This is a genomic window from Levilactobacillus tongjiangensis (assembly GCF_003946345.1).
GTDB lineage: Bacteria > Bacillota > Bacilli > Lactobacillales > Lactobacillaceae > Levilactobacillus > Levilactobacillus tongjiangensis.
Window position 1 is genome coordinate 115,344 of the sequence record NZ_RHNY01000003.1, and the last position, 57,671, is coordinate 173,014.

A 57,671-nucleotide genomic window follows, 5' to 3' on the forward strand; every position below is an offset into this window, starting at 1 on the left:
AATACGGCATCGGTCAGGGTGACTTAGACGTCTTTGAAAACCTGGCGGAACACGTTTATCTGCCGTACAGTGATGATTTGCAGATCAACGAGCAGGATGACAGCTTTTTGAGCAAGCCCCGCTGGCCGGTGGACCGGTCAACGCCGGAGAACTTCCCGTTATTGCTGCACTACCACCCATTGACGATTTATCGCTACCAGATTGCGAAGCAGGCCGATACGTTATTGGCGGACTACCTCTTCCCAGAGGACTTGTCGCCGGAACAGTTGAAGCGCGAATACCGGTACTATGAAGGCGTCACGACCCACGATTCGTCGCTGTCCCGGTCGATCTTCAGTATCTTAGCAGCCCGGATGGGTGATCCAGAAAAGGCCTACGGGTACTTCATGGATACGGCACAAATGGACTTGGTCAACCTGCAAAAGAATACGGCGGACGGCCTTCATTTGGCCAACTTGGGTGGGAGTTGGCTAGCACTGGTTGCTGGCTTCTCTGGCTTCTACGTGCAAGACGAGGTCGTGCATTTTAATAATCACCTACCAAAGGAAATCACTAAGCTGACGTACCGGATGAAGATTGCGGCTAGTGTCTTAGAGATTGAACTCACGGCTAACGACACCAACGTCACAGTCATCAGCGGCCCAATTCCGACCTACGGCGTGAGCGTGGATGGTGAACTGATTTCTTTGGTGAAGGTGGGCTGAGTTAAATCACAATCGATGACGAGGCTGACAGGTAGTTGCAGAGACGGCTGTCGCGGCGGAATTATCGAATAGTCTATCAGCCATAAAAATGGCCCCTAACCGTGGTAAAAACCTTGGTTAGGGGCCATTTTAGTGGCTGAATCTAAAAGCTAAAGACGTTGAAACATCCGCTATGCCTAATACAGTGGAAAATTACTACCTTGCCGTTCGCCAAATTTGGACTGGAACGCGGTAGGAAGGACGGGACAAGCCAAAAGGCGGTCTTGTCCCTCGCTTGAAGCCGCGGAGCACGTCTTCAAGTCGCCATTTTCAAGAAAATCACTTGAAAATCCCACGGCTTAGTCCAAATTTGACTCACTCTCGGCTACCTAGTGGAGCATCAATAATACTGAGTAAGTTTTGTCATTCAGGCATCTAAGCTAACTTAGTTTCCAAGCACCCGTTTAACCGGAGGTGGTCAGAGATGGAGCCAGCTGTGTCGACGGTGTTAGCCGATTTTCGGCTTACAGCGTGGGACGTGTTTGGAGACTGGTGGCTTTCCAGGCTTCAAACTGAGCCGAAGGACCGCTTCTCAGGCCGCAGGCGTTCCCCACAGCAGGCGGAATCTCTGACCGCCGCAGGTGGCTGGACAAGACTAATTTTAAGTCTATAACGCCAGACTATTCTTGGTTTGATAACGTTTTTTGAACTTTCAACCTTTAAACAAACAGTTTAGTAAGCAGCGTAATCGTTAGTAAAATCATGGTCGCCACCTGAATGACCTGGGTGGTTAGGTAGTTGGCAACGTGTTGCCGCCAAAGCTTACGACCGAACCAAAAATAGGTGATCAACATCAGCCAAAGATAGTAACCGAAGGCCAATTGTAAAAAGGTGGTGGTTGTTAGACTCGTGACCATCAGTAAGATGGCAACGAGACAGTAGAAGTCATAGATAATGAAGATGGTTTTTGCGTTCTTGATAAGTGTCCCTCCTTAAATGTTCCCCTGAGACCCATCCAATTATAGCAGATACGCATTTGGCTGGGATCTAAATTGATAGCGGTAGTGTTTGGCCGCTAAACGACTAGATATCAGGTATACTGAGGGCATGAATATTTGACGGAGGTTGATTAAGATGACAGTCACAATTACGAACGCACAAGCTACCGACCTGATGCAAATCATGGCAATTGAGAATGCCGGATTCTCAGCTGCTGAGGCGGCTAGTAAGGCCAGCATGGCCGAACGGATTCAGCAGATTCCGGATACCTTTTTGGTTGCCAAACAAGGCGTTGACGTACTGGGCTACGTGGTGGGGCCAGCGTTTGACCGCCGTTACCTGACCGATGACCTCTTTGCCAAGTCGACACCCAATGCGACTGGGGCACCGTACCAAACGGTGTTGAGTCTGGCAGTTAGCCTGCAACATCAGGGTGAAGGCGTTGGGGGGCAACTTCTGACGGCACTGGCCAAGGTTGCCCGGCAGGAAAATCGCCAAGCCGTCACACTGACCTGTTTGAAGCGCTTAGTACCCTTCTATGAGGCCAATGGATTCGTGAACGAAGGGGTCTCTGCCTCGGGCCATGCGGGTGAGACCTGGTACAACCTGGTTTTACCGTTGACGGACTAGCTGATTAGCTTCAGTCCCATCGTAGCGCCCAGAATTACCGTCACCCAAAGTAACTTCCGCCAATCCTGGGATTCGTGGAAGAAGAGCATCCCGGTGATAACCCCACCGGCGGCACCGATGCCCGTCCAAACGGCGTAGGCGGTCCCCATTGGTAGGGTATTCAAGGCGAAATCCAGGCCGCCAAAGCTAAAGGTGAAGGCCAGAATCATCAGTTCCCACAGCCACCATTTGCGAGCGTGAAGGGCCCAATTCATGAACGTGACGCCTAACATTTCGCAAAGTCCGGCGACAATTAAGAATAGCCAAGCCATGATTATTTTCCTCCTTGAGTTGTGGTGAACTGGAGGCCACCGATACCGATGACCAGCAATCCGACCAATGCTAATTTACTGAAACTGACGGGTTCACCGAAGGCCAACACACCCACGGCGGTCGTTCCCAGCGTTCCAAGGCCAACGTAGACCGCGTAGGCGGTTACGGCGGGGATGACCTGACTGGCACGAATCAACAAGTAGAAGCTGAGAAGTACTGCGAGGCCAGTTGGTCCCCATTCCCAAGGGGTGGTCGCGTGTTTGAAGACCACGACCCAGCTGACCTCAAAGATGGCGCCTAAGCCGACGAGTAACCACTGTTTAATATAAATTAGGCAGAATTCCCTTGCTTTCAATCAAGGGATGAATGCCAATATGCCTTTCGTTGATCAGCGAAAGGCATATATTATCTTCATGAATATTATTGTAAGACGCTTTGCTATGGATACGGTATACTCATATGGTACGCTTGTTACCAAGCAAAGAATTATCAAAGACAACGGTTATTAGTGGCCAAATTACAACTTAAAGTTGCCAATCAACGTAAGAACTTTTTACACCACGTCTCTACGACCTTGATCAAAAACCACGATTTAGTCGTAGCTGAAGAACTGCGGAGTAAAAAATATGTTGCGGAACCACGCTTTGGCAATGAGCATCTTAGACGTTGGTTAGCGAACACTATTGAACATGCTGTCCTACAAAGCTGTTTTGTATGGCCGGAAGTTTTTGACGGTCAATCCCCAAAAGACAACGCAAACTTGTAGCCATTGTGAGCACATCAAGGCCGGTAATGACAAGCTGGCGTTGGCTGACCGTGAGTGGACGTGTCCTAGTTGTGGGACGCTCCATGTCCGTGATAATAATGCAGCTAAGAATATTCTAGCTAAGGGTTTAGCAACTTTGTAAGGAGCGAGTCCGTCTGGCAACCTGCGGACCTAAAAGGCCTTGGTAATTAGCGGATAAGTCCTATTTATAGGCTAGCGCTGTATCTAAGCAAATTGTGGTCACCATGCCAAAGGGTGTGGTTCTCACGAGCGTCCGTTTTTAAACGGGCGTGGTTGACACATAAATACCGTTCCTCCTTAATCCTCACGACCAAATAAAAAGCCTGAGAAATATTGCCGAATAAAACGACAATATCTCCCAGGCTTTTTCCTTTCCGTGGCCGTAGCCGCGGCTACGGGTTCTCTCTCGGACCAGACCCATGGTAGTGGCGGAACCCTAGAGAACTTTTTTCAGTTGTGAGTCAGTAGCGCTAGCTTAGCACATTTAAAAATAGGGGGCAAGCTGGACGTGAAAATGCGTGTAAGAAACCGGAACAGCAACGTTTTTACCCATATAAGTGACAAATTTCACGAAAAATACAATCGATTGTATTTCCGTCCTGATAGGATTTTTGCGGATTTTCTGAAAATTTTTGTGCGAATCTACCCCTTAAAAACGCCAACTGCGATGCTATACTGAAAACGATTTAAAAATGACTGTACCGGTCATTCATAGCTTTGAAAAAAGGTGCCGCGGGTCACGGCCCCCGGCGTAAATATGGAGGTAGCAATTATGCAACTCGGAAGTATTGAAGCTGGGGGAACTAAATTTGTTTGTGCAGTTGGTAACGAAGATTACCGTGTACAGGACAAGGTGCGGATCCCAACGACCACCCCAGAAGAAACGTTAAGCAAAACCATCGACTACTTTAAGCAATTCCCAGAAATCAAGGCGATTGCCATTTCATCATTTGGTCCCATTGAACTGCGGCACAACTCGCCCAAGTACGGTTATATCACGGACACGCCTAAAAAGGGCTGGTCCAACACCGACTTTATTGGGCGGCTCAAGCAGGACTTGGACGTCCCAATGTACTGGACGTCCGACGTCAACGGCTCAGCCTATGGTGAATACGTTATGTCGACGTTGTTTAACGAAAACATCAACTCACTGGTCTACTTTACGATTGGGACTGGCGTTGGTGCTGGGGCGATTATCAACGGTAACTTTGTGGGGAGCTTAGGCCATCCCGAAATGGGTCACGTTCGCTTGAAGCGGCATCCTGATGATTTAGACTTTCCCGGGATCTGTCCGTTTCATGGGGACTGTCTAGAGGGTTTGGTCAGTGGGCCAACGTTCAACGCGCGGCTGGGGAAACCCGGTAAGGACGTGCCGCTTACCGATCACGTATGGGATATTTTAGCCTACTACGTGGCGCAAGCAGCCCTGCAAGAAACGTTGATGTTGCGGCCTGACAAGATCATCTTTGGTGGCGGTGTCGTCAGTGAAGACTTCTTGGTCAAGGTCCGGGCCGAATTCGACAAGCTATTGAACGGCTACGTCAGCGTTGGCAAATTGGAAGACTACATCGTCATGCCAACGGTTAAAGACAACGGTTCAGCCACGCTAGGTGACTTTGCCTTAGCACTCAATGAGTATAACAAGTGAGAGAGGGAGAACTAGATTATGAAAGCCTTAGTATTAACTGGAACCAAGCAAATGGAGATTCAAGACCTCGCCAAGCCAGAAGTTAAAGCGAATGAAGTGTTAGTTAACACCGCCTATGCTGGAATTTGTGGAACCGACCGCGCATTGTACGCGGGCCTTCCTGGTTCAGCCGATGCTGTGCCACCAATCGTTTTGGGTCATGAAAACTCTGGTATCGTGGCTGCCATTGGTAGCAACGTGACCAACGTGAAGGTTGGCGACCGGGTAACGGTTGACCCTAACATCTACTGTGGTCAATGTGAATACTGCCGGACCGACCGTCCAGAACTGTGTGACAACTTATCTGCCGTTGGGGTTACCCGTGATGGTGGTTTGGAAGAATCCTTTACGGCGCCTTCCTCCGTTGTTTACCCAATTCCTGACAGTGTTTCCTTAAAGGCTGCCGCAACGACTGAACCCATTTCTTGCGCGGTTCACGGGGTTAAATTACTTGACTTGACGCCTTATCAAAAGGCCTTGGTCATCGGTGATGGTTTCATGGGGCAATTATTTGTGCAATTATTACAGGCTTACGGTGTTCACCAAGTGGACTTTGCCGGCATCAACGACAAGAAGTTAGCCTTCAACAAGGAAAAATTTGGGGTTACGAACACCTTCAACACCAAGCATGATAGCTTACCAGCCGACTACGACGTTGTGATCGAAGCCGTTGGGTTGCCACAAACGCAGGAACAAGCCGTTGAAGCAACTAAGAAGGGTGCCCAAGTCCTGATGTTTGGTGTAGGGAAGCCTAACCAGACGTTCTCCATGAACACCTACGAAGTTTACCAAAAGCAATTGAAGATCCAAGGGGCTTTCATCAACCCATACGCTTTCGAAGATGCCATTGCTTTGCTGGCTAGCGGTCAATTGGACGTGGAATCCTTGATCAGCCACGAAGTTAGTTTGGAACAGGTTGAAGACGTATTGAATGGTAAGGTTGCCGGCGTCAGCAAGGCTGTCGTCAAGGTTGCCGACTAGTCACGTAAAGGTAAGGGATAATCATGAAAGCTGAAGCAGTGAGTGATTTGAATGAGAGGGCGTCAGGCGTGGAATTAACTGGTCAACGAACCATTTCAATGTCCAAGGCAATTGCATACTTTGCCCTGTCGCTGGTCATCAACTCAGCCGGAAACGTGCTGACGTTGGTCACAAGCGCTAAGATTCATCCGTCCTTCTTGGGGGCGGCGTATTGGTCAGCCGCGGAGGCCAACCTGGGGACGGCCTTCCACTGGAATTTGTTCTGGGCGTTCCTGATCATGGGGTTCTTGACCGCAGTCTTAAACGCGGTCCTGATTCACCATTGGGATTGGAAACGAATCGCTGGGAATATGATCTTTATGGTACCGTTCTCCGCGTTGATCCAAGTCTTTGAAGACTTCTTTGATGGTAAGTATCCGGCATTGTTTGCGGGACTACCAGATGCACACAGTACTGGGATGGTCATCTTCTACATCGCCCTGAATTTCTTGGGGGTGGCCTTCATTGCGGTCGCCATTTCCATCTATCAACGGGTCAACTTGGTCTTACATCCAGCTGACGACCTGATGCAGATTCTCCGGTTCCGGTACTTTAAGGGACAGGCTGCTAAGGCGATGTGGGCTTCGTACATTCCACCAACCATTATGGCCATCATTGCGATCATCATTACCCGTCAATTCACCAACTTCGGTCTGGGGACCGTCTTTGCCTTCCTGGCACAGGGTGGAATCACTGGGGTTGCTGACCGGGTCATCTTCCCTAAGCTGAAACACCAGGCTGTGGATGTTGGTAAATAACGACTGAAAAAAGAAAGAGGCGTCTCTTAACATGGCAATTAATGACTTTATTACTGGGATTCAACACGTTGGCATTCCTTCCGCCGATTTGGACAAGACCATTGCATTTTACAAGTCCTTAGGCTTTGAACAGGCCGGGTTATTTCCTAACGGGGATAATCGTTGTGCCTTCATGCGGTTCGGCAATTTGACGATTGAAACGTGGGAAGGCGATCCAACCAATCCAACGGCTGGTGCCATCAACCACATTTCATTGAACACAACTGACGTCGATCGGGCCTTCGCTGCTGCTAAGGAGCAGGGCTTGGATCTAGTCAATGATGAGATTCAATCGATTCCATCCTTCTGGGACAAGGGCATTCGGTTCTTTAACATTTTAGGACCCAATCACGAAACGATTGAATTCTGTCAGATTCTCAAATAAGTCGCTTAGTGGTAACACAATTCTGGGGGGAATCACGTTACCATTAACCCTTCAAGTGAAACGTTCAGCGGGAAAATTTCACAGGGACTGGCCCAGCGCTGTCAGCAAAGGGCTAGCTTGATTCCTATGTGAATAACCAGCAAAAAAGTTGTGGCTACGGCCGCAACTTTTTTTTCGTCAATTTTACTATGCTTAAACGTGCAATCTCAACGTTACTTATCCTCGATAGACAACCAATCTAAAGGTTGAAAGTACTGAAACACCCACTATGCTTGATACAACAAGGATTGGGTGTTGGGGCTTAGTCAGATATAGCGGGAAATTATCGCCATACCATTCGCCAAATTTGGACTGAAACGCGGTGGAAAGGACGGGACAAGCCAAAGAACGGTCTTGCCCCTCGATTGAAGCCGCAAAGCACGTCTCCAAGTCGCCATTTTCAAGAAAATCACTTGAAAGTCTCACGGTTTAATCACTGTTTTTCGCACGCTGTTCTTACTGTAATTTTTGTGTTAAGACTTGCTGCAAGTTGGCGTCCATTCCAGCGAAATTGAACCGGAAGCAGTGCTTGGTAGCACCGTAAATGGGACCAGGTTTAACTAGGATTTGGTGGTCCAGCAGGTTATTGAAGATGTTGGGATCATCCTGAGTGACCCACAGGTAGAAGCCGCCCCGGGGTGTGATAAATTCCCAGTTGGGCCGCTCTTGGCGAAAGATAGCCGTTACGGCTTCACGACGGGTGGCCAGTTCGGTGGTGAGCTTGGCAATTTCCGCGTTAAAGGTGTCGCTACTGAGTGCCAGGTGGGCCATGACCTGGGCCAACATGCTAGGCACGATGTCGAGCTTTTTTTGAACCTGAAGCAGTCGTTGGCCAATGGCTTGCGGTGCGACGATCCAGCCCAAGCGGGTCGTGGAACCCAGCAGTTTAGAGAGGGAGCTAATGTAAATGACGTTCTCAGGCGCCAAGGACTTGAACGTTGGGACGACATCCTCCTTGGGTACGAGCCAACCAAACACGTCATCCTCAATGATGGCGACTTGGTAGGACTGACACAGGTGCAGGATCCGTTGACGTTCGGCTAGCGGCATGACACGACCGGTAGGATTTTGAAAGGTGGGATTAAGTATTAATAACTTAATCCGATGTTTAAGAATTACGTCTTCCAACACGTCGAGATCTAAGCCGGTAGATGTGGTGGGCACAGCGTAAGTCTTCACGCCGATAGTCTTGAAAATAGCACTGGAGTTGAAGTAAGAGGGCGAGGCAAACGCCACAGCATCACCCATCTGTAGGAGGCTTCTAAGGATTAATAATAAAGATTGTTGGGCACCGCCAGTGATAATTAATGACTGATTGGTCGTCTTAAACTGGTTGCGTTGCATGTGGAGCCGACTAATTGTATGGATCAGCGGCTGATAGCCCGCGTCTTGTTCTTGTTTTTGAGCCATTAAGAAACTACGCCAATCCATCTGAAGGGACCCGAGTTGCGGAATTAAAGCCATTGGGAGTTCGTTGGCGGCACCGTCAATCAGATGGCCTTTATCCAAAGTCCGTGCCTGGAGGAGCTTACTCTGATAGGTGTCATCACGGGAAGAGCTGGCGTTTTCCAGGAAGACGTTCCAGTTTACTTTGGTTGTGAGCGAATTAACTTGTGGGAGCTCGGAAATAAAGGTACCGCTTCCAGTTTTCTTGACCAAAAGGCCACTCGCAGTAAGTTCCATGAAGGCTCGGGTCACGGTCGATCGGTCAACGTGGAGCAGCTTAGCCAGGTCTCGTTCTGCGGGGAGTCGTTGCCCGGGAAGTAGCTTGTCCTCTTGGATGAGGCGCTTAACCAGTTGGGTGATGGCGAGGTATTTTGGCTTGATGGGTGGGAGATCTTCGTGCCAATTAATCATAAGCAATTTTCCTTTCTTTTGACCCCAGTATAGTAATTGGCTGGATTAAAAACAAGCCAATTGGCCGTTGTGATTTTTTCACAAAAAACCAATACTAGAACGTGTAGGAGGAGATCACATGGAAAACGTCTTAACGATTGCTGGATCAGACAGTCTAGCCGGCGGTGGTATTCAAGCCGATTTAAAAACGTTTGAAGAGCTCAACGTCTTTGGTGTGAGTGCCCTGACTAGTGTGGCAAGCATCACGCCAACCAACTTAACCCTTCATCAGTTACCCACAACGGTCATCGTTGACCAGTTGACGTCGATTCTGACGCAATTGCCGATTCATTTCGCTAAAACGGGTCTGCTGGGTGATCTGGCAACCTTGGAGGCCGTGTGTGCACAGCTCGAGTCAACCACGACACAGGTGGTGGTTGATCCGGTCCTGGTCTTTAAGGAAGGACAGTCACAATTGCAAGCAACTTACATAACCGCCGTCAAGCAACGGTTACTCCCCTTGGGTTACGTGACAACGCCAAACTTGGCGGAAGCGGCACAACTAAGTGGGATGAGCATCACCAACAAGACGGAGATGGTCGAAGCGGCCAAACGAATTCAGGCAACGGGTTGCCCCAACGTCGTTATCAAGGGGGGTAACCGGTTGGCTGGGGACGTGGCCAGCGATTATCTGCGAATGGGCGATGTTGATTATTGGTTTGAAAGTCCTAAAATCGCTCGACAGACGACCGATGGTGCTGGGTGTACCTTCTCCGCGGCAATTACCGCACAACTGGCGAAGGGCCAAGCATTACCGGAAGCAGTTGAGGTGGCCAAGCGGTTCGTTTACATGGGAATTACTCACGGCGTAAGCATTAGCGAGCGGCTAGGCAGTGTTTGGCAGGGAGCAAGTCGACAATGGGAGGAAGAGACAAAATGAAACGTGGATCATTAAAAGAAAACACTTTAGCAGCTGTGCTGATTGCCATGACCGTGGCGTTGTCAATTTTAGTCGTTATCCCCATTCCCGCAACCAAAGGGATGGTGACACTGTGTGAGGTGGGTATCTACACCAGTGCCATTCTTTACGGCGGCCGGATGGGATTTCTAGTCGGTGGTGCCAGTGGGTTTCTGATCGATATTTTAACGGGGTATCCAGTTTGGTGCCTGTTCTCGTTAGTCATTCACGGGACGCAAGGCTTGGCAGTTGGGTATTTTACCCCACAAAACAACAAGTCAATCAAAACAATGATTGTGCCACTGCTGATTGGTAGCGTTATCATGGTCGTTGGGTACTTCTTTGCCACGGCCTTATTGTTCGGCTGGCCCGCGGGGTTAGCCTCAATTTTCAGTAATATTATTCAAGTTGGATTCGGCATGGTGGTCACGTTATCAATCGTGGGTAGCCTTGCCAAGTTGAAACCAAATTTAGTTTAGTCTAGGGAGTGTGTGTTGGTATGTTGGATATTAATTTGGATGAGTTGAAACAGCAGTTAGCTCAAATTGTACAAGACGTCTTGGACGCCGCAAAGTTACACCGGGGGGACCTCTTCGTCTTAGGGTGCTCAACCAGTGAAATCGTCGGCGGTCACATCGGTAAGAATTCCGACTTGGATGTTGGGATGGCCGTTATCGAGACTTTACGGAGCAAATTAGAACCACTGGGCATTCATTTAGCGGTCCAGGGGTGTGAACACATCAACCGTAGCGTGGTTGTTGAACGTGAAGTAGCAGAGAAGAAGGGCTTTGAAATTGTCACGGTTGTACCAGCCATGCACGCTGGTGGGGCTGGTTCCATTGCCGCCTTCAAACAATTCAAGGATCCCGTTGAAGTTGAACACATCGTGGCCCAAGCCGGATTGGACATTGGTGACACGTCAATCGGGATGCACGTTAAGTTCGTCCAGGTTCCTGTTCGCCCATCACAGCTGGAATTAGGTGGTGCCCACGTTACGGCACTGCGGTCACGGCCAAAGTACGTCGGCGGTCCTCGTGCCAACTACGAGCCAATCCAGTAAGCTTTACCGTCCTCAGCTGTCAGAAACGCCACTTCGTGAGGCAGACCTGGAGCCTGAGAAGCGGTCTCCAGAGCGACTTGTAGCCACTAAGTACGTGTCTACAAGCTTGTCGGGAAGACTATGATTGGTGGACTGATTGGCAGTCTGTGAGTGTTTTTTGAAACGATATTATTTTACCTAAATTGAAATTATACAAATAGAAAGAGGATTGCAGCAACTGGGGTTACCTAGCTGTCGCAATCCTTTTTTCGTTAATGTGGATATTTTGATAGTTTTAGAAAATGAGATATTATAGTCATTTTTATCAATGCGGTATAAGTTTTTTTGCAGTTAACACGATCATAGTTAGAGGACCGGTTCATAAAGCCGGAAGCGGTCCCCACAGCAGGCTGCCACCCTGACAACCGGAAGCGGCAATAGGGATTGCAGTGCCGGATGATTTAACGTATGGTAAGCTTTACGGCATGAAGTTGATTGATGAAAGAGAAAGGAAGTTTACTGAGTGAATGCACCTAGACTAGCCATGGCGGCCTTGTCTCCCGTTGAATTTACCAGCATTAAACAGGCGGAGGACCACTTACTACAGTTTGGAGACTTACAAGGTCAGACCATAGAGAAAATGACGCAGGAACATCCGATGGTTGATCAATGTTATTTTAAAGGTATGACATTTTTAGGTGATACCTTTGAACGATTTGAATTAACAGATGTTGTCTTTGAAAATTGTACGTTGGCGAATTGCCAACTGACCGGTGCCAGCTGGTACCGGGTACAGTTTAAGAATTGTAAGTTGGTGGGCACCACACTAGACCACGCTGTTTTGAAGGACGTGGCTTTTCAGGATTGCGATTTATCCTTAGCCAATCTCAACCAGGCCAAGCTCACGAACGTCACGTTTACTGATTCCCGGTTGCAGGAATTGAATTGTTTAGAGACGCAGTTGCGGCAAGTGAAATTAGGTGGCTGTGATTTAGATGCTGCCGACTTTACAGAGACGTCGTTGAAGAAGATAGACTTAACGACCTGTACGTTTACCACCCTACAAGTAACGGCAGTGGACGTGCGCGGCTGTCGGATGACCACGGAACAGGCAGCTTACTGTGCCCAACTCTTTCTTGGCGTTGACTGGTTAGCGTGAAATGGTCGTGGCAGCTAAGCGAATCTCGGCGGGCAGCATGTCAGCACCGTTGATTCGGTCTAACAGCCGGTCGATGGCGGTCTTACCCAACTGATTGATGGGTTGGCGGGCAGTGACGATGGGTTGGGGGAGAAAGTCAAACCAGTCCTGATCGTCAAAGCCCCCCAGTTGTAGGGTGGGGATGGCTAGCTCGGGTAATTTTCGCAGAACGCCTTCCATGATGGTATTGTCCGCGACAAACAGGCCATCACACTTCTGGTTGACCAGTAGTTGGCGGGTCATCTGTGGCACGTTACTGTTGTCCGTACGGGCTGTGGCCTCAATTGCAGGATCAGGTTCCAGGCCAGCAGCAATGAGGGCATGCTGGTACCCTTGTAGGCGTTCAGCGGCGGTAAAGGACACGGCGCTGTTAATGATGCCGACGCGTTGGGCGCCCTGAGCAATCAACTGTGCGACAATATCTTGCGTCCCCTGGACGTTATCGACCAAAACCCGGTCAAACGGCGTTTCAACGCCGGCGGGGGGCATGCGGTCTACGAAAACGGCTGGTGTGTCACCCAGGATGGCGGCGTAATCCGTGGGGCCGCCGGCACTGGTAATAATGACGCCGTCCACCTGTTTTTCCAGCATCAGGTTGAGCGCAGTGGCTTCCTTAGCCAGACTTTCGTCAGTATTCACGATTAAAACGTCATAACCAGCCTTGCCAGCGGCATCCTCAATCGCCCGAATCAGGCGGGTGAAGAAGTCATTTAAAATGTCGGGGATGATGACACCGAGGGTGTGGGTCTGTTGTAGCCGGATACTGCGAGCAAGACCATTGGGATGGTACCCGAGATTATTGGCAATGTTTTGAATCTTTTGGCGCGTATCGCGTTTGACGCGGGGACTTTGACTGAGAGCCCGCGAAACGGTAGCTTCTGAGACGCCGGCCGCCTTTGCCACGTCTTTAATGGTTACTTTTCCAGTCAATCAAATTCGCCTCTTACTAATAAAATTTTGATTATTAAGACTAAAAATGAGCGTACTGTTCAATGAATTATCACCTATGGTAGCGTTTTAAATGGACTAGCGTCAACTTATCTTGAAAAATGATGAAAAAAACCAAAAAAAGACTTGCTTAATATTGGGCATAAATGCTAAAATTATTACCTGTTGAGTCAGTAATGACGTCAATTCTTGGGCTATAGCCAAGTGGTAAGGCAACGGGTTTTGATCCCGTGATGCGCTGGTTCGAACCCAGCTAGCCCAATTCGTTACGCCTTAAACGCTACCGATTAGCAAGCAATTGCTATGACGGTAGTTTTTTTTCGGCCAAATTAAGTTGAACTTGCAAGTAAAGCTGCCGGTATAAAAAAAGATTTTCAGAAAAATAAGTCTTATTTTTGGTAGCGCTTAATTACTTGTTGCACAAGCAAAGACGGTGAGTTAAACTGAATCAATAATTAGTAAAAAAAGTTATAGACAAAAGTATATTCGTTATGAATTGATTAAATATATTTTGATTTAATCGTATAAATTATACGATGTAGCGTTTATTAATTTTACTTATCGGTTGACAGGGAGAAATCTAGGCGATATAATGCAGTTAAATTAAATACGTATTAAGCCGTGATTAGAAGATTATTAGCGGGTTGATGGGTTTTAGCGAGCGATGTTTGGTGGGAGATCGTATTTCTAAATCCGTGAAGACACTTCTTAGGCTGGCAGCGCATCTGGCTGTCCGTTCGGAAATTTTGGGAACGTTATCAATAAAGTGAAACTATTTAAGGTGGTACAGCGTCATGCGCCCTTGCAATTGCAAGGGCGCTTTTTTGTACAATTTTTTAATTAGATATTTAATGGCATGTTGGAAAAAGAAGACTGATGAGGAGGTAACGATTATGTCCGAACATAAAACGAGCCACGGTTCTGGATGATTTACGATAGCTTGGTGAATTTTCTGTAAGTGTGTTAGTTCTTGCGGGGCTTTAACACGTAAATAGAGATAAGTATCGTGACCTCCCGGAGTCTAATCAGCTCCGAAAACTAAAATAACTCATTTCATTTTAGTTTTTTTTGGAGATTAAATTATTACCGTTGGCAAGGGCCTAGTCAGGCGATTGGGCCCTTTTTGTGGTGCCCTAAATTTCATTGTTGCTGCTTTCACATATTGCAATGAAATAAAGTAAGTGTTATAACAAAGAAGGATGAAAACGATTACAGAGCCCCGCAAGCTTAAATTGTTGAATCCACAACTACTGGCCAGTAGAAAAAAATATACTTAACGTGTTTCTTCTTATAACTTGAACCGATTATTTGAGTTTTGGAGAAGGGCGTTAGAAATGAGGGCTATTCTTATGACTGTCAAAGATGTTGTGGCAAATGCCGATTTAGCTACTTTTAATAAGATTGACGAATCAGGTTTAGACAAATTCACCAAACTATCAAATTTCGAAGTTTCTGCAATTTTCCTGGAATACGCTGCAAAGAACATCAGAAATAACCGGGTTATCAACGCCGGCCGTGGGAATCCTAACTGGATCAACACGACTGCTCGTTTAGCTAACCAAAAATTAGTTAACTTCGGTGTTGAAGAATCAAAGCGTACCTTTGAACGTGACGATGGCGCTATGGCTGGCTTTATTGAAGGCGAAGGCGTTGCTGACCGTTTCTTAGCTACCTTATCAGATACGGATTCAACTGATCAATTCCTACGTTCTGCATTCGACTACTGTGTCGACAAGTTAGGTTTTGACAAGGATGCATTCGTTAAAGAATTATTAGACGGCGTAATTGGTAACAACTACCCTGTTCCTTCTCGTGCACTCAAATACACGGAACAGATTTTGAACGCTTACTTACAAAAGAACTTATACAAGGGTGTCGACCTGGCTGGTGAGACGGATGTCTTCCCAACTGAAGGTGGGACTGCCGCAATGGTTTACTTATTCCAAGAATTAAAGCAATCACATATCTTAAACCCTGGTGACACTATTGCTATTAACTCACCAATCTTCACGCCTTACTTACAAATTCCTGAATTAGCAGAATACAACTTGAAGATCGTTAAGTTGGCTGCTGACGAAGATGACAACTGGCAGATGACTGACGAGCAAATGGATACTTTGAAGGACCCATCTATCAAGGGCTTCTTCGATGTTAACCCTACTAACCCTTCAGCTCGTGCTTACAGTCCTCACACGCTTGATAAGTTCAAAGAAGTCGTTGAAGCTAACCCTAACTTAGTGGTTATTTCAGATGATGTTTACGGAACCTTCGCAGATGACTATCAATCAATCTACGCTGCTATTCCTCACAACACCCTGTTAGTTTACTCATTCTCTAAGCTTTACGGTGCAACTGGCCAACGCTTAGGTTTGATTGCTGCTAACAAGAACAACGTTTGCGACCGGATTATCAAGGAAGTTACGAACAACGATAAGTCCATCAAGGATGCTATGGAAGAACGTTACTCCATGGTTGTTCCAGAACCAAACGAAATGAAGTTCATCGACCGGACCGTTGCTGACAGTCGTGCTATCGGACTGTACCATACTTCTGGTCTGTCAACTCCTCAACAAATCATGATGGATCTGTTCGCTTTGAACAGCTTGATCACTGATGACGTTGATGATTACCTGTTGACTTCTAAGAAAGTCGTTAACTACCGTTACCACGCCCTTTGGGATGAAATCGGTGTTAACGTTGACAACTCACACGCCAACACGAAGTACTACACTTTGGTTGACATTTATGACTTGGTTGAAAAGGTTCATGGTGAAGAATTTGGGAAGTACTTCCGTTCTCAATACTCTTACCTGAGCTTCCCATACAGATTAGCTAAGGAATTTGGTGCCGTTGTTATGGACGCCTCTGGATTTGGTGCTCGTAAGGGTTACGTCCGGATCTCATTAGCTAACTTAACTTCCGATGATTACCGCGATCTTGCTAAGTGCATTAAGTCATTGATCGACGAGTACTACATGGAATTTCAACAAGATCAAAAAGCATAAAAAATAATCATGTTTAGGAAGTAATTACTATGGGCGCAATAGCTAGTTTTATGGTGGCAACACCAGTATTCTCAATCTTCATTTGTCTAGCTTTGGGATATTTATTAGGTAAAGTAAAAATTGGTTCGTTTAATCTTGGGGCAACCGTTGGTGTTTTGATTGTTTCCTTAATTATCGGACAAATCGGGGCATTTACCCGTGATAAAGTTTTAGGTGCCATCTTCTTCGACTTCTTCATGTTTGCCGTTGGGTACCGAGTTGGACCTTCATTCATTTCAAGTATGAAGAAATTCGGGACTAAGATCCTGATTTCCAGTTGTGTCTTCTTACTCTCAGCCTTCTTGGTTGCGTGGGCCTGCTTCGCAGCATTCCACGTTGGACCAGGGATTGCTGCCGGGACCATTGCCGGTGCCTTAACGCAATCCGCTGTTATTGGGAGTTCTCTGGAAACCATTTCTAAGTTACCCGTTAGTGCGGCGGTCAGGGCAACCTACTCCGCACAAGTTCCAATTGTTTACGCTTTGACGTACGTATTTGGGACTATCGGTGTTCTGATCTTCTTGCGTGATATCGCACCAAAACTGTTGCATATCGACATCAAGAAGCAGTCAACTGACGTTGCATTGAAGATGAACTTCCATACTGCAGCTCCAAGCCCTACTCGGGTACGGACCTTTGCAATTCAAAGCGAATCTCGCTTCATTGGCTGGACAATGCCAATGTTGAAGAAGTCTATTGGCTTCGGTGTGAACGTTTTGGAAGCCTTTGACAGCGAGGGTAACAGTGTTGCCGACAACGACTACCTCTTACAAGCTGGTGACCGCATTACGTTGGCCGGTTATGCCGACAACGTTTCGCAAGCCATCAACGGTGAAGATGTTGCCGAAGTCTTGGGTCAAAAGACTCGTTTCAAAGAAAAAATGTTTGTTCTTGCTAAGAACTTTAACAAGAGCCAACTTGCTGAATTGAAGGCAGACAATGTCTTCATCAACATGTTCGATCCTAAAGACGGTCAAAAGCAAAAAGCTGATGAACTGAAGCCAGGTTCCATTATTGGACTGACCGGTGATACCAGCAACAGTGGTAAGTTATTGCATACCATGGGCTTGTGGCGGTCTGACCGGGACGCTATCAACTTTGCACTCTTCTGTTTCGGGATTGCAATCAGTGCCCTCTTAGGGATTGCCGGCTTCAAGGTTAACGGTATTCCATTGCAATTAGGTGATGGGACTGCCAGTCTGTTGATGGGGTTAGCATTGAGTATCTGGGTTAACCGTTATCAATACCTTGAATCCATTCCTGACAGTGTCAGTGGATTCTTCCAAAGCTTAGGCTTGAACTTATTCATCGTTACTGTTGGATTGAACGCTGCGCGGACGTTTACGAGCGCCTTCCAGTCATTGGGGATCAGTATCTTCTTGATTGGTGCTATTATCTCCATCGTGCCACATATCATTACCTTGTACATTGGTAAATATGTCCTGCACATGGAACCAATTGCACTGATTGGGTCACTGACTGGGGCAGATACGTTGTCCGCTGGACTGAACGCCATTTCAGAACGTGCTGGAGATGTCGGTGGTCCATACTACGCGGCTACCGTGGCTCCTGCATATGTAATTGGTAACATTGTCTTAACGCTGCTTGGACCTATCTTCTTAGTTCTCTTGAGCTAATAAAGTTTGGTTTGCAGAATAGGCCTTTCTACGGGACGCGGCGCCTAACCACCCAGTCCTAAAGAAGGTAAGAGTATCACAGTTAAATATGTCACAGTTCCTTTAAAAAAGATAAGGCTCGAATTTGGGTTTTATCTTTTTTTTGGAAAAAATTATTAAATAGTCTTAATGGTTTATGACCGACACTCACAGACTGGAGATGTTCATATAATGAAGCGAACATGTTATGCCGGATTAGTTGATACTGATTTATTGGATCAAGAGGTTGTTTTGAAGGGCTGGGTTCAGAAACGTCGGGACCTGGGGAATCTGATTTTCGTTGACTTGCGGGACCGTGAAGGAATTGTACAATTGGTCTTTAGTCAAGAATTTAGTGCGGATGCACTAGCAGTTGCGGATGGTTTACGTAGTGAGTACGTGATCGAAATCAAGGGGACCGTTAAAAACCGGGCCAGAGATGGCGTTAACCCCAATATCAAAACTGGTCAGGTGGAAGTGGAAGTTCACGAGGCCAAGCTCTTAGCTGCTGCAGAAACACCACCATTCTATATTGAGGATGACAATAACGTGTCCGATGAGTTGCGGTTGAAGTATCGGTATCTTGATTTACGTCGGCCAGAAATGCAGCATAACATCAAAACCCGGAGCTTGATTATGCGGGCGACTCGGAACTACTTGGATACCCACGACTTCTTCGACATCGAAACGCCAGACTTAACGGCGTCAACGCCGGAAGGGGCGCGGGATTACTTAGTGCCGTCCCGAGTTTATCCAGGCCATTTCTACGCCTTACCACAGTCGCCACAGCTATTTAAACAATTGCTGATGGGGTCGGGATTTGACCGTTACTACCAGATTGCCCGTTGCTTCCGTGACGAAGATTTACGGGGTGACCGCCAACCAGAATTTACGCAAATTGACTTGGAAACCAGTTTCTTGGAAGCCGACGAGATTCAAAGTATCGTTGAAGGCCTCCTGAAACAAGTGATGCATGATGTTCTGGGTAAGGATATCAAGACACCATTCCAGCGGATCGAATGGCAGGAAGCCATGGATCGTTTCGGTTCAGACAAGCCAGATGTTCGGTTTGATATGGAACTGCACGACCTCTCTGACATTGTGAAAGACTTGGACTTCAAGGTTTTCCATGACGCAGTTAGTGATGGTGGGTTCGTGAAGGCCATCTGTGTTCCCGGTGGGGCTGACAAGTACTCCCGCAAGGATCTCGATACGAAGACGCAGTACGTAGAACGCTTTGGTGCCAAGGGAATCGCTTGGGTCAAGGTAACAGACGACGGCTTTACCGGGCCAACTAGCAAGTTTGTGGCGGGTAAAGAAGCTGAAATTAGTTCGGCACTTGGTGCTCATGCGGGCGACCTGATTCTGTTCATTGCGGACAGCTTTAAGGTGGTTTCAGACACCCTAGGCTACTTACGGAAGTCGATTGCCAAGGAAATGGGTATGATCGATGAGTCTCAATTTGCTTACCTGTGGGTCGTTAACTGGCCACTGTTTGAGTATGATGAAGGCATTAAGCGGTGGATTGCCGCTCACCATCCATTCACCATGCCAAACGAAGAGGACTTGCATTATCTAGAGGAGGGCGAGAACCCACATTTGGCCCACGCACAAAGCTATGACATTGTTTTGAATGGGTATGAAATTGGTGGGGGATCCATCCGGATTCACACCCGTGAAGTTCAAGAAAAAATGTTCCGAGCCCTTGGGTTTACTAAAGAACGGGCCGAACGAAACTTTGGTTTCTTGATTCACGCCTTCGACATGGGCTTCCCACCTCATGGTGGCTTGGCAATCGGGCTTGATCGGTTTGCCATGATTCTGTCCGGTAGTAAGAATATCCGTGACGTGATTGCCTTCCCTAAGAACTCTAAGGCGACAGAGCCACTGACCAACGCGCCGGAAACGGTGTCCGCTGATCAGCTGGAGGCCTTAGGTTTAGCCGTTGTGAAACAGGACAAGGATTAGTTAAGAACGTGTCGGCCGCAATGGCCAGATTTCCCCGCGTTGAAAAATTAAAGCTTGCGGGGCTATCTTGGGTTTCATGAGCAGCGGTGATAACGATTCAGTTTTGAGGTTATCCAAGTGGCGTGAAATCAAGAAATTTTGGTTCGACTGAATTGACGCGGACGGATACGTCTGGTCATTGAGGAAAGATGATGTTGATTTTTGGTTATTAATAACGGAGTAGATTAGTTATCAATAACTAAGGCTCGACCCATTGGCTTTAAGAATTACCGTTGTTTAATTTATTTGAGCTGGCCTGAGAAGCCGCGGTTTAATTTCTCAGGTCAGTTTTTTGTATTTGATTCTTTAGATACTTTTAACCAGGTACGAGATTGGTGGTATCTCAAGGATATTGGCTAATGTATCGTGGGGTTATTAAGAAATTTAACTGATTTATTAACAATTTAGTTTATACTAACTGAACGCAAAAACTTCGGAGAGGTGAACTGAATTGAGAGAAACAGCTTTTCCCGCCCACGAGCAATTAATTTTTGGGTGCGGATTAACTATGGTTGCTGGTGGATTGGATGCCTATTCCTATCTGGTCCACGGGCAGGTCTTTGCTGGTTTACAGACCGGGAACCTGATTTTATTGGGAACTAGTCTGAGCCACCTACAATTTACCGCTGGTGGGCGCTATTTAGCGTCACTACTGGCTTTTGCTTTGGGGACGGTCATTGTTCGCGTCCTGCAGCACGTCCTTGAGAAGCGGCGAGTAAATCGTCAACTAGTGGTGTTGAGTTATATGCTGGTGCTACTAGTAGCGGTTTTACTTCTAGGGCAGCAACTTCCCGGTTTCTTGGTTGCAGCACTATTATCTTTAGCTGCCGCCGCGGAGCTGCAGGAATTCCGGCAGATTAAGGGGACGCCCTTTACGCCATTGATGATGACGGGTAATGTGCGGCGGTTGTCTGAGTCGGCTTATGATGGTGTTCGCTATCGTGACAAGGCAGCACGCGGCCGGGCACTGGATACGGCCACCTTAATGCTCAGCTTTATCAGCGGGGCCTTCTTGGTGGGCTTATTTACGAAGACGCTGGGGAACTGGGCGTTGCTCATCCCGGTACTGATTGTATTGGGGATGGCAATCTGGCTTTATGAGCAGACGCGTCAAAGTAAATGGAAACATTAATCTTTAGATTTCTAATAATCAATAGGAATTATATCTAGAAGCAAATGAAAAATTGGGTAATACAAAAGCTGCTTCACGCCATTCTCATTACGAGAGTGGCGTGAAGCAGCTTTTGTTATAAGTAATTAAAGATTGATGCGAAACCATCTGCTATTGAAAAACTAGTCATTGTCGCTAAATAGCAATCACTGTCGTAGGCTGGTAGGGCTGGCATCAGCCGTGACAGTGGTGTTGGCTCGATGGTTTTTCGAGCCTACAGCACGGGACGAGCTTGGAAACTTGCGGGTTGGGCAAGGTTTCAAGTCGAGGAGTAAGACCGAACTTTGGCTTACTCCGGTCCCCACAGCAGATGTCAGCCCTACCAACCGGAGACAAAAGAATAGCTATTTAGTGGCGTCGAACTGATACGCGGTACCGTAGAATGGTACGCGGTAAGCCCGGTAGGCGTACGCCTTAGAGGCCGCACTCTTCATCGTCACGTTGAAGACTTGCTTGCCTGATTGGGTGACTTCGATCGCGTTACTTTCTTTCCCGCCATTCTTGAAACCGAAGTCAATCAGCACGTTATCGTTGGCTAGTTTTTGCGCGTAACCAATGACCGGTGTGAAGTTGGTCTTACCCAGGGATTTGCCGTATGACCAGGTTTGCTTGATGGTCATCTTCTTGGCGTCCACGTGATATTCGACAGCCTGCGAGTACTTTCCAGTGGTTTGTTTATTCCCGTTGGTAACGGCAATGTTATTGTCGTAGAGCATGAAATCTTCACTGTTAGCGGTGTTCTTACCACCGTTATTCAGCAGGTACAGCCCATGTTGCCCACCGGTGATTGTGGTTCCCTTGGTTGGTTTCAGCAGGTATTTACGGTAGGCCTTAGGCCAGGTAGCCTTCTTCTTGCCACTGTAGATCCATTTGATATGGTCAGTCTTGTAATCCAGCTTCATGATCATATCTTGGTTCCGACTGGAAATGACGATTGATTTGTCGTTCTTGTCGTAGTCCACGGCGTTTTGGTGCAGCCAGTCAACCTTACCATCCAAGCCCTTCTTGAACTTGGTCCACATGGACTTCGGTAGGAGCTTCTTCATGTCGATGACTTTAACGATTTTCCCGGTCTTGTGGGACACCTCAATCATTGTATCTTCCTTATATTTTGAACCATCGGAGACGGTTGCCAGGAAGTTATGGTTGGGTAGTTCAACCAAGGCGTGGTGAATGACCGTCGTCTCTGAGCTGGCTTTGGCGGCAGCTTTGGAGATGCTACTCCCGTCGGAACTGCTGGTTCCAGCGGAAAAGCTGTACTCTTTGTAGACCCGGCCCAGGTAGTCGGTTTCCAATAAGTCGTTGTAAACGTCTGAGTTCACATCTTTCTTAGAGAGCATCATGATGTGGCCGTTCGACCACTGCTCGATGGTGTGTTGCGAGTAGTTCGTGTCATACCACCGCACGGCGCCATCGGCATCAATGGCAAATGGTTGCTTGGTAGTTCGGTTCATGATGGTCAGCTTGTTTTTGCCGATTTCCATTTTATCCTTATCGTTCTTGGAGACCGTGACCTTGGCGTCTTTGATGTACTTTGGCAGGGAACCAGTCTGCATCATGAGCGTCTTGGTCTTAGTTTTACCGCTCTTGGTAGTCGTGGTGATTTTCACCGTGTTGTTGGTATCCGCATACAGACCGACCACGGGAACTTGGTGGGACGTGGTGTAGCCGCCCTTAACGGTGTTAGTGATGGATGTCTTGTCCGTCTTACCAACAACTGTATAGGTTACCTTGACGGCGTCGTCAGTTGTAAACGTGACCAGCGCAGAGAGGGGAGAAGCAGCGTAGGGGTCGACCTTAACAAACGGACTGTCTAACGTATATTTATCATTTTCAGCAGCGGCTTTATAGGTCGCCGTCAAGCTTTTTTGATTGTCCTGACGCGTGGTAATGAGCTTAGTGTCCAGATTCTTAGTAATCTGAGCCGTTGTCAGAACGGGCTTGTTATCTTTAATGTTGTAACTTTCCGATTCCTTGGACGCAGATGAGGTCGCCGAAGAACAACCGGCTAGGCCAACCGTGAGAATCGCCAGGGAGGCAGCAGCAAGCGCTACCATCCGGGGGTGTTTGAATTGCAAATGAGCCATCTCCTTAATAAAATTTCGAAAAAAGGAGAGACTGGTCACCAGACCAATCTCCCCCCTAAACCCTTTATGTAACACCTATAATCGTACACCTTGTCCGCTTTAGAGATGTTAATAAATCCTAACTTTTTTATGAATAAGTTGTGAAGACAACAAATGATTTTATGAACCGTGACGGCTGGAAGAGTTGCTGTGACAATGATTTGCGACGGATTGGGTGATGAAGTGAAGGGGCACAGCTTTAACCCGGGAAATATCGAAATTAAGTGGATTTTAAAAAGTAATGAAGGCCTGGCGTGATTGCTTAAGGATCTAAGTTGGGGAACTAAAAAAGCGGCCATGACTTTCATCACAACCGCTTATCTTTAAAATTTTAGTTAATCACCCAGAAATCTTCCTGAGGTATGTGTTAGAAAATGGTGATAGCTTGCTTGCCATATTCCTTCTTGAAGTTCTTCATAGATTCCCAGCTGATGGCACCATGGTCGTACTTCATGTTCTTACCACCAGAGCCAGCCTTGTCCTTAGAGCTGTAGTACAGGGGATCGTTGACCTTGAATTTACCGTTCTTGTAACCCACGATGACCTTGCAGTGGTTCCGGTTCTTGTCGCCGTTCTTCTGGTAAGAAGAGTAGCCGTAGAATAGAACAGGGTAGCCACCCTGAACGTACATCTTGATGGTGTTCGCACTCGACTTGGAAATGTTCTTCGTGTTCTTTGTCCAGTGGTGGGAGTACTTCGTCAAAGCTGCGGCATTGATTACGTGACCGAAGCCAACCCCAGTATAGACGTTACCCTTTTGACCACCCTTGGTTGGGACCATTGGTAAGTGATTTTGGGCATAACGGAGGTTGACCTTGTTGCCGCGGTAACGAAGCAGCATTGTCATGGCAGCGGAAGCACAGCCCCAAGGTGCGAAGACAGGCTTATATTGGCTGACGTAAGGGACCTTCATGACCCTGCTGGTCGTGCTAGTGGCCACAGCGTGAGCGTTCACGTAACCTAAGTATTTCTTCTTAGAGTTGTACAGCCGGTAGTAGGTCCGACCGTTACTCAACTTGTACTTACCGTTAGCTTTGTAAGCCTTATGGAACAGCTTGTTTGAAGATGAGACGGCGTGCCATTTGTCCTGGTAGACCTTGTAGCCCTTTTTAACAAAGTGAATGCTATGTTTATAGGATTTCCAAGATTTGCTGGCTTGTACGGGTACCGTGGTCGTAGCAGCACTGGCACTGACTTCGGCTGGAGCAGCCAGTGGCAGGACGCTACTGCCAAACATAATAGTGGCTAATAACGCGGCACCACTACGAATTAAGCGCTTACTAAAATGTTGTTTATCCATGCGGATTCCTCCTAAATATATGTATATCGACTAGGTACGGTTTTAATTGTACATCAAAATTGTTTAGGTAAACAATACTTTACAAAAAGAACATTACGCGGTTTATAAAGTGGATTGAAATAGTCGCGAATTTAGCAGGACCTTGTCGCTTAAACCACCAGAAACCGAGGTTCCTAAAGCCAGCCATCCAATCAGGCCTAAATAATTGCTGACAAAAAGCACCGCTATCAACGGGATTCCAACTAATAGCGGTGCTTCATTTAGATTTTAGTTCAGCCACAAACCAGGTTAGTAGCTTAATGCCCGGTAGGCGTCCTGTTGGCGATGCTTATGCAGCGTCTTTAAGGACATGCTCGTCTTTTTCTTGGTCCAGGGATCGTTGTAGTAAGCACGATTATGACCGTAGCCGGTTAACGTAATCGCGTGGGTATTGAAACCGTCAAACCACGCAATCCAGATTACGACGGGGTGCCCCGCATTAATCTGTTGCTTGAGGCGTTTGAAGGACGCCCCCGTCAGGTTTTTAGCGGAGCCGGTGTTCTGTTTAACCAGCTTCATCAGGGCCTTCGGATAGACGACCCAGCCGTTAAAACCCTTGTTGGGGTTGCTGTTACGAGGGAGGGCCTTATCCAAGCGGACCTTGTTGACCTTGGCTCCCGCGTACTGCAACATCATGGTAGTGGCGGTAACTTCACAGCCACGGGGTAATTGCGGCCGCTGGCCAATCAACGGGACATTCAACCAGCGGTAGGATTTAACCGTCCCGTTGCGGTGAATCCAGCCCGTTTTCTTGTGATTGTAGGTGAATTTAAGCCAGGTGCCATCCGCCATCGTTTGTTCGCGGGTGATGTGGACCTGCTTGTTCGCATACTGTCGGCCAGTGGCAATGGGCGTCAAGTTAGCAGCTGAGGATTTGGCCCCACCTGACTGATAAACCTGATAATTATGCGTCTTATTTGGACCGATTTTCGTGTAGTAATTGACCTTTTTAGTTCGGGTCACCGTCCGTAAAGGCGTGGCTGCTTGGGCGGACTGACTGACGTCGACCCCACCGATGAGCAGACCCAACAATAGTGCACCGAGGAGCTTAATAGAACGTTGCATCTTAAAACCACCTAACTTTTAATCGTCTATGTGGTTATTGTAACGCTTAGTTAGGCGCCAGAAAAGGCAAGGGCGTGGTTGAGTCGGTTAGATGAGCTGGGCACCCAGTGCCGTGGCAAAGTGGTTCAACGCCCAGTCGTGGCCGGCTTGGTTGAAGCTGGCTACGGCGTCGCGGTGAATAACCAGATGGTAACCCAGATTGTACGCATCGACGGCCGTGTGGAGAACGCAAATATCCGTGCAGACCCCGGTTAAGTGGAGGGTATCGACGCGGCGCTCACGCAACCGCAGATCCAAATCCGTGCCAGCAAAGGCGCTATAGCGGGTCTTGTCAAAGAGCCAGACGTTATCGTCAGCCCGGTGTTGGCGGTACCAGTCATTGACCTCACCGAAGAGTTCACGGCCCCAGGTGTCGCGGATGTTGTGCGGCGGGAACAGCTGACTTTCAGGGTGGTAGGGGTCGTGGGGGGTGTGAACATCGGTTGGGAAGAGGACCCATTCACCATTTCGATGGAGGTTTTCCGCCAACTGAACGATGGCTGGGGCAAGGGATTGGCCTGCTGGTCCACAGGTTAGTGCGCCTTTATCTGCGACGAAGTCATTGGTGTAATCGATGATTAATAACGCTTGATTTGTCATGGGGAATCCTCCTTATAATTGCTGTTAGTATGCGGACTACCGGGGGATAAGTCAATGAAAGTGGCTATTTGTTTTTTTATATTAATTAAGTGATATTGAAGACCCTGAAGCAGGGAAATTGCTCTTTTAAGTCGCGATTCCGGTGAAAACTTGCATCGAGCCAGCTTGACACGATTTAGGATGTATCGTATATTATTAGTGAATTCATATTATACGAGATATAATATACAAGGAGGCTAGAACATGGCCATTCAAGTACCGACTGAGCTGCTCGATGGCAGCGTACTCGGTTTGTTGACACGTCAAGATCATTACGGCTATACGCTGACCCAGGAGGTGCGGCAGTTGATTCCAATTTCAGAATCGACGCTGTACCCGGTGCTCCGCCGGTTGAAGAAGAATGGTTGGCTGACGACCTACGACGAGCCCTATCAGGGGCGGAATCGACGCTACTACCGTCTGACGACTAGTGGTCGTGAACGGCTAGCCGAAATACAAGCAGAGTGGGCTGATTTTAATCAGGCCATCACTAAGTTACTGGGGGGCAACCAAGATGAATGAGTACATTCAGGCTGTGCAAAAATTACTCGGCCAACTCACAACGGCCGAGCAGGAAGACGTTGTGGAATATTATCGTGAATATCTGCAGGACGCGGGGATTACGACCTACCAAGCAGCTGTCGACGAACTGGGCTCACCACGGGCCTTGGCGCGTAAAGTCTTAGCGGACTATTCCATCAAGTTAGTTGAAAGTGGTCGTCAGGAGTCGCGGACAACCACGCAGGCAGCCCGGAGTAATGCGAAGACGATTTGGCTGATTATTCTGGCCTTACTATCAACACCGATTACGATTCCAATTATGATTGTCGTGCTGGCGTTGGCGTTTGCCGGTGTAGCCGTGGCGGGGTCATTAGTCGTTGCCCTGATTGCCGTTTTATTCAGCATCGTGGCGGTTGGCGTTGTGGGCGTCGTGGTGGGTGTACTGGTTATTTGGCAGGCACCTTGGGTCGGCATCTTTTACCTGGGGATTGGGTTAACAGCTCTGGGAATGATGGGCTTCGCAGCAATTATTTTAAAATGGATCTGTGTAAAACTGCTAGCAGTCATGGCGTGGTTGGCCCGGGATATCTACCGGCGTTTCATCCCGCGTAGTCGAGCAGAACGGGGGCGGAAATTATGAAACGCAGTGTGAAAATCTCACTAGTATTAGTGATTTTGGGTGTAATTTTAGGCGGATTAGGATGGTGGAATCACGGGGATAAAACCATTGTTTGGAACAACCAGTCACGACGGTTACGCGTGGCGAATACGGCTCATAAGGCCTATTATCCCGGAAAGTATCGAGACATTCAGGTGACGTCGGCGCTGCCGGTGACCATCAAACGGGGTGCAACTAGTCAGGTAACGGTGCGTTCAGGTTCGGGGATGGCTCAGCAACCCAAAGTTACGGTCAAACGGGGACAACTGACCGTAACGGCCGGTTCACGGAGTAGTCATGACAACGTTGTTTTTGGCGCAGACCTTTCGAGCTCGGCAGCTAATGGGATTACCATTACGGTGCCAGCTAGCCAGAAGTTGCGGAACGTCCGGGTCACTAAGAGTCAAGAAGGGGTCAATCTACGCTACCTGAAGCTGCGACAATTAACGGTAGCGACGGCTGACGATGTATCTTTACAACAGGTGACGACGACGGAACCAACTAATGTGACTAGCCAAGATGGCGACGTGTGGCTGGCCTCCCTGACGACGCCACAGCTAAAGGTTCAGACGGCCGATGGAGACATTACGTTGACTAGCGTTGACTTGACTAGCAAGCATAACCAAGTTATCGCTCAGGAAGGTGGCGACGTCCGGCTGACCGAATCGAAGCTGGGCGGTGGCCGGGTGACGACGCATGATGGGGATATTCATTTGCAAAATAACCGGTTACAGGATCGTCTGACAGCAACGACCACCGATGGGGATGTGCAAGCACACATTGCCCAATCGGCGGGGGCGGTCGTCAGCAGTGATGATGGGGATATTCACGTGTTAGGTAAGTCTCAAAAAAGTGGCTACCGCCTGAACCGCGGCGCCAAGGCTTGGTATCAACTAAGCTCACATGACGGGGATATTCACCTATCAACAGATAAGTAGCTAAATGAGGTTGTCCATTGTGGGCAACCTTTTTGGTGGCTTCAGGCTAGAAACGTGGTAGAATGTAAAGACTGCGTATACCGGATTAAACATCAAATTTAAGTAATCGAGGAGACTTTATCGTGTCTGATTCATCATCCTATTGGCAAAAAATTGCGGACCACGCCAAGGCCGAGAACCGGCCGTTCTTCAGCTTGGCCCCCATGGAAGCCGTTACCAACGCTATCTTTCGCCAGGTCGTGGCCCGTGCGGCTGCACCTGATGTCTTTTTCACTGAATTCACCAATGCTATCAGTGTGACCCATCCCAAGGCCAAATTCACGGTCCAGGGCCGGCTCTACGTGGCGCCTGAAGAGGCTCACATGCCAGTGGCACAACTGTGGGGCAATGACCCTGACGCCTTCGTACGAGCGGCAGCGGATGTCAAAGAGCGGGGCTACGAAGCTATTGATTTGAACATGGGTTGCCCGGACGCAACCGTCATCAAGAATCACGGTGGTAGTGACTTGATCCGTAATTTTGATAGTGCGGCGGCTGTGATTGCCGGCGCGAAGACAGCGGGCCTGCCCGTCAGTGTGAAAACACGGTTGGGATACAGCCGACTGGATGAATGGCGTGATTGGTTAACTTTCCTGTTTAAACAGGATATTCCGTTGTTGACGATTCACCTGCGGACCAAGAAGGAAATGAGTCGGGTACCGGCTCATTTTGAACTGATCGACGACATCGTGAAGTTGCGTGACGAGGTTGCTCCGGACACATTGCTTCAATTGAATGGTGACATTGAAAATTATCAAGAGGGCGTCAAGTTGGCCCAGGAGCATCCTGGCGTTGATGGCATCATGATTGGTCGGGGAATCTTTACCAGTCCCTTCGCCTTTGAGAAGGAACCCAAGGAGCACGATATCAAAGAGTTGTTAGGTTTACTGAATTATCAGCTGGACCTATACGATGACTTTGAACGGCGCTTCGATACCTCGCGCTTCCCGTCCTTGAAGCGGTTCTTCAAGATTTATGTGCGTAACCAACGGAACGCTGCGAGTTTGCGGAACGCTATGATGGAGGCACATACCACGGATGAAGTGCGCCAGCTGTTGGCGGAATCAGATTTTACTGACTGAGATTATCACCTTGTCGGCCGGCATTAGTATGGTTATATCAAGCGAGGGGCAAGACCGTTCTTGGGCTTGTCCCGTCCTTCCCACCGCGTTCCAGTATTTTCAACCTTTAGCTATAACTTTAAATTTTCAAAAAGATGGCCCGGAACGTCTATGTTTCGGGCTTTTTTTGCTGCGCTATTAGAGGCGGACTGTTCTAATCACTAATTGTGATACACCACCGAGTAAAATATAAGACAAATTAGAAGGGACTCAGGCGGCGGGGTGTTAAGCTAAAGAAAAGTAGTGGAAGGTGATGACGGTATGACACGGGTAACAGTCGCGGAAGAGATTACGGGTAACGTCGCGCGGTCGGTTAATCCACTGGGGATTCAACGAATGGTTCAGCAGCAGATTCAAGCCGTGACCGAGGCTGGTCGGTTTACCGGGCCGCAACGTGCGTTGATTCTGGGTGGTTCCTCCAGTTATGGCTTGGCTAGTCGGATCACCGCAGCCTTTGGTGCTGGAGCCGCCACCCTTTCTGTCGGGTACAGTCGACCGCCCCAGGATGATTATTTAGGTACCGCTAGTTGGTGGAACCAAGTTTACTTTAAACAAGCTGCTGAAACGGCGGGCTTACAGGCGGATAATATCAACGCCAACGCTTTTTTACCGTCGACTAAGCGAGCCGTGATCGAGGCGATTCAAAGGAACTTTGGCGGGAGCATTGACCTCTTGGTCTATTCAATTGCTGCCCCAAAACGGCAGAATCCGGTTGATCCAGATAACGTTTGGCGTTCCGTCATCAAGCCCATTGGTCAACCCGTTAGCGATTTTTCCGTAAACCTCGAACACCAGCGGTTGGAGTCGATTTCTTTAGAGCCAGCGACCCCCGCTGAAATCAGCGCCACCACTCACGTCATGGGTGGTGAAGACTGGGAACTGTGGGTGCATTCGCTCCAGGCTGCGGGTGTGTTGGCTCCGAACTTCAAAACAATTCTTTATTCATATGAAGGACCGCGGGCCACGGCAGCAATTTACCACGACGGCACGTTGGGTCGCGCTAAGCGAGCGGCCGAAGTCAGTGCCCGCCGTCTACAGAAACAGTTAGCTCCCAGTGGTGGGGAGGCCTTGATCAGCGTGAACCGGTCAGTAACGACCAAGGCATCCGCCGTGATTCCGGGATTTTCTCGCTACTGTCTGGCGCTCTATCAAGTTGAACAGGCGTTAGGCTTACGTGAGCAGACGGGGGCCCACATTGACCGGTTGTTTCGGGACATGCTTTACGGGACGCGCCGGGAGTATGATCAAGATGGCCGTCTACGCCCGGATGCCAAAGAGTTGGCTCCCGAAGTCCAGGCAGAGGTTGAACGCCTACTCCCACAGCTGACACCAGAGAATTTCTCACCGGAACTGCTGGGGTATCAGGAATTTCGGCGGGAGTTCCGTCAGCTCAATGGCTTTGCGGTGCCAGGCGTGGGTGATACCGTCGATTTAGACCAGCTTGCTGACTTGCGATTTTAAGCATTGCTTAGGTTGGGGTGTGGCGTAGTGCCTATTTTGCGGAACACGGGTGTATTTTTAACCGGTAGCCACATCTTTTTACTGGGGTAATGAGCCAAAAAGGGCTATAATATTTAGCAGTTTCTAGTGGGCCCTGGTCTGACGTTTGGCCCGCTAACGAATTCTAGACTCGAGGAGAAATTTAAACTTATGACCCCTTCAATTCAGATAATTTTTGCTAGTCAAACTGGCCGTAATCGGGCCATTGCTGGGCATCTCCAAGCCCAGCTTGCGTCGCGGGCACAGACGGTGATCACGGAAATCTCGCAGGTCGATGCCTTTGCCTTAACGCAAGCGGACGCTGTCATCATAGTGAGTTATACTTATCACGACGGCGATCTTCCGGACGAGGCCCAGGACTTCTTTGAAGATTTGAAGGAAGTTGACCTCAAACGGACAAAATTTGCTGTCTGTGGATCGAGTTCGAAGCGCCACATCCACTTTGGCCGGGCCATTGACTATTTAACCATTCAATTCAATTCTAGCAACGGTGAACAAGTAGCAGACAGCGTTAAAATTGATCAAGACCCTGACGATGCAGACTATCAACGTCTGAATCAGCTCGCCCAGAACGTATTGGCCAGCTTAGCTTAGGAATTAATGACGAGGTGAAGACAAGATGTATTTACGTAAAGCACGGATGGAAGAATTAGATTTAGTTTGCGACATTATTGAAGACGGCAAGCAGCAGCTAGCCGATGCTGGTATCGACCAATGGCAAGATGATTATCCGAACCGCAACATTATCAAGGGAGATATCGAAGATGGCCGGGCTGTTATTTACAACAGTGATGACCACGAAACGTTGGGCGTTGCCGTGATCAACGAGGCACCCGACCACGCGTATGACACGATGGAAGGCGAATGGTTACGGCCTTCTGACAAATACGTAACGGTTCATCGGGTCGCCATCTTCTCCCATCATCAGGGGAAGGGCTACGCCTCTCAATTGTTCCGCGATTTGTTCGACTACATTGCCGAGAACCACTCGACGAGTGATAGCATCCGGATTGATACTCACCGGGATAATACGAAAATGCAGTACTTAATTGAAAAATTTGGCTTTAAGCGGGTCGGTAAAATTGTTGGCGTTTATCAACCAACGGACTACTGCTACGTTTATGAAAAGTTACTCTAATCACAAAGCATTATCAGAGAAAATCTGGTAATGCTTTTTTGCTGCAGCCTAAAGGGGGCAAGCTTTCATTGGAAATTGGTCAAAAAAACAATGGATTAGGGGCGTCATCTTTTAGCTAAATAATCATTGAATATAACCGGGTTCTGTTGCATAATGGCCAATATATTAAATTAATGATATCGTGGCATATTTCGAAGAAAAGTTTGCGAAATATGCAGAAATCAGGTAGCATTTTCTCATGAAGCTTTAATTTTTAAGCAATTAGATAGAGAGAAGGAATTGGATTGCAAAGAAAACTAACTGCCCGCCAAATGCAGATGATTGCATTAGGTGGAACAATCGGTGTCGGACTATTTATGGGGTCCGGTTCCACTATTAAATGGACGGGACCATCCGTCTTATTGGCGTACATAATTTCTGGGATGTTCTTGTATTTAATCATGCGGGCCATGGGTGAAATGTTGTACGTTCACCCGACCACGGGATCATTCTCCACGTTTGCCAGAGAATACATGCACCCCGTCTTTGGGTACCTGACCGCTTGGAGTAACATTTTCCAGTGGATCGTTGTTGGGATGAGTGAAATGATCGCATTGGGCGGTTACTTCCGTTTCTGGTGGCCGAACCTGCCGGAATGGATTCCAGGGTTAGTGGCAATCACTTTCCTGTGTATCGCCAACTTAGTTTCCGTTAAGATGTTTGGGGAACTGGAATTTTGGTTCTCACTCATTAAAGTGGTGACGATTATTCTGATGATTATCGTTGGTTTAGGCGTCATTCTCTTTGGTTTTGGGAATGGTGGCCATCCATTAGGAATCAGTAACTTATGGACGCACGGCTTCTTTACTGGTGGAGCGAAAGGCTTTATCTACGCGATTGCTATCGTGCTAGCATCGTATCAAGGAGTCGAGTTGATCGGAATTACCGCCGGTGAGGCTCAGAATCCACAGGAAACGTTGGTTAAGGCCATTCGGTCCACGGTGTTCCGGATTTTGATCTTCTACGTTGGGGCCATCTTCGTGATCGTCAGCATTTTCCCTTGGGATGAATTGAACTCTGTCGGGTCACCATTCGTGCAAACCTTTGCTAAGATTGGGATCACGGCAGCTGCTTCCATCATCAACTTCGTGGTTATCACGGCCGCACTGTCTGGATCGAACTCCGGAATTTACAGTGCCAGTCGGATGGCCTACACGTTGGCTGAAGAAGGTCAGTTACCTAAAAAGGCCGTTCAGCTGAACAAGCACGGTGTGCCTTACATCACGGTTATTGCGATTTCTCTCGGTATTGGTATCGGGGTCATCTTAAACGTGGTTCTACCACTGATCTACAAGGATGCCAGCCAAATCTTCGTGATGGTTTATAGTTCCAGTGTCTTACCTGGGATGATTCCTTGGTTCGTGATCTTGATCAGTGAAATTGACTTCCGGAAGAAGAAAGCAGACGAGTTGGTTAATCACCCATTCACCATGCCATGGGCACCTTACTCAAACTACGTGACGTTAGTCTTCCTGGTGATTACGTTGTTCTTCATGTTCTTGAACCCTGAGACGCGGATCTCCATCCTTGTTGGGGTGGTCTTCCTGGCCATCATGACCGTGCTTTACTTCGTGAAGTTCCATCCTAAGGAAGTTGCTAAGGCTAAACAACAGAGCAAACAGGACTGATTATTGATTCGTTCAAATGGCCGCCTGCGGCCGCCAGGACTGGTACCTGCTGTGGGGACCGGCGCGAGCCACAGTGCGGTCTCGCACCTCGACTTGAAACCACGCCAAGGGCGCGTGTTTCCAAGCTCGTCCCGTGGCGTAACCTCGGTAAACCACCGAGCTAACGCCACTTTCACAGCCGGCACCAGTCCTGACGGCCTCCGGCTACGTTGGTGAGTAACCGCTGCTTAGTGGTGATTTATCAGCGGCGCTAGTCTTGATTTCAGTTGTTTAAACTGGAATTAGCCGCGTTGTTAGTATCACAATTTAGGTGTCATTTAACTGGATCTGCGAGTCGCTACTGATTTTTTCGTAGCTGGCTGGTGGGTCCTTTTTATTTTGTGGGTTGAAGGAAAGGGGATAGTTTAAACTGACTATACCAGCAATGTTAGCGTGCAATTTAGGCAATCTGCTATGACTTTTCGCTTTACCGGTCGCAACTTGAAGCCTCGAAATAACCGAGTCTTCAAGCTTTGACTTCTGCTAAGTTGGCGGGAAAATCGTCCGCTGACTACCCAGAACGATGCGCTTGGGTACATACTTATCTTGTATTAATTAACCACAGAATTGTTACCAGTTAGTCCATAAAGAGCGTGGTCCACATCAGACCGTTAGCGGCAATCATGTAAAACCACAATCAGAGCGGAGGTGGCCAGGGAGGGAGCCGGCCGTGACAGTGGTGTTAGCTGGTTGACCAGCTAACACCACGGGCGACTTTGGAGACAGGTGGGCTACCCTGGCTTCAAATCGAGCGAGAAGCCCGGTTTTCAGGCTGAAGCGTCCCCACAGCCGACTCCCTCCCTGGCCGCCGGAGCGACCAATTTAACATTCAACCTCTAGTTAAAGATGATTAGTGGTAAGATAACTAAGACAATCAACGAACGGCGCATCTCACTTTAGGGGATGTCAAAATTTATTTCATTCACGGTTAAATTTGGAGGTAACTTACATGAGTCGTCCCGGAAATTATGGTAAATCTAGTCGCATCAAAAAAATCCGGCAATTGCACCGGCGTAAACAGTCGCAGGCCAGTCGCACCATCACTTGGGAGCAGACGGAGGACTTTCTGCTCGCTCGTTATCAGCTGGTTCAGGGGAGCAAACTACCTCAATTAGTGGATGCCACGGTCCAACGGTTCTTCAGCGAATGGCTGACGACCGCCTTAGCTCAGGGTGAGCAACAGGTTCAGTGGGATATTGCCGCGATTTCTGCCACAACTTTGAAGCGGATCGGTAATCAGGTTCCTTGGCAGTTCTACGGTGTGCTGCTGGGACAGGTTATGCGTTGGCAAAAATTTCTTCTCCGGGAAGGTCCTGTAGTGCCACTCGCCACCTCGCGGCAAATTATCACGCCGTTAACGGCAAACGCCTGGAAGGCCCTGGTAGCCGACCAGTTGGCTGTTAACTTACTTACTGTCATGGCAACACCAGTGACCGTTGAACAGCGTGAGCGACTCACTCAGAGCTTCCTGACTGCTGGAGAGGTCCAGTGGTCAGCAGTGGACGCACTCTTTGGGCCAATGGGCTTCCAAGTAGCGGCTTCTGCAGACGAACCAGTCCGTCAATGGTTAAATGGGTTGTTGGCCTTAACTGTGGGCGACTTCCATGACTAAATGTGTCGATACGAAAGACTAGCGAAAAGCTGGCCTTTTTATTTTGGACAAGTTATTATCTTCATTGAATCAAGCGTCGGAGCTAGAAATGGTTTATTCGGTCAGACAGTCGGCGGACAAAGTGGTCGGCATGGAACAAGTTAGGTAAGTCACTAGCGGGTGGTTCAACCATTACCGGAGCTACTCGTTTACTCTAAAACTGGTAATCACGATATTATTTTAGAGGAGTGAGTATGATGACTCGCAGATTAAAGATTTCTCTGCTGAGTAGCCTAGCTGTCTTAGGATTAGGTGCCGGATTTATCGCAGCAGTACCAGCTGTTGCGGCAACTACCGACACATCTTCAACTAGTGCAAGTAGCAGTTCTAGTAGTTCAGCGGGACCAACCTCTCAGACCACGACCACCACGGCCGAGTTTGATACGAGTCCCACTGCAGCGATTTCTCTCGATTCTGCACCGAATATCGGTTTTGGCGCCAATGTAACGCCTAACAGTAAAGAAAATGGGAGTTACAAGGCTGTAACGGCGGACAACCCCGTCCAAGTTTCCAACCCTGGGTTACCTAGTGGGTGGAGCGTTCAATTGAAGAACACGCCATTTACGGACACAGCGGGGGACACCTTGGGTGGCGCTGTTTTATCGTTGGGCGCGGCTGACGTTGCTGCCGCTAACACCGGCAACCCATCGACTGCACCAACGGCTGGGGCTAGCACCTCTCTGAACGGCACCGGGACGAATCAAATCGTCTTCTCTGCCGCTACTAAGGGTGGCTTAGGTGTTTGGACCGCCGATTATGGCCTCGCTGACATCAACTTAGCTGTTCCAGCTGGGCAATTAGGTGGTACCTACACCTCGACGATGACCTGGCAGTTAAGCGACACACCACAGTAGGTGCAGTGACTATTCGGTGAGGATGGCGTTAATTTTCCTGACGACTGATGGGGGGAGTCAGTGATGATGAAACGAGGACTGAAACTTTTGCTCGCAATTGGGTTAGCACTTTTGGTGCTGGCTTGGAAATTACCAACGGCCGCTGCCGACAGTGTGGGCTATTCCGTCAGAGCAATTTTGCCAAGCAATCAGGATGACGCGCAGGCTAATTATTTTGCCTTGCGGGTTAAGCCGAAAGAACATCAACGTTTGGCTGTTCTGATCAACAACACCAGTAATAGCAGCCAGCAGTACCTGGTCAGTGTGAATCAAGCGGTCACCAACGATAACGGGGTGATCGACTACAGTCAGTTGAAACCTAAGTTAGATTCCTCACTGAAGGTGGGCACCAAGGACATCTTCACGAAGGGGTCGAATCAGAAAGTGACGGTTCCAGCAAATACTCAGAAACGGGTGTATCTCACCTACACCATGCCTGCAGAGCGGCTGCGGGGCATTATTCTTGGTGGGGTCTACGTTGAACAAGTGCCGTCAAAGACGCCTAAGAAGTCCGCGGCGAAAATCTTGCTCAACAACGCATTTGCATACGCCATCGGGATTCGCCTGCGGGAGAGTCCGTTGACGATAGTGCCAGACATGCAGTTACACCAGATTCAAGCGGTACAAATCAACCGACGCAATTTTATTACGGCTAATTTGCAAAACCCCCAGCCCGGTATTATGCAGAAACTCACGATTAATGCGCGCGTTACCAAAGTGAATTCCAACCAGACCTTGATCAGGCAGCAACAAGCCAACCTGGGGATGGCGCCGAATAGTAACTTTAACTTTGGCATTCCGTGGGGGAACCAGAACCTTCCAGCTGGTCGGTACACGCTCCACTTAGCGGCCAAGGCGGACGGGCAGAATTGGCAGTTCGCGCGGAACTTTACGATTGCTAACAAGACGGTACGGCGGCTGAACAAGACGGTTTTGACGCCAGCTAAGCAGCCAAACTACTGGCTCTATGCCTTGTTAGGTTTACTGATTGCGATGTTGTTAGCCATCATTGGCTACCTGCTCTATCGCAATCGTCGGGAAAAATCAGCAAAATAGGAGGGATGAAAGTTGTTCAAACGGTGGTTGAGCGCTGGCTTGATTCTACTAGCCGTTTGTCTTGGGGGTAGTGTGATCACAGCCCGTGCTGATAATGATGACAAGCAGGCACTGGCAACGGCGCCGCAAGGAATTTTAATCAACAAGACAAACCCGTTCTTAACAACGGACACGACTAATAAGAGCTCGGCGACCATTGTGAACGGCGAGAATCCTGCTTCACCAGGAACCCAAGTCGCTGTTTTAACGAACGGCAAGAATCAGTTTGGATCAATCTGGTCCACTAATTCTGGCTATTGGAATCTAAAGAAGAATCAACGATTGTCCGTGTGGCTCTACCTGGGTAACCGGGGGAAATTAGCCGGTGAGGGCATGGCGTTTGTTCTACAGAACGATTCGCACAATTTGGCAGCGATGCCCCAGTCCTCTGTAAAGAAGAAGTCTCTTCCTGGTGAAACGTTAGGTGTCTGGGGCGTTGATAACAACAAGGCCCAGTCAACTAAAAACGGGATTGCGGCGACAGCGATTCAGAATAGTTGGGCACTGGAATTTGACACGCGATATAACGGGGTGACAGGGAGTAAGGCCGCGGGCAATGCCAACTCATTTGACGTTGGGATGGCCGGGGTCCACATTGCCTCGAACTACCCCGCACAGGCTTCTTCGTACGACCAACTCGTGACAGACTATGGTTTCTGGGGCGGTCTCTTTAGCAAAAAGGACTACCACTATCAGTTGATTCACCAGGGCTTGATTACCGATACCAATCATCCGGACTTCCTGTCGAACGGCAGCTGGCACCACCTCACGCTGAGGTGGGATGCTAAGGCTGAGAACATGACCTATGTCTTCGACGACAAGAATCCGGTGACGGAAGCCAAGCTCCCCGGGAAGAGCCAGACGGTTCACATTGACACCAAGAAGATTGATCCGCAGCGGAGTAATCGGGCCCGGTGGGGGTTTACCGCCACAACGACCGACCGGTACGAAAACAACCTGGTTGTCTTTGAAAACATCCCGGGGTTGATCGTGGTCAACACTTCTGGTGAAATCACGGACGTTAAACGAAAACGGAAACTGACCACGGATAGTCAGGTGCTGAGTAATGATAAACTACAAGTGGACTACCACCTTGACTATGAGGATGGGCAGCAACCTTGGTCGGATATTCAGACCCACATTGATCTGCCAACCGGAATCACCTATGAGTCGGCCGAGGTGACCTATAGTCACGGGACGACGCAGAAGATTCCGCTGGACAGTATTCGGGATGGTAAGCTGGCTATTAAGCTGGCCGAGAGCCTGAGTCAGAGCAATGCTCACGCGACCATCAAGTTGGTGGGCCGAGCGGACACGGTTAAGGAAACACAAGTCGTGCCGGCAGCGAGTGGGTCGTTTACCTCTTCAGCTCGAATCAGTTCGGCAGATACCCCCCAATTTATCATCAATCCGAACGCACATCTTGAACTGACGGTAACCAGTAACCACGCTACTAGTCTGAATAAGGGCGAGGGTACCACGGTCAAAGGGCGAGTGGACGTTGTTTCCAACACACCGACATCGCCTAAGGTCACGGTTCGCCCAGTTCTAAACGGTAAGCAGTTGAACACGGTGACGGTCGAGAAGGATGGGACCTTCAAAATTCCATTGACGGGTAATCAGCTACAAGCCGGGACTAACCGACTTCGATTGGTTGCCAAATCGTTTTTGGGAGATACCTCCCAAACGGTGGTCGTGCCCATTACGGTGGCTGGGGAATTGAAGTTTGCGGCTGTGTCACCGAATGAAACGTTCGAGGCCAGTAAGCTAACGGGGAAGACCCAGTTCGTTAAGCGGCGGGGTGATTGGCAACTTGCTATCTCGGATACCCGGGGAACTGGTGAACAGTGGACGTTGGTTGCACAGGCATCGCAGTTTACCACCAGTGATGGGACGGTGATGTCGGGACAACCAGTCTACGTTGACGATTTTCGGGTGATCTCACTGGGCGAGACGCCAACGCCGGTCCTAACGCACACCACGGATGACGCTGTCGATGATGGCACGTTCGACGTGGCCAAGACTTGGACACCGGATACCGGAGTTCTGCTGGAACTGAATGGTGGTGCCGCTGCTGGTGACTACCAAGGAACCATTACTTGGACGTTGTTGGACGCACCTAACTAGTCTTTATATTGCGATTGGCAAGTGCCAGAAGGTATTCTAAATTGCATCTCACTGAATGGTCAAAAAGGATCACGGCAGTTTTGCCGTGATCCTTTTCTTTTTGTTTTGTTATCCGCTGATTGCAACTTAGTGCCCATTGATTGCCACCTCCGGTTGCCAGGGCAGGCGTCAGCTGTGGGGACCGGAGTGAGCCGAAGTGCGGTCTCACTCCTCGACTTGAAACCACGCAAAGTGCGCGCGTTTCCAAGCTCGTCCCGTGGCGTAACCTCGGGAACCCACTGAGCTAACGCTACTTTCAAAGTCGCCTCCGGTTGCCAGGGCAGGTGCCAGCTGTGGGGACCGGAGCGAGCCGAAGTGCGGTCTCACTCCTCGACTTGAAATCACGCAAAGTACGCGCGTTTCCAAGCTCGTCCCGTGGCGTAACCTCGGGAACCCACCGAGCTAACGCCACTTTCACTGCTGACACCTGCCCTGACAACCTACGGCTACGTTGATGGTTAATTGGCAACTTATTTTAGTTGTTTTCGTCAGAGCTGGACTGATACCCTCGGCGAAATGAAACGACTATTTTGTTACAAATTTAAGCTAGGTATTTTTGTGAAATACCAATGTCCAAGTCAAACAACGCCACACTTTTGTCGTAGGCGACCAGGGATGGAGCTAGCAGTGAAAGTGGTGTTAACTGGTGTTTTTCCAGTTTACAGCACGGCCAACCATCTTAGAAGCGAATAATCATTCTGCGATAACTGTTGAATAGGTGTTCTCTATATTAGCCGTGAGGTCACTGTGGATGGGCTCAGGCGCCTCGTTCTTCTTAGCCGTTTACGGCTTAGAAGAAGACCAAGCTTTAAGACTCGTGATTTTCGAGGCTTAAAGTTGCGTCGGCACCGTTCCAGCCCATCCACGGTGACCGGTAAGGCGGCCAATATCAGCAAACCCTAGCCCAACAGTTTCGTGACGAGTTTTTCGTAGATGGTGATGAACCGGTGGTACATGTCGAGGTCGACGTATTCGTTGACCTGGTGCGCCGTGATGTTACCCGGTCCGAAGACAATGACGTCGATGTCGGGGTTGGCTGCCAGGAATGAGGAGGCGTCAGTGCCACCAGGAACCCCGATCAATGGCAAAGCCTGTTGCAGTTCAGTGCTACCGATTTCCTTGGCAGCCTGAACCAGTGGCGTGTCTTCCATGGTGTGCATTGGCCGTAAGTCGCTGTGGATTTCCAACGTTAAGTCAGCACCGGCAGCGTTTAAATCGGCGATGATGGCCTTGATAGCAACCGTGATGTCAGCGTTAGGAAGTTCAGGGATGGTTCGAATCTTGACGGAAAGGTCGGCGGTTGCGGGAACCGTGTTGATCTGTTCGCCACCCTTAACCATGGTAACGACCGGCGTAATTGCACCTAAGACGGGGTTGCGGTAGTCCTTGATGGAGGCAAAGTAATCCTCTTCCTTTTGGTAGAAAGCCATCAGTGGTGTAATCGCGTTCTTACCGATCTCAGGCATGGAACTGTGGGCGGCGACACCCTTGGAGTGAACGGTGTAGGTCAACGACCCCTTGTGAGCCAATTCGATGAAGTGTTGTTCACCAGTTTGGTTGGCAGCCAAGAGTTTCTTGGCGCCGTCCTCGTTGATTTGCAGCATAAGTTGAATTTGCTTTTGCAACAATAGTTGTTTGTTGGCTCCACTAGGTTCACCGACGATCAACGTGTCGAGGTCCTTCGCAAAGCCTTCTTCAGACAACTGCTTGGCACCGTATTGGCCGTATTCCTCACCAACCGTGGCCATTAACCGGAACGTTCCGTGAAGGGGTACGTTTTGTTCTTTCAAATGAATCATGGCGAAGACCCCGGCCATCAAACCGGATTTCATATCGGACGTTCCCCGGCCAATCATCATATTGTCCTTGATGGTGGCGGACAGCGCGTCAACTTGCCACTTGGCCGCGTCACCCAGGGCGACGATGTCTTCGTGACCGTCGAACCCAACGACGGGGCCGTTGCCATCACCAATTTCGGCGACCAGGCTGACCCGGTCAGGTTCGTAGGCGTAAGTGCGGCTGTCAATGCCATGTTGCTTCAGCAAGTCTGCTAGATAATCGGCGACCAGTTTTTCGTGGCCGTTGACCGTGTTTAATTTAATGATATCGCTTAATGCTTGGACTACTTCATCCATGTTGTGGACCACCTTAGATTTGAAATTTATTCTGGATACTATAACTTATTAAGGAAAGAAACAGTTGTGTACATTTTGATTACAGCACTTTTCCTGGGAAGGGTCAAGAATCTACGCAGTTAAATGTCATCGATGACGTCAATGACTTGGTAGGTTGCAAACTGATTGAGATGAACGAGAAAGTCGTTCAACACGTGTCGGTCAGGAAAGGCGCCCTCCAGGAGGTAGTCAAACTCACCGGTCGTGCGGTAGTGGTGGCGGAAATCATTGTGGTGCGTTTTGATAAAGGCCAGGTAGGCCGACTGTTTTTGGGCCTGCACGGCCACCTGGATAAAGACTTGGCGGGGCAAGCCCACTTTGTCGAGATCAACTTCAATCGTGTAGTTGGTGATGACCCCCGTATCTTCCAGTCGTTGAATCCGAGCGGCGACTGCGGGGGCGGTCAGGTGGACCAGCTGGGCTAAATGGCTGACTTTGATGCGGCTGTCACGGTTAAGTTCTTTGATAATGGCAAGATCAATTTCGTCTGACATGGTGAACACCTTGTTTTCTAAGTTTTCGGGGCTAAAACTCTTTCGTTTTAATATTAACAGTCGCTACTTCGACGTGTAAAGTAGACAATGCTGCTGAGAAAAACTTTGTAAGCTGTTTACTTCGGTTTTGGGGTGGACATTTGTATAATTGACCCTATGCACAGACGGCAGGGGCTTCGGTTGACGTGACATTAAAACGTCAATCTGCAGATAGCCAGCAAGTTTAAGGACGCGTTCACAACGCCTAAGCGGCAGATGAGTCCGAAAAGTGATGCTTAAAAATTATTGGTCGGAGGTCAACATGATAGAATTTAAAAACGTTAGTAAGCGTTACAGCGGTAATCAAGCCATCGATGATCTGAACCTGACCATTCCGACGGGGGATTTTTTTGTGCTAGTTGGTCCCAGTGGGAGTGGGAAGACGACCACCCTCAAGATGCTCAACCGGTTGATTGCGCCCACCGATGGGAACATTTATTTCAACGACAAACGGTTGATCGACTATGACTTGACCCAGTTGCGTTTACAAATGGGTTACGTCTTACAAAACATTGCGTTATTTCCTAACTTAACGATTCAAGATAACATTGCTATTCAGGCGGAATCACTGGGCTGGTCCCGCAAACGGCGCATTGAACGAGCCCGCACCCTCCTGCAACAGGTGGATTTGGATCCGGATAAATATGCGACCCGGATGCCTAGTGAACTATCCGGTGGGGAACAGCAACGGGTCGGTATCATTCGGGCACTAGCAATTAAGCCCAAGGTCGTTTTGATGGATGAACCGTTTAGTGCGTTGGACCCTATTTCCAGAAAACAGTTACAGGACCTAGTGCTCCGGCTGCATCATGAATTAGACATGACCTTTGTCTTCGTGACGCACGATATGCACGAGGCCTTACGGTTAGGCCAACACATTGCGGTGATGCGGTTGGGGCACATTCAACAGGTGGGAACGAGTGCGGAGATCATGCAACATCCCGCCAACGACTTTGTTCGCGGCTTTTTTGAGAATGAACACGCGTCTCGAATGGTGACCGTGCAGACTTTATTGGATGCGGGTTACGGGACGCCGGTCACGACGCCAGCAACGTTGTCAGCAACAGCACCCGTGCGTGAGTTGGCGGCAGCATTGCAAACGACTAGTGCGGTCGTGGTGGCGACACCGACCGGTTCACAGTCGCTGACGACGCCAGATCTATTGGACTATTTAGCCACGAAGGAGGCGGACTAGCTTGCAACAGATTATGCATATTTTGCAGACCCAGGGTGGTGACATCGTTCACGCCATTGGCCAGCATATTGGGTTATCACTGATTTCACTGCTGATTGCGGCGGTCATTGCCATTCCCCTGGCGATTGTCTTGATGAATCACAAGCGGGCGGCCAACGTGATGCTCCAGATTACCAGTGTTTTGCAGACGATTCCCAGTCTGGCATTGTTGGGGATTTTGATTCCCATCGTGGGGATCGGAACGATTCCGTCGATCATTGCCTTAGTGATCTACGCGGTGATGCCCATCTTTCAAAATACGTATTCCGGGTTAACGACGATTGATCCAAACCTGGAGGAGGCGGCGACGGCGTTTGGCTTGTCCCGCCGGATGAAATTATTTCGCATTGAATTACCATTAGCTTTGCCCATGATCATCTCGGGCATCCGCATCGCCATGGTCATGATCATTGGGACCGCGACGTTGGCTGCCCTGATTGGTGCCGGTGGTTTAGGGACCTACATTCTGTTGGGAATTGAAACCAACAATAATGCGTTACTGATTATTGGTGCCGTACTGTCCGCCATTTTGGCGCTAGTCTTTGGTGCCGCGATCGACTGGTTGGGCCGGCTGTCATTTAAAAAGGTCGGTATCATCTTAGCCACGTTGGTGGTCTTGATTGGGGGATTCGCAGGCTATCGTAAGCTGGTCAAACCAGAAACGACCATTACCATTGCTGGGAAGATGGGCAGTGAGCCCGAAATTCTGATCAACATGTACAAGGACCTGATTGAGAACGATCATCCAAACATGAAGGTCAGCACCAAGGCCAACTTCGGGGGGACCAGCTTCCTGTACAAGGCCTTGAAATCGGGGTCCATCGACATTTATCCTGAATTTACGGGGACGGTCCTGGAGTCGTTAGTCACAGGGCAGAAGTCGGCGAGTCACAATCCGGCGACCACCTACCGGGTGGCAAAGCAAGCGCTCAAGTCGCAACAGCAGTTGGCCTACCTGAAGCCGATGAAATACCAAAATGGGTACGACTTGGCTGTGACGAAACAATTTGCTAAGAAGTACAACTTAAAAACCGTTTCCGACTTAGTTGCTGTTGAGGATAAGATTCACGCTGGGTTTGATCCGGACTTCTATCAACTGAAGGACGGCTATCCTGGACTGAGTAAGGCCTACAATCTCAAATTCGCTAGTGCCAAGACGATGGAACCTTCCATCCGTTACAAGGCCATTGCCAACGGGAAGGTTAACTTGATCGATGGGTATACAACTGATCCCGAGATTCAGGAGTACCATCTGGTGGTCTTAAAGGATGATAAGCAGTTCTTCCCACCGTATCAAGGAGCACCGTTGATGACGGAGAAGTTATTGACAGAGCATCCGGAACTCCAGACGACGTTGAACAAATTAGCTGGTAAGGTGTCAACAACTGACATGCAGAAAATGAATTACCGGGTAACCGTCAAGCATGAGAAGGCAGCGACCGTTGCGCGGGACTACTTGAAGAGTCACGGTTTGTTGAACTAGAGAGGACTGGCAAAAATGAAAGCAATTGTTGTAGAGCATCCCGGTGGACCAGAAGTATTGACGTTACATGAGGTTGACCGGCCAACCGTTAAACCAGGCTGGACGTTGATCGAGGTCAAAGGTCGGGGCGTCAACCACTCTGAAATTTTCACCCGCGATGGTGAGTCACCATCCGTTAAGTTTCCTCGGATCCTGGGGATTGAGGCGGTGGGCGTCGTGGCAGAGACGACTGATGCCCAACGGCTTCCGGTGGGTCAGACGGTGGTCACCTTTATGGGTGAGATGGGTCGGGCGTACGATGGCAGTTACGCTGAGTTTGCATTGATTCCTAATCAGCAGATTTTCCCAGTGACGACTACGTTATCCTGGGCTGACCTGGCGGCTGTCCCCGAGACCGGTTACACGGCCTTTGGCGCGCTCCAGGGGCTGAAGATTCGGAACCATGATCAGTTGCTGGTCCGGGGTGGTACCAGTGGTGTCGGTGTGATGGCGGCTAAATTAGCCCATGCGCTAGCTACTGATCTCACGGTGACCGCGACTACCCGTAACTTAGCCAAGCGCGACCAGCTTCTGGCAGCCGGGTTTGATGCGGTTATTTTGGATAAGGACGGGGAGCTGCAGACTGACCAGCGGTACGATGAAATCTTGGAACTGATTGGTGCAGCGACGGTGCCGGATTCCCTGCAACATCTGACGCCTGGAGGCATTGTGAGTGCTACCGGAGAATTAGGCGGTCAATGGGAGCTACAGAACTTTGAACCGGTCGTTAAGATTCCTAGCAACACGTATCTGACGGCATTTTACTCCGGGGATATCGACGAAGCCCGGTTACGGGAGTTGTTCCGGGTGATCGATACGCATCACGTTGACGTACGACCGGCTAAAGTCTTTGCCCTGCAAGATATGCGGGCAGCACACGAATATTTAGCGAGCCACCAGAGTTTTGGCAAAGTGGTGGTGCTTTCCTAAAAACCACTTGACAATTATGAGGGCAGAGCATAAACTTATCATTAATTTCTAATCGAATTGTCATAATCTCAGCTAGGAGAAGAGTAGTGACGACGCCGCTGTTCAGTGAGCCCGGTAAGTGGAAACGGGCCAGTGGTTAGCCATGAAGATGAGCTCCCGATAGCTATCAAGCGGTTCACGCTGCTTGGTCGGTAGGAACCGTTAACTTTCCGGGTATCAATTGGTACCGTTGAGGCAGAGTCTGTGAGGGCTGTGTGAATTAGGGTGGTAAAACGACGCGTTCGTCCCTTGAACTAAGCAATTAGTTCTGGGGATGAGCGCGTTTTTTTATGCCCTGATCGATTAGAAAGATGGATGGACTTGCGTTATATCGCTGGACTGGCAACGGCCATTTTGACCGTCGCCTAATCCCCTCGACTGCTTAGCGGTGCACGCTGAGTAGGCACTGGCAAACTGACGCTGTTAGTGTGAGCGAAACACGTTGCCAGTCGAACGATTTAGGCGGTTCATCCCAAACAGTGACGGACCAGACCACAGTGAATTCTAGGAGGAAATAATATGACAACAACGACGCAAACGAAATTCCCTTACCGCTACGATGTTGTGGGTAGCCTATTACGGCCAACTGCTTTGAAGGAAGCTCGGGCGAAGTTTTCCCAGGGTGAGCTTACCGCTGATGAGTTACAGACCGTTCAACGGGCCGAAACTAAACGAATCGCTGCTGCTCAGGTCAGTCTAGGCTTGAAGGCCATCACCGATGGCGAGTTTAACCGGAGTTGGTGGCACCTGGACTTTCTTTGGGGGTTAACGGGGGTGGGACACTACGATTACCAACAAAGTTATAAGTTCCATGGCAGTAAGACCCGGACCGATAACGCTGATTTGGTCGGCAAAGTGGCGTTTAACCCGGACCACCCGTTCTTTGAGAGCTTCCAGTATTTACAAAGCTTGGTACCAGCTGATGTGCTAGTGAAGCAGACGATTCCGTCACCCACCATGCTTTTTCGGGACAATCGTAGTGACAACTGGCATCAATTCTATGAGACCTGGGATGCGTACCTGGATGATTTAGCCAAGGCCTATCATGAAACGATTCAACACTTCTATGATCTAGGCTGTCGTTATTTACAGATTGATGATACGACTTGGGCCTTTTTAATCAGTAAGCTGCACGAAACACAGGGTGATGCCACGGCCCATCAAAAGTATGTGAGCTTAGCCGAGGATGCTGTGCGGGTCATCAACCAATTGTTGACGGGTCTGCCGGCAGATCTGACGGTCACAACTCATATTTGTCGCGGTAACTTCAAGTCGACGTACCTGTTCTCAGGGGGCTACGATGATATCGCCGATTACCTGGGGCAGTTAAACTACAGCGGCCTTTTCCTGGAGTACGACAATGAACGAGCAGGGAGCTTTGCACCACTCAAAAAGATTTGGAATGGTAATCCCGATAAGCGCTTAGTTTTAGGCCTGATTACGTCTAAGTTTCCGGAATTGGAGGACGTGGCTAGCGTTAAGGCACGGATTCAGGAGGCCGCTAAGCAGGTACCACTAGCCAATCTGGCGCTTTCCACGCAGTGTGGCTTCGCTTCTACTGAGGAGGGCAATGAGCTGACGGAAGACCAGCAGTGGGCCAAGCTGAAGCTGGTGAAGGAGATTGCTGACGACGTGTGGGGTGCGGACTAACGTGATCTACTGAGACTGTTAAATTAGGCGCACTCCGGCGGCCGGGGATGGCGCCGGCTGTGGGGACGCTTCAGCCAAAGGGCGGGCTTCTCGCTCGATTTGAAGCCACGAAGACCCCGTGTCTTCAAAGTCGCCCGTGCTGTAAACTGGAAAACCACCAGTTAACACCACCACCACGGCCGGCGCCATCCCTGGCCGCCTCCGGCTCTGATTGCGGTTGACCCTGGATCACTGCTGAAGGTTCCCTTACGCCACTCGTGATTGGCTGATTGATAACGGCTTTCGCGTTGTGTTCAGCCCGTGTTAGCTCAAATCTGGCGGGCGGTCATATTAGAATATGGCGGCGCTGTTATCACAAGACTAACCAGCTTTTAAAAACCAGTCAATCTTCATTCAATATGGTATTATCCGACCTTGCAGTGGACCCGACCCCCGCTGTAAGGTCGTTTTATTTACGATTTTTGTACGGAATCGATACTGATTCTTGAAATATTAGGAGTAAACTTAAATTGACAGTTGTAGATATTTCTCGACCGTTAGAGTGGTCACCGGTAAGGCGCTGCATCTGACGGTTAATTGTTATGGTAGAAACTCAGCGCGGTATAATAGCAGGGAAGACAAAAAATGAGCTGGTCGGTTCACGGCCAGGATTAGGGAGTCGGATAGGTATGGCAGGGAAAACGGTTGTGTTTGGTCACCGGGGGTATCCCGCAAAATTTCCAGAAAATAGTCTGGCGGGCTTTCGATACGCCGTTGAACACGGTATCGAAGGGATTGAATTTGACGTTCAACTGACGAAGGACCTAGTGCCAGTCATCATGCACGATGAGCGAATCGACCGTACAACCAACGGCACCGGCTTGATTCAAGATTATACGCTGGCAGAGTTGCGGCGCTTTCAGTTGGCAGCGGGCGAATTGATTCCCACGTTAGCGGAGTTCCTGACGTTGGTTAGCAACCAGGACGTGCAACTGAATTTGGAATTTAAGACGAACAATATCCAGTATCCGGGAATTGAAAAAATTGTGATGGGGATGGTTAATGCCACGCCACTGCGGCACCCAGTTATTTATTCGTCCTTCCATCTGCCAACTTTAAAGACGTGTCAACAATTAGCGCCGAATGAATCGTATTGTTGGCTCACGGATCAACCGGTGGTGAATGCGGCGGCTTTTGTGGCCAATGAGCATTTGAGTGGGCTTCATTTGAGCCATTACCAGGACGACGTGCCGGTGGCTGAACGGATTTGGACGGTGGATGATCCGGCTTTAGCAGAAAAGCTGTTTGCGAAGCACGTAGCGGGGATCTTCACGGATGACTTTGTTGGCATGACGCGTTTGCGGGATCAGAAACAAGGGTAACTTCATCCGCAGTCTAGGGGGCATGTTCAACGTAGATAATGTGCAGATGAACGGTAAGCTAGAAAAATTAACTTAATAAGACCAGACCCCAGGGTTAGAACTTTTAGCTAACCTTGGGGTCGTTTTATTGTTAATTTAGCTATAAGATAACTAACCGGAATTAGGATTTGGCTAAATTACCATTGACTGATAAAACCATTAAGAATATGTTTAGATACATAGGGGGGTCGTAACATCATTGAACCGCTGTAAGGATGGGATGAATTGGATGGGATTAAGGGATAATCATTTAAGAGAACGTTTGCGAAATCATTGGCGGCGGATTGGATTCTTTAGAAAAACGCTTGAGTTACTAGCCGTTATATTGCTCATTAATTTAACCGCGCCAAGTAATTCTGTAAAACTGGCGATTTTGTTGACAGGTCATCCGCGGATTGCGATGAGCGTTAAGGTAAGTAAAGCAAGTGCTGCGGATAATCGGTATCTGCTAGGAAAGTATCGTATTGGTCGGGTGTATGGCATTGATCAGTCATATTTGGATCCTAGCGGCAGTTATGAGGTCGTCTATTTTCACGTTATTAGAATTTTGCTATTTAACGTTGCTTATTCGATTCCCGAGCCAGGGTGAGCTAAGTGCAAGATTACTTGAGTAAATGTATTTGATGATAACTGGAACATTTTAGTCATCAAAAAAGACTGGCTATTTGGACGGTGTAATGTGAGAGAATCAGTGAAAAAGGGAAGAAAAAAGTTTTTAAAGCGACTGGAGACAACGTTAATTATGGTTGTAGTGTTATTACCTGTATTTTTTCTGCCATACACGCCAACGAATGCAGTTCGTTTGTGTATTTTGGAGAACGGTCATCCAATTAGTGCAGTCTTTGCCTTTCCGATAAGGACACCACGTAAAGAATATAGTATGTATTCGGGAAAAAGAGTGCTGGTTTACTACAACATACTCGTCCCATTTGAAACTAGCCAGGGTGGCATGGTAGCAAGTACATTAGGGGTGCATCGTTTGAAGAACGGCGACAGGTTTTACAAGGCCTTTCCAGCAGCTGATATCGCGACTTAACGTCGGAACTTTTTGCGCAATTGGTTTTGAAATTGGCAAACAAAAAATTGGTTCCAGAAATCGTTTAAAGATTTCTAGAACCAATTTTTAAATTACTGGGAATTAAAGCCACCACTGGTACTTGCACGCTACCAGCCGCACTCCTGGGAGAACTAGTCTGCCAAACGATGCACGAATTCAGCACCCAGTTGTTGGGCATCAAAAGTGTAAGGGGCGAGTGCCTGGGCGGGGTCGATGAATTGACCATTCTCGGTCAGATCAGACTTCTTCAAGTCGATTCTGAGGTTGTTTGTCATGATTGGCATCTTCAAGCCACGGACAACCAGCTGCATGCCTAACGCGGCTTGAAAGCCACCATGACCACCATAGGAAACCAGGCTGACCGGCTTACCGCGCCACTCAGCGTAAAGCGTATCCAGGGCGTTTTTCAGGGGAGCGGGGTAGCCCCAGTTGTATTGAGGAAAGAGCAAAATAAAGCCATCGTAGCCCTGGATCAGCTGACTCCACTGCTTGGTGTGAGCCAGCGCGTAGTTGCCATCTGAGGGCATCGCGACTTCGTCCAGGAAGGGCAGGTTGATCTTGGCCAGGTCGATCAGGTCAATGCTCAACTCAGGCTGTGCGGCCGCCTGTTGCAGCCAGTTAGCGATGCTGGGACTGATACGGCTAGGCCGAGTGGAACCAATAATTAAGCCAATTTTTTTAGTCATGGGAGCGTCTCCTTCGTGAGAAATCTTATAGGTGCAATATGCACACATGTTAGCATGCTTCTGGTATAATAACAACTATGGATAATGAAATTTTTGAAGCAATATTTGAAATCATGACGTTTTTTAATCAACCAAACCAGGATCGTGAGTTGTTGAAACGGGCAGGTATTTCTCTAGAGCCAGTCGCGCTGCCGATTATTGTGCGCGTCGGGCGGCAACCGGAAATCAGTATCGGTGAGTTGGCCAATCAAATTGGTCGGAACCACTCGTCGGTTAGCCGGCAGGTCGATAAGTTGGTCGCAGCAGGCGTGCTCATGGAGGTAGAGCGGCGCGACCAACGCGTTCGCCGGATCACCCTGAGTCCGCAAGGTCAACGAGCACTGTTGCAGATCAAAGTTGCCCGGGAGTCAGTACTACGTCAGCGTTTATCTGGCTATTCTGACACGGAACGGGCTGATCTCGTGCGGGTGCTCCAACACTTGGTCAGTACGTTAAATTCTTCTGAAGATTCTCAGGACTAAAAGGGTTCTGATAGCTATTCTTCCAGGAGATTGGTAGACTTAGGCTATTAATTGCAAACCGATTTACTAATCAACGGAGGAAAAGGTTATGGGTAAACTAGGATTGACGCTGCTGGTGACCAGCTTACTGTTAGGTGGCTGTGGTGCCAGCCAACCAGCGACTAAACAAGCCGATTCTTCTAGCGCGGCTAGTTCCAGTAAGCTAGCGGATACTGCGGCGACTGGCAATGCTCAGAAGAAAATCAAAGTTAGCGTCGAGGGGGCGATTCGCCAATTTCACCAAGAATTTGGGAATGCGGCCGTTGTGACGGAACTTTCCTTGGAACCCAATGGGACGCGGTATGCGTACAAGCTTTCTGGAGTAGATAGCAATCGCGAGTACGAGCTAACGGTTGATGCCCAAAATGGCAAGCAGCATCACGCCCGTCAGGAAAAGCTGGACGCCGATGAGAATCAAGGTGTGGCTCGCAAGCAAGAGGGTATCGACACCAATCAGTTACAATCGTTAGCAGCCATCACGCGGGCGGCGACTAAGAAGGTCAGTGGTCACGCTATCTCCTGGTCTTTAGACCGGGAGAACGGTCAGGCACAGTGGGAAGTGAAGGTCAAAAGTGGCCAGGTTTACCACGAAGTAACGCTTGATGCGTCAACGGGGAAAGTACTGGCAACCGAACGCGACGATGATTAAACAAATGGGGATTTTGGAGTGGGGAAATTGATGAAACGAATACGTTGGCAGCGGTGGGGAATCGCCGCTGGTTTTTATGTTTTCTGGTGGCTACGAACCGTTGGCTGGGTCTTTTTTAATGGCCTTAACGGGATGAACGTTGTCACGGTGGTGGAATCAGTCGGTGAACTGCTACTGTTGCTGGTGCCATGGCTGGTGATCGTCGCGGGATTTGCACGGCGGCAACGACCGTGGGTTATCAGTTCGATTGCATTATTGGGGTTAACGCTGCTTTCCAACGAGCAAGTGAGCGTTTACGTGGCACCATTGTTGCCAGCGTTGACCTTGCTCACAGGTTGGTTGTTAGCCAACGCTTGGCTTGGTGTGACCTTTGATTGCGTCAGTAAGTTGGTCACGGGCACAGTCCTGGTATTGACGGGGCTAGCCTTGCTTACGCCGCAGAGCAGCGCGCGGTTATACGTGGCCGGGTACCATTCACCGCTGCCAGCAGTGGCTAGCCGGTTGACGCCAGATGTTAGTAATTGGCGAGCAGAGAAGACGATTTCGTTTAGTCTTGATCGACCAGTCGTAGCGGACGTCGGCATGCTGAGCATGTCCGGCTTCCCGGTATCTAGTCAAAATGAACTCAGTGTGGACGTGCGGCGCGTGGGCTGGGTCTACCTGCCGACCGAGGATCAGTGGTGGGTCGCGTAGGCTGACGCCCCGGTGAGGCCAGAATAGCGAAGATAAAAATAAAAGCTCTCTACCAACCAGTATTGGTGAGGAGTCAAAAATTTGATTGTTTTTGGCTGACTATGTTGACGTGAGGCAGTGTGCCTCCTTTATTATACAAAAAATGATGTTGACAGATTTCTCTATCAACATCAGATATCATAGGACCAAAATTTTATGATATATAGGATCGGAATGAATACTGATCTTAATTGCGACGGTATACAAAATGAAGAATATTTTTTCAATCTTGTAGCGGAGATAGCTAACAGCCAACTTGGAGTAGATATTATAAAGTAATGCTTAAGGTGAAGAAAGCATTGTACCGTTATGATCTTGGAATTCACACTATGCGCAAGATCCAAGGTTTTTTACAAGGACTTAAAAGGCATTGGTACATTAATGATGATTCTCAACCACTCTAATGAAGCGACGACTAAACGATATATCGGCATCACGGACGATGAAATTCAAGAAGCAATGAGAAACTTTAAACTAGGGTTGTGAAATACCCATCAACGTTAACTGTTTCTTTGCTGCTAATATTTTTTGTTCGATGCTACCATACTGAATATAAAGACTGTCCTTCTGTGCTCTTAAATCATGTATTTTAGCCGTGGCAGCAATGACTTCAGGCTTTGCGTAATCCTCTGGCGCAGCCGGACCACTTGGCACGATTTTCAATTCATTCTCAATTTGCAAGTCTAAATCTGCCAGTGGAGCATTGATCTTATCATACTCAGCTTGATACTGTGTAATTTCACTTTTAAGTTTAGCAATGGTTTCAGCGCGGCTATTTTCGCTAGTAGTGGATTGTGTAGGAATAGAGGCGTTAGCACTTTTTACTGTTTGTTGTATTACTGGCTTTGGGGCTTGTTTTTTTTGTTGAGTTTTTGATACAGTTGAAATCTTTTTAAAGGTTGTTGTTCGACTAACATAGCCTTTTTTAGATACCTTAAATTTAAAGGTGGCTTTCTTAAGATTCTTCTTGGTCTTAATGATGAAGTTACCTTTTTTGTTAGCCTTAGAATGTCCCAGAGTCTTATTCTTTGTGGTTACGAGTTTAACAGTTGCTAGTTTGGTTGTATGACCATAAACCCTTTTGCTAGTAACCCTTACTTTGCTGACTTTAGCAACGTGTGACTTTTTGGCGGAAGCATTATTCGTCATCGCCAACAAACCTGTGGTGGCCGTAAGAACGACGATAGCAGGTACTTCAATGTACTTGTTCATATGTATGTTTTCTCCCCTTGTTACAAGATTAGTTACGTATTAAATAATACCATTGTTAATTAAAAAAAGTAAAATTTGATAGTTTACATATATATTTCCGGGTAAAGCAGACCGATTATCAGGACGAACAAAATAAAACAGCGGTCATGACTTTTAGTCATGACCGCTTTTACGATGAGGTCCATTGAATGTTCGGTTTAGCCAGCACTTAAAAAGTCAATTGTGCACAACTAAAAATTCGAGACAAAAAAATTAACCTGATTGAATCGAACTGGGATTTAGTCTGATGCAATCAGGTTAACTATTTAATTGGGGACAGTCAGTATCGAAGCATTTTCCGGGTACTTCGACAACTGTTACCAAAAAAGCTTTAGTTTGTCGTCAGTTTGTTAAGCAATTGTTTTACGACATCTTTACTATAACAGAGAAATCAAGGCCTGCGGGTAATTCTGGCAATTTGTAATATTACAATTTCAACGAAGTGTTTTAATGACCACGCATATTGTAAACGAATCGGTGTTGGGGCAACACTAAAGCGCCCCCATTGGGTCAGATTAGGTTAAACCCGAACGACTAACTTTCCTAAATTTTCATCGTGTTTGAGGAGCTTCAGCCCCGTGACTGCCTGATTAAATGGTAAAACGCGGTCAATTACAGGGTCAAATTCACCGGCAGCCAGTTTTTGGCCGACCACACCAGCCATTAAGCCCAGGTCGGCAATCTCGGTGGGATTCTCAGAACGGTAGGCGCCACCGAGAGCGGACCGGGCGATACTCAGGGCCTTGGTATTCAGGTCCAAGTGGGCGGGCACGCTATCACCAATGGCGATGATTTGGCCGTTGTAAGCCATGCGGTCCACGTCGGCTGCTAGTGACTCCCCGCCAATCGTATTGATGCTGAGACCCACGCCCCGACCGGATGTGGCCTTCATCACGGCCTGGGTGACGTCGGTCTGGTGGTAGTCAATAATGGTGCCGGCCCCGACCCGTTCCACCAATGGCCGTTTGCGCGCAGAAACTGTAGTAATCGTGGGTAAATGGAGGTCACGGGCGAACTGGAGGGCGGCTAACCCCACGGCGCCACCACCGGCGTGAATCAAGACGGTCGGGAGCTCGGACAGGTTGGCTTTGCGATAGAACGCTTGGTAGGCCGTCAACGTGCCACAGAGGCTAGCCGCTGCTTGTTCAAAGCTAACGCTGTCGGGAATGGGAGCGGCGCTGAGGTGTGTGGTCACCGTGAATTCGGCTAGACTGCCGTTACGGCGGAGGTCGCCGTGATACATCACGCGTTTGCCCACGGACCAGTCACTGACGTTGCTACCAATGGCGACGACTTCGCCCGCCACGTCCAGGCCGATAACGTGGGGGTTGTCCCAGGAGCCACTTTCAATGACCTTGTAATCAGCGGGGTTGAGCCCCACGGCCCGGACCCGCACCTTGATTTCATCGGCGGCTGGCAGGGGTTCTGGAATATCTTGTAACTGGAGTTCTTCTAGAGAATGGGGACCGGGTCCCGTAATTGTCCAAGCTTTCATTATGGTCATCCTTTGTGTTGATTAGTTAATTAATGTGTTATGTACATGCGGCAAGTCATTGTCGCCGATCAATTAGGCCTGCAAGTTTAAAGTGGCGGCTACGTTCATCTTAACCAAGTTGGTGGTAGAATTACAGGATTTCGTTTAGTTGTAACCGTTATCCATTCACCCTATTATTAAAGTTATGTTGCAAAGCTTCTAATGGAGTGCATTCTTCCCGGAAAGTTGGTAGAATTAATTAATTTAAAAAAGATGATTTGGAGGTGGACGCCTTGCACCAACCGTACGTTGCATACCCAATTCCCGACCGCTAATCAGACGTTTTCACAGATAGAAAGGAAGACCTTATTACATGGCACAAGACCCAGAAGTAACAGCATCAACGAACACAGAAGCAGAAACCACTGACCCTGGACCCAGCCAGCAGCCGCCACTATGGCAGCGTTCGACTGAGTCCTTACTTGTTGAATTTGCCACGAATGAAGACGAGGGACTGACCACCGCTGAAGCCCAGAAACGGCTGAAGGCAAATGGCCCCAACGAGTTGACTGCCAAGAAGCAATCCAATCTTTTACGTTTCTTGAAGCAGTTTAACAACGCCATCATCTACATTTTGGCAGCGGCTGCCCTGATGACCTTTTTCATGCATCACTATTCCGATTCGATCGTTATCGGACTGGTCATCGTCGCCAACGCCTTTATTGGCTATTTCCAGGAACGCTCAGCGGATAACGCTCTGGACCGAATCAAGTCACTACTGGTCTCCGAGGCCGTCGTCATTCGTGATGGCCAAAAAATTACGTTACCAGCCCGTGAGCTGGTGACGGGAGACATCGTTCAGTTGGAAGCGGGGGACACCGTGCCCGCTGACCTCCGGCTGATTGACGCGGATAACTTAAAGATCCAAGAGTCTGCCTTGACCGGTGAGACCGATTCAGTTGAAAAGGGTGAAGATCCCTTGAACGTGGCCAATTTGCCATTGGCCGAACGTACGAACCAAGCGTTTGCCTCCACCGCTGTGACCAATGGTTCCGGGCGGGGAATCGTGACCGTGACCGGTGCCCAAACTGAAATTGGTCATATCCAACAAAATGTTGCTGAAGTTAAGCAACAAACCACCCCGTTGATGAAAAACCTCAATAGTTTAGGTTTAGGATTATCCGTTGCCATTTTAATTGCGGCAGTCTTGCTGTTTATCCTGGGGATGATTACCCACGTGTACAGCCTGCCAACCTTGCTGATTGCCGTCATCACGATGGTGGTGGGATCGATGCCAGAGGGGTTACCCGCCAGCACGTCCGTCGTGTTAGCCATGGGCACCCAGGCTATGACGAAACAAAATGTGATTGTGAAGACGTTGCCCGCTGTGGAAACACTAGGTGCCGTCGATATTGTGAACACCGATAAGACCGGGACATTGACCAAGAACGAAATGACTGTGACGGACATTTTGACGGCGCAGGACACCTATACCGTTTCCGGGGTGGGCTACGACGCGACTGGTCAGGTACAAAACGATGAGGATCAAGACGTCAACTGGCGTCAGGATGCTGACTTGGAATGGTTGGTCCAAATTGCTGGGCAGACCTCCGATGCCGAATTCCATGAGGAAGACGGTCAGTGGATTCTGACTGGTGAACCGACCGATGGGGCATTAACGGCCCTGTATCACAAGTTGGTGGGCGCTGACCCAGATCCACAAGAAATTGATTCCCGACCATTTGACTCGGCCATTCGTTACTCGGCCCGATTAGTGGATCACAATGGCCAACGCTATCTGTTCGTCAAAGGAGCGCCACAAACCTTGACCCAACTGATGCTGGCGCAGGGTGAATCCGTGGACGAAGCTGCTTGGCAGGAACGGTTGTCGCAGTTAACGCGGCAGGGTAAACGGGTCGTTGCGCTGGGTTACCAACCAGTGGCCGCCGACGCGACTGAGGTTGATGACTT

51 protein-coding genes, 1 tRNA gene, 1 pseudogene and 1 riboswitch (2 of these 54 cut by a window edge) are annotated in these 57,671 nt (G+C 48.8%); of the genes and pseudogenes, 39 read left to right on the plus strand and 14 right to left on the minus strand.

All coding sequences use genetic code 11. The annotated features are described in order from the left end of the window. Nucleotides 1-704, plus strand: the 3' end of a protein-coding gene (locus EKM75_RS02525; protein WP_125691822.1) for a glycoside hydrolase family 65 protein. Its footprint begins 1,501 nt before the window's first position; the window shows 704 of its 2,205 coding nt (coding positions 1,502-2,205); its start codon lies beyond the left edge, outside the window; the stop codon is at nucleotides 702-704. A 698-nt stretch (nucleotides 705-1,402) separates the two neighbouring features. Here the strand turns inward: EKM75_RS02525 and EKM75_RS02530 are convergent. After that, a complete protein-coding gene (locus EKM75_RS02530; RefSeq protein WP_125691824.1) occupies nucleotides 1,403-1,600 on the minus strand; it encodes a hypothetical protein in 198 nt (65 codons plus the stop codon). A gap of 217 nt (nucleotides 1,601-1,817) precedes the next feature. Here EKM75_RS02530 and EKM75_RS02535 point away from each other — a divergent pair, with 217 nt between their 5' ends. Next, complete coding sequence (locus EKM75_RS02535) at nucleotides 1,818-2,312, plus strand: GNAT family N-acetyltransferase (protein WP_125691826.1); 495 nt, start codon at nucleotides 1,818-1,820, stop codon at nucleotides 2,310-2,312. Here the strand turns inward: EKM75_RS02535 and EKM75_RS02540 are convergent. Together EKM75_RS02540 and EKM75_RS02545 are read right to left on the minus strand one after the other, a co-directional pair. Next, nucleotides 2,309-2,623: a DMT family transporter gene (locus EKM75_RS02540; protein WP_125691828.1), complete on the minus strand. Its 315-nt coding sequence runs from the start codon at nucleotides 2,621-2,623 to the stop codon at nucleotides 2,309-2,311. The two genes, EKM75_RS02535 and EKM75_RS02540, sit on opposite strands and share 4 nt — an antisense overlap. Before the next feature lie 2 nt (nucleotides 2,624-2,625). After that, a complete protein-coding gene (locus tag EKM75_RS02545; protein ID WP_125691830.1) occupies nucleotides 2,626-2,979 on the minus strand; it encodes a DMT family transporter in 354 nt (117 codons plus the stop codon). Between the two features lie 123 nt (nucleotides 2,980-3,102). Here EKM75_RS02545 and EKM75_RS12875 point away from each other — a divergent pair. The 5 genes and pseudogenes from EKM75_RS12875 to EKM75_RS02575 all read left to right on the plus strand — a co-directional run. Beyond that, nucleotides 3,103-3,532: pseudogene (locus EKM75_RS12875) on the plus strand (RNA-guided endonuclease InsQ/TnpB family protein); the annotation flags it as partial. Between the two features lie 232 nt (nucleotides 3,533-3,764). Further along, nucleotides 3,765-3,862: riboswitch (guanidine-I (ykkC/yxkD leader) on the minus strand. A gap of 321 nt (nucleotides 3,863-4,183) precedes the next feature. After that, nucleotides 4,184-5,059, plus strand: a complete 876-nt coding sequence (scrK, locus tag EKM75_RS02560) for a fructokinase ScrK (RefSeq protein WP_125691832.1) — start codon at nucleotides 4,184-4,186, stop codon at nucleotides 5,057-5,059. Between the two features lie 18 nt (nucleotides 5,060-5,077). Beyond that, entirely contained in the window at nucleotides 5,078-6,079 is a 1,002-nt protein-coding gene (locus EKM75_RS02565; RefSeq protein WP_125691834.1) for a zinc-dependent alcohol dehydrogenase family protein, read from the plus strand. 23 nt (nucleotides 6,080-6,102) lie between these two features. Further along, entirely contained in the window at nucleotides 6,103-6,876 is a 774-nt protein-coding gene (locus EKM75_RS02570) for a fructose permease (RefSeq protein WP_125691836.1), read from the plus strand. Nucleotides 6,877-6,907: 31 nt separating this feature from the next. Beyond that, nucleotides 6,908-7,300 (plus strand): VOC family protein, encoded by a 393-nt coding sequence (locus EKM75_RS02575; protein WP_125691838.1) that lies wholly within the window; start codon nucleotides 6,908-6,910, stop codon nucleotides 7,298-7,300. Between the two features lie 495 nt (nucleotides 7,301-7,795). Here the strand turns inward: EKM75_RS02575 and EKM75_RS02580 are convergent, their stop codons facing one another. Then, entirely contained in the window at nucleotides 7,796-9,196 is a 1,401-nt protein-coding gene (locus EKM75_RS02580; protein WP_125691841.1) for an aminotransferase-like domain-containing protein, read from the minus strand. Between the two features lie 118 nt (nucleotides 9,197-9,314). Here EKM75_RS02580 and thiD point away from each other — a divergent pair, with 118 nt between their 5' ends. The 4 genes from thiD to EKM75_RS02600 all read left to right on the plus strand — a co-directional run bounded on the left by thiD (nucleotide 9,315) and on the right by EKM75_RS02600 (nucleotide 12,331). Further along, nucleotides 9,315-10,115 carry a bifunctional hydroxymethylpyrimidine kinase/phosphomethylpyrimidine kinase gene (thiD, locus tag EKM75_RS02585; RefSeq protein ID WP_125691843.1) on the plus strand — a complete coding sequence of 267 codons (801 nt, stop codon included), beginning with the start codon at nucleotides 9,315-9,317 and terminating at the stop codon, nucleotides 10,113-10,115. After that, complete coding sequence (locus EKM75_RS02590; protein WP_125691844.1) at nucleotides 10,112-10,612, plus strand: ECF transporter S component; 501 nt, start codon at nucleotides 10,112-10,114, stop codon at nucleotides 10,610-10,612. The genes thiD and EKM75_RS02590 overlap by 4 nt, the downstream gene beginning before the upstream one ends. Nucleotides 10,613-10,632: 20 nt before the next feature. Further along, nucleotides 10,633-11,193: a TIGR01440 family protein gene (locus tag EKM75_RS02595; protein ID WP_125691847.1), complete on the plus strand. Its 561-nt coding sequence runs from the start codon at nucleotides 10,633-10,635 to the stop codon at nucleotides 11,191-11,193. A 502-nt stretch (nucleotides 11,194-11,695) separates the two neighbouring features. After that, nucleotides 11,696-12,331, plus strand: coding sequence for a pentapeptide repeat-containing protein (locus EKM75_RS02600; RefSeq protein WP_125691849.1), 636 nt, complete (start codon nucleotides 11,696-11,698; stop codon nucleotides 12,329-12,331). Here EKM75_RS02600 and EKM75_RS02605 read toward each other — a convergent pair. Then, nucleotides 12,323-13,300: a LacI family DNA-binding transcriptional regulator gene (locus EKM75_RS02605; protein WP_125691851.1), complete on the minus strand. Its 978-nt coding sequence runs from the start codon at nucleotides 13,298-13,300 to the stop codon at nucleotides 12,323-12,325. The genes EKM75_RS02600 and EKM75_RS02605 overlap by 9 nt on opposite strands. A gap of 208 nt (nucleotides 13,301-13,508) precedes the next feature. Between EKM75_RS02605 and EKM75_RS02610 the strand changes: the two genes are divergently transcribed. The 5 genes from EKM75_RS02610 (at nucleotide 13,509) to EKM75_RS02630 (ending at nucleotide 21,156) form a co-directional block, all read left to right on the plus strand. Further along, nucleotides 13,509-13,580 (plus strand) — tRNA-Gln (locus EKM75_RS02610). Between the two features lie 1,087 nt (nucleotides 13,581-14,667). Continuing rightward, nucleotides 14,668-16,323, plus strand: coding sequence for a bifunctional aspartate transaminase/aspartate 4-decarboxylase (locus EKM75_RS02615; protein WP_125680957.1), 1,656 nt, complete (start codon nucleotides 14,668-14,670; stop codon nucleotides 16,321-16,323). Between the two features lie 29 nt (nucleotides 16,324-16,352). Then, nucleotides 16,353-17,999, plus strand: a complete 1,647-nt coding sequence (locus EKM75_RS02620; RefSeq protein WP_225426634.1) for an aspartate-alanine antiporter-like transporter — start codon at nucleotides 16,353-16,355, stop codon at nucleotides 17,997-17,999. Nucleotides 18,000-18,206: 207 nt separating this feature from the next. Then, nucleotides 18,207-19,985: an aspartate--tRNA ligase gene (gene aspS / locus EKM75_RS02625; RefSeq protein ID WP_191988787.1), complete on the plus strand. Its 1,779-nt coding sequence runs from the start codon at nucleotides 18,207-18,209 to the stop codon at nucleotides 19,983-19,985. Nucleotides 19,986-20,475: 490 nt separating this feature from the next. Next, nucleotides 20,476-21,156 carry a YoaK family protein gene (locus EKM75_RS02630; RefSeq protein WP_125691855.1) on the plus strand — a complete coding sequence of 227 codons (681 nt, stop codon included), beginning with the start codon at nucleotides 20,476-20,478 and terminating at the stop codon, nucleotides 21,154-21,156. A 383-nt stretch (nucleotides 21,157-21,539) separates the two neighbouring features. Here EKM75_RS02630 and EKM75_RS02635 read toward each other — a convergent pair whose 3' ends face one another. From EKM75_RS02635 to EKM75_RS02650, 4 genes are all read right to left on the minus strand, one after another. Continuing rightward, on the minus strand, nucleotides 21,540-23,282 hold the full coding sequence (locus EKM75_RS02635) for an aryl-sulfate sulfotransferase (protein WP_164508712.1): 1,743 nt from the start codon (nucleotides 23,280-23,282) through the stop codon (nucleotides 21,540-21,542). Between the two features lie 406 nt (nucleotides 23,283-23,688). Then, nucleotides 23,689-24,621 (minus strand): C39 family peptidase, encoded by a 933-nt coding sequence (locus EKM75_RS02640; protein WP_125691857.1) that lies wholly within the window; start codon nucleotides 24,619-24,621, stop codon nucleotides 23,689-23,691. Nucleotides 24,622-24,909: 288 nt separating this feature from the next. Next, entirely contained in the window at nucleotides 24,910-25,725 is an 816-nt protein-coding gene (locus EKM75_RS02645; RefSeq protein WP_125691859.1) for a C39 family peptidase, read from the minus strand. A gap of 87 nt (nucleotides 25,726-25,812) precedes the next feature. Continuing rightward, nucleotides 25,813-26,364 (minus strand): cysteine hydrolase family protein, encoded by a 552-nt coding sequence (locus tag EKM75_RS02650; RefSeq protein WP_125691861.1) that lies wholly within the window; start codon nucleotides 26,362-26,364, stop codon nucleotides 25,813-25,815. A 243-nt stretch (nucleotides 26,365-26,607) separates the two neighbouring features. Between EKM75_RS02650 and EKM75_RS02655 the strand changes: the two genes are divergently transcribed. The 12 genes from EKM75_RS02655 to EKM75_RS02710 all read left to right on the plus strand — a co-directional run bounded on the left by EKM75_RS02655 (nucleotide 26,608) and on the right by EKM75_RS02710 (nucleotide 39,770). Next, nucleotides 26,608-26,925 carry a PadR family transcriptional regulator gene (locus EKM75_RS02655; RefSeq protein WP_125680969.1) on the plus strand — a complete coding sequence of 106 codons (318 nt, stop codon included), beginning with the start codon at nucleotides 26,608-26,610 and terminating at the stop codon, nucleotides 26,923-26,925. Continuing rightward, nucleotides 26,918-27,544 carry a DUF1700 domain-containing protein gene (locus EKM75_RS02660; RefSeq protein WP_125691863.1) on the plus strand — a complete coding sequence of 209 codons (627 nt, stop codon included), beginning with the start codon at nucleotides 26,918-26,920 and terminating at the stop codon, nucleotides 27,542-27,544. The genes EKM75_RS02655 and EKM75_RS02660 overlap by 8 nt, the downstream gene beginning before the upstream one ends. Further along, a complete protein-coding gene (locus EKM75_RS02665; protein WP_125691865.1) occupies nucleotides 27,541-28,500 on the plus strand; it encodes a DUF4097 family beta strand repeat-containing protein in 960 nt (319 codons plus the stop codon). The genes EKM75_RS02660 and EKM75_RS02665 overlap by 4 nt, the downstream gene beginning before the upstream one ends. 119 nt (nucleotides 28,501-28,619) lie before the next feature. Next, nucleotides 28,620-29,621: a tRNA dihydrouridine synthase gene (locus EKM75_RS02670; protein ID WP_382338969.1), complete on the plus strand. Its 1,002-nt coding sequence runs from the start codon at nucleotides 28,620-28,622 to the stop codon at nucleotides 29,619-29,621. Nucleotides 29,622-29,921: 300 nt separating this feature from the next. After that, nucleotides 29,922-31,121: an enoyl-[acyl-carrier-protein] reductase FabV gene (gene fabV, locus EKM75_RS02675; RefSeq protein ID WP_125691869.1), complete on the plus strand. Its 1,200-nt coding sequence runs from the start codon at nucleotides 29,922-29,924 to the stop codon at nucleotides 31,119-31,121. A gap of 189 nt (nucleotides 31,122-31,310) precedes the next feature. Next, nucleotides 31,311-31,754: a flavodoxin domain-containing protein gene (locus tag EKM75_RS02680; protein ID WP_125691872.1), complete on the plus strand. Its 444-nt coding sequence runs from the start codon at nucleotides 31,311-31,313 to the stop codon at nucleotides 31,752-31,754. A 25-nt stretch (nucleotides 31,755-31,779) separates the two neighbouring features. After that, nucleotides 31,780-32,298 carry a GNAT family N-acetyltransferase gene (locus tag EKM75_RS02685; protein ID WP_125691874.1) on the plus strand — a complete coding sequence of 173 codons (519 nt, stop codon included), beginning with the start codon at nucleotides 31,780-31,782 and terminating at the stop codon, nucleotides 32,296-32,298. 284 nt (nucleotides 32,299-32,582) lie between these two features. Further along, nucleotides 32,583-33,965 (plus strand): amino acid permease, encoded by a 1,383-nt coding sequence (locus tag EKM75_RS02690; protein ID WP_125691877.1) that lies wholly within the window; start codon nucleotides 32,583-32,585, stop codon nucleotides 33,963-33,965. A gap of 988 nt (nucleotides 33,966-34,953) precedes the next feature. Further along, entirely contained in the window at nucleotides 34,954-35,616 is a 663-nt protein-coding gene (locus EKM75_RS02695; RefSeq protein ID WP_125691879.1) for a hypothetical protein, read from the plus strand. Nucleotides 35,617-35,852: 236 nt separating this feature from the next. Beyond that, nucleotides 35,853-36,509 (plus strand): WxL domain-containing protein, encoded by a 657-nt coding sequence (locus tag EKM75_RS02700; RefSeq protein ID WP_125691882.1) that lies wholly within the window; start codon nucleotides 35,853-35,855, stop codon nucleotides 36,507-36,509. 63 nt (nucleotides 36,510-36,572) lie between these two features. Further along, a complete protein-coding gene (locus EKM75_RS02705; RefSeq protein WP_225426635.1) occupies nucleotides 36,573-37,604 on the plus strand; it encodes a DUF916 and DUF3324 domain-containing protein in 1,032 nt (343 codons plus the stop codon). Between the two features lie 12 nt (nucleotides 37,605-37,616). Further along, on the plus strand, nucleotides 37,617-39,770 hold the full coding sequence (locus tag EKM75_RS02710) for a WxL domain-containing protein (RefSeq protein ID WP_125691884.1): 2,154 nt from the start codon (nucleotides 37,617-37,619) through the stop codon (nucleotides 39,768-39,770). A 938-nt stretch (nucleotides 39,771-40,708) separates the two neighbouring features. Here EKM75_RS02710 and EKM75_RS02715 read toward each other — a convergent pair. Continuing rightward, the gene (locus tag EKM75_RS02715) at nucleotides 40,709-41,944 is read right to left on the minus strand and encodes an ArgE/DapE family deacylase (RefSeq protein WP_125691886.1); all 1,236 of its coding nucleotides are present in this window, start codon (nucleotides 41,942-41,944) and stop codon (nucleotides 40,709-40,711) included. A 119-nt stretch (nucleotides 41,945-42,063) separates the two neighbouring features. Continuing rightward, nucleotides 42,064-42,477 carry an Lrp/AsnC family transcriptional regulator gene (locus EKM75_RS02720; RefSeq protein ID WP_125691888.1) on the minus strand — a complete coding sequence of 138 codons (414 nt, stop codon included), beginning with the start codon at nucleotides 42,475-42,477 and terminating at the stop codon, nucleotides 42,064-42,066. A 301-nt stretch (nucleotides 42,478-42,778) separates the two neighbouring features. Here EKM75_RS02720 and EKM75_RS02725 point away from each other — a divergent pair, with 301 nt between their 5' ends. From EKM75_RS02725 to EKM75_RS02755, 7 genes are all read left to right on the plus strand, one after another. Continuing rightward, complete coding sequence (locus EKM75_RS02725; protein WP_125691890.1) at nucleotides 42,779-43,711, plus strand: ABC transporter ATP-binding protein; 933 nt, start codon at nucleotides 42,779-42,781, stop codon at nucleotides 43,709-43,711. 1 nt (nucleotide 43,712) lies between these two features. Then, nucleotides 43,713-45,233, plus strand: a complete 1,521-nt coding sequence (locus tag EKM75_RS02730; RefSeq protein ID WP_125691892.1) for an ABC transporter permease/substrate-binding protein — start codon at nucleotides 43,713-43,715, stop codon at nucleotides 45,231-45,233. Nucleotides 45,234-45,248: 15 nt separating this feature from the next. Beyond that, entirely contained in the window at nucleotides 45,249-46,202 is a 954-nt protein-coding gene (locus EKM75_RS02735) for a zinc-binding dehydrogenase (RefSeq protein ID WP_125691894.1), read from the plus strand. Between the two features lie 558 nt (nucleotides 46,203-46,760). After that, entirely contained in the window at nucleotides 46,761-47,891 is a 1,131-nt protein-coding gene (locus EKM75_RS02740; protein ID WP_125691896.1) for a vitamin B12 independent methionine synthase, read from the plus strand. 668 nt (nucleotides 47,892-48,559) lie between these two features. Beyond that, a complete protein-coding gene (locus tag EKM75_RS02745; RefSeq protein WP_125691898.1) occupies nucleotides 48,560-49,252 on the plus strand; it encodes a glycerophosphodiester phosphodiesterase family protein in 693 nt (230 codons plus the stop codon). Between the two features lie 268 nt (nucleotides 49,253-49,520). Beyond that, nucleotides 49,521-49,880 (plus strand): hypothetical protein, encoded by a 360-nt coding sequence (locus tag EKM75_RS02750; RefSeq protein WP_125691900.1) that lies wholly within the window; start codon nucleotides 49,521-49,523, stop codon nucleotides 49,878-49,880. Nucleotides 49,881-49,970: 90 nt separating this feature from the next. Further along, nucleotides 49,971-50,327, plus strand: a complete 357-nt coding sequence (locus EKM75_RS02755; RefSeq protein ID WP_125691902.1) for a hypothetical protein — start codon at nucleotides 49,971-49,973, stop codon at nucleotides 50,325-50,327. Between the two features lie 152 nt (nucleotides 50,328-50,479). On the opposite strand, the gene EKM75_RS02760 is transcribed toward EKM75_RS02755, so the two are convergent. Continuing rightward, a complete protein-coding gene (locus tag EKM75_RS02760) occupies nucleotides 50,480-51,034 on the minus strand; it encodes an NADPH-dependent FMN reductase (RefSeq protein ID WP_125691904.1) in 555 nt (184 codons plus the stop codon). A gap of 77 nt (nucleotides 51,035-51,111) precedes the next feature. On the opposite strand from EKM75_RS02760, the gene EKM75_RS02765 reads away from it, so the two are divergent. The 3 genes from EKM75_RS02765 to EKM75_RS02775 all read left to right on the plus strand — a co-directional run bounded on the left by EKM75_RS02765 (nucleotide 51,112) and on the right by EKM75_RS02775 (nucleotide 52,936). Beyond that, complete coding sequence (locus EKM75_RS02765; RefSeq protein WP_125691905.1) at nucleotides 51,112-51,555, plus strand: MarR family winged helix-turn-helix transcriptional regulator; 444 nt, start codon at nucleotides 51,112-51,114, stop codon at nucleotides 51,553-51,555. Between the two features lie 88 nt (nucleotides 51,556-51,643). Beyond that, a complete protein-coding gene (locus tag EKM75_RS02770; protein ID WP_125691907.1) occupies nucleotides 51,644-52,243 on the plus strand; it encodes a PepSY domain-containing protein in 600 nt (199 codons plus the stop codon). Nucleotides 52,244-52,273: 30 nt separating this feature from the next. Then, on the plus strand, nucleotides 52,274-52,936 hold the full coding sequence (locus EKM75_RS02775) for a hypothetical protein (RefSeq protein WP_125691909.1): 663 nt from the start codon (nucleotides 52,274-52,276) through the stop codon (nucleotides 52,934-52,936). Between the two features lie 513 nt (nucleotides 52,937-53,449). Here EKM75_RS02775 and EKM75_RS02780 read toward each other — a convergent pair. Both EKM75_RS02780 and EKM75_RS02785 read right to left on the minus strand, forming a co-directional pair. Further along, a complete protein-coding gene (locus EKM75_RS02780) occupies nucleotides 53,450-54,187 on the minus strand; it encodes a hypothetical protein (protein ID WP_125691911.1) in 738 nt (245 codons plus the stop codon). 559 nt (nucleotides 54,188-54,746) lie between these two features. Then, nucleotides 54,747-55,721 carry an alcohol dehydrogenase catalytic domain-containing protein gene (locus EKM75_RS02785; RefSeq protein WP_164508707.1) on the minus strand — a complete coding sequence of 325 codons (975 nt, stop codon included), beginning with the start codon at nucleotides 55,719-55,721 and terminating at the stop codon, nucleotides 54,747-54,749. A gap of 352 nt (nucleotides 55,722-56,073) precedes the next feature. Between EKM75_RS02785 and EKM75_RS02790 the strand changes: the two genes are divergently transcribed. Then, nucleotides 56,074-57,671 carry the 5' portion of an HAD-IC family P-type ATPase gene (locus tag EKM75_RS02790; protein ID WP_125691915.1) on the plus strand. 1,159 nt of this gene lie beyond the right edge of the window, so 1,598 of the gene's 2,757 nt are visible here — the first part of the coding sequence; the start codon lies at nucleotides 56,074-56,076; the stop codon falls past the right edge of the window.

Coding starts and splice junctions, on each gene's coding strand:
- EKM75_RS02530 (WP_125691824.1), bottom strand. CDS start 1,600: ATGGTCACGAGTCTAACAACCACCACCTTTTTACAATTGGCCTTCGGT.
- EKM75_RS02535 (WP_125691826.1), top strand. CDS start 1,818: ATGACAGTCACAATTACGAACGCACAAGCTACCGACCTGATGCAAATC.
- EKM75_RS02540 (WP_125691828.1), bottom strand. CDS start 2,623: ATGGCTTGGCTATTCTTAATTGTCGCCGGACTTTGCGAAATGTTAGGC.
- scrK (WP_125691832.1), top strand. CDS start 4,184: ATGCAACTCGGAAGTATTGAAGCTGGGGGAACTAAATTTGTTTGTGCA.
- EKM75_RS02565 (WP_125691834.1), top strand. CDS start 5,078: ATGAAAGCCTTAGTATTAACTGGAACCAAGCAAATGGAGATTCAAGAC.
- EKM75_RS02570 (WP_125691836.1), top strand. CDS start 6,103: ATGAAAGCTGAAGCAGTGAGTGATTTGAATGAGAGGGCGTCAGGCGTG.
- EKM75_RS02575 (WP_125691838.1), top strand. CDS start 6,908: ATGGCAATTAATGACTTTATTACTGGGATTCAACACGTTGGCATTCCT.
- EKM75_RS02580 (WP_125691841.1), bottom strand. CDS start 9,196: ATGATTAATTGGCACGAAGATCTCCCACCCATCAAGCCAAAATACCTC.
- thiD (WP_125691843.1), top strand. CDS start 9,315: ATGGAAAACGTCTTAACGATTGCTGGATCAGACAGTCTAGCCGGCGGT.
- EKM75_RS02590 (WP_125691844.1), top strand. CDS start 10,112: ATGAAACGTGGATCATTAAAAGAAAACACTTTAGCAGCTGTGCTGATT.
- EKM75_RS02595 (WP_125691847.1), top strand. CDS start 10,633: ATGTTGGATATTAATTTGGATGAGTTGAAACAGCAGTTAGCTCAAATT.
- EKM75_RS02615 (WP_125680957.1), top strand. CDS start 14,668: ATGACTGTCAAAGATGTTGTGGCAAATGCCGATTTAGCTACTTTTAAT.
- EKM75_RS02620 (WP_225426634.1), top strand. CDS start 16,353: ATGGGCGCAATAGCTAGTTTTATGGTGGCAACACCAGTATTCTCAATC.
- EKM75_RS02635 (WP_164508712.1), bottom strand. CDS start 23,282: ATGGCTCATTTGCAATTCAAACACCCCCGGATGGTAGCGCTTGCTGCT.
- EKM75_RS02640 (WP_125691857.1), bottom strand. CDS start 24,621: ATGGATAAACAACATTTTAGTAAGCGCTTAATTCGTAGTGGTGCCGCG.
- EKM75_RS02645 (WP_125691859.1), bottom strand. CDS start 25,725: ATGCAACGTTCTATTAAGCTCCTCGGTGCACTATTGTTGGGTCTGCTC.
- EKM75_RS02650 (WP_125691861.1), bottom strand. CDS start 26,364: ATGACAAATCAAGCGTTATTAATCATCGATTACACCAATGACTTCGTC.
- EKM75_RS02655 (WP_125680969.1), top strand. CDS start 26,608: ATGGCCATTCAAGTACCGACTGAGCTGCTCGATGGCAGCGTACTCGGT.
- EKM75_RS02660 (WP_125691863.1), top strand. CDS start 26,918: ATGAATGAGTACATTCAGGCTGTGCAAAAATTACTCGGCCAACTCACA.
- EKM75_RS02665 (WP_125691865.1), top strand. CDS start 27,541: ATGAAACGCAGTGTGAAAATCTCACTAGTATTAGTGATTTTGGGTGTA.
- fabV (WP_125691869.1), top strand. CDS start 29,922: ATGACACGGGTAACAGTCGCGGAAGAGATTACGGGTAACGTCGCGCGG.
- EKM75_RS02680 (WP_125691872.1), top strand. CDS start 31,311: ATGACCCCTTCAATTCAGATAATTTTTGCTAGTCAAACTGGCCGTAAT.
- EKM75_RS02685 (WP_125691874.1), top strand. CDS start 31,780: ATGTATTTACGTAAAGCACGGATGGAAGAATTAGATTTAGTTTGCGAC.
- EKM75_RS02695 (WP_125691879.1), top strand. CDS start 34,954: ATGAGTCGTCCCGGAAATTATGGTAAATCTAGTCGCATCAAAAAAATC.
- EKM75_RS02700 (WP_125691882.1), top strand. CDS start 35,853: ATGACTCGCAGATTAAAGATTTCTCTGCTGAGTAGCCTAGCTGTCTTA.
- EKM75_RS02705 (WP_225426635.1), top strand. CDS start 36,573: ATGATGAAACGAGGACTGAAACTTTTGCTCGCAATTGGGTTAGCACTT.
- EKM75_RS02715 (WP_125691886.1), bottom strand. CDS start 41,944: ATGGATGAAGTAGTCCAAGCATTAAGCGATATCATTAAATTAAACACG.
- EKM75_RS02720 (WP_125691888.1), bottom strand. CDS start 42,477: ATGTCAGACGAAATTGATCTTGCCATTATCAAAGAACTTAACCGTGAC.
- EKM75_RS02725 (WP_125691890.1), top strand. CDS start 42,779: ATGATAGAATTTAAAAACGTTAGTAAGCGTTACAGCGGTAATCAAGCC.
- EKM75_RS02735 (WP_125691894.1), top strand. CDS start 45,249: ATGAAAGCAATTGTTGTAGAGCATCCCGGTGGACCAGAAGTATTGACG.
- EKM75_RS02740 (WP_125691896.1), top strand. CDS start 46,761: ATGACAACAACGACGCAAACGAAATTCCCTTACCGCTACGATGTTGTG.
- EKM75_RS02745 (WP_125691898.1), top strand. CDS start 48,560: ATGGCAGGGAAAACGGTTGTGTTTGGTCACCGGGGGTATCCCGCAAAA.
- EKM75_RS02750 (WP_125691900.1), top strand. CDS start 49,521: ATGGGATTAAGGGATAATCATTTAAGAGAACGTTTGCGAAATCATTGG.
- EKM75_RS02760 (WP_125691904.1), bottom strand. CDS start 51,034: ATGACTAAAAAAATTGGCTTAATTATTGGTTCCACTCGGCCTAGCCGT.
- EKM75_RS02765 (WP_125691905.1), top strand. CDS start 51,112: ATGGATAATGAAATTTTTGAAGCAATATTTGAAATCATGACGTTTTTT.
- EKM75_RS02770 (WP_125691907.1), top strand. CDS start 51,644: ATGGGTAAACTAGGATTGACGCTGCTGGTGACCAGCTTACTGTTAGGT.
- EKM75_RS02775 (WP_125691909.1), top strand. CDS start 52,274: ATGAAACGAATACGTTGGCAGCGGTGGGGAATCGCCGCTGGTTTTTAT.
- EKM75_RS02780 (WP_125691911.1), bottom strand. CDS start 54,187: ATGAACAAGTACATTGAAGTACCTGCTATCGTCGTTCTTACGGCCACC.
- EKM75_RS02785 (WP_164508707.1), bottom strand. CDS start 55,721: ATGAAAGCTTGGACAATTACGGGACCCGGTCCCCATTCTCTAGAAGAA.